Below are 56836 nucleotides of genomic sequence, written 5' to 3' on the forward strand. Positions count from 1 at the left end.
ACGTGATGACCCGGCTCGCGGGGCACACCTTCTGGGACATCGTCGACACGCTCGTGACCGGCGTGGCCTTCGGGCTCATCGGACTCGAACTGCACAACGCGATCCGGACCGCGTCCGGACGCTGGGGCGAGATGCTCGGCTGGGCCGCCGCGATCGTGGCCGTGGTCGTGCTCGTACGGCTGCTGTGGCTGTTGCCGGCGACCTGGCTCACCAAACGCCTGCACGCCAAGCGGGACATAGACGAGGAGATCCCGATGGGGTGGCGGGAGACCGTCATCATGTGGTGGTCCGGGATGCGGGGCGTGGCGTCCGTGGCGCTGGCGCTGGCCATCCCGCTGGAGACCGACTCGGGAGCGGGCTTCCCCGACCGGGACGAGATCGTGTTCATCGCGTTCGGGGTGATCATGGCGACGCTCGTGCTGCAGGGGCTGACCCTGCCGTGGCTGGTGAAGCGGCTGGGGGTGCGGGCGGACAGCGAGCGGGAGATGGAGTTCGAGAAGACCCTCGCGGTCCGGGCGGCGAAGGCGGCCAAGAAGCGGCTGCGGGAGATCGAGAGCGTGGAGGAACTGCCCGAGGAGCTGTCGGAGCAGATGCTGCGGCGGGCGTTCGAGATCGGTGTGCGGATCTCTCCCGAGATGGGGGACGAGGAGCGGCGCGAGGCCCGGCGGCGGCTCAAGCGGGTGCGGCGCATCCACGGCGAGATGCTGAGCGCGGCACGGCACGAGGTGCTGGCGGCGCGGAGCGAGCCGGGGGCCGATCCCGAGATCGTGGACCGGGTGTTGCGGCATCTGGACGTCCGCAGTCTGCGGTGAAGATGCGGAAACCGGGATGAGCTCACCGCCCGGGCGTTTGTAGGCTGCGGTTATGACTCGCAACGTGATCATCAGCGGTGGCGGTACAGGAATCGGACTCGCGGCGGCACAGGTGTTCGCCGCGCAAGGGGACCGGGTGCTGCTGCTCGGCCGGCGCGTCGAGGTGCTCGAGAAGGCCGGGGTACCCGGCGCGCTGACGTACGCCGCCGATCTCGCCGACGTCGACGAGGTGCGCGGGGTCGTCGGGTTCGTGGAGCGTGAACTCGGGACCGTGGACGTGCTGATCCACAGCGCCGGGGGCACCGGGCAGCTCGAGCCGCCCGTCGACAGCTCCGATCCGCTCGACGCCGTCGCGCACAACTGGACCGTGAACTTCCGGCTCAATCTGCTGACCGCGGCGCTGCTCACCGAGGGGGTGAAGGAGCGGCTCGCCTCGCCGGGCGGGCGGGTGCTGTTCGTGAGTTCCATCGCCGCGTACCGGGGGTCCGGGAGCGGGGCGTACGGGGCGGCGAAGGCCGGGCTGCATCCGTACGCCCATGATCTCGCGCGGGAGTTGGGGCCGCGGGGGATCACCGCCAATGTGGTCGCGCCGGGGTACATCGAGGACACGGAGTTCTTCGGCGGGGCCATCGATCCCGCTCGGCGGGAACGGCTCGTCAACGACACGTTGACCGGGCGGGCCGGGATGCCGGGGGACGTCGCCGCGACGCTTCACTGGCTGGCGTCCCCGGCGGCGGGGCATGTGACGTCGCAGGTCGTGCAGGTCAACGGTGGGGCCGAGCGAGGGCAATGACGGTGGACGGGTGCGGGTCCGTCGTGGGTCGGTGCAGCACCGGCGCCACGACGGACCGTCAGCCCCGCCCCGTCCGTGGGGTCTCGTGGGCTCGGCGGGGGGCCGCGCCGTTGCCGTTTCCGTTGGAGGAGGAGCCGCTGCGTGGCAGTACGACCGCGTCCGCCGTGTTGACCCGGGGCAGGGCGTACGGATGGTGTTCGGTCAGCCAGCGGATCATCTGCTCGCGGACCGTGACCCGTACCGTCCAGATGTCGTCGGCGTCCTTGGCGGTCACCAGGGCCCGTACCTGCATGGTGTTCGGGGTGGTGTCGGTGACGGCGAGGCCGTAGTCGCGGCCGTCCCACGCCGGGCACTCGCGCAGGATGTCCCGCAGCCGCTCACGCATCAGCTCCACCGGGGCCGTGTGATCGACGTGCCAGAAGACGATGCCGGTCATCTGCGGGGTGCCGCGGGACCAGTTCTCGAACGGCTTCGAGGTGAAGTACGACACCGGCATGGTGATCCGGCGCTCGTCCCAGGTCCGCACCGTCAGGAAGGTCAGCGTGATCTCCTCGACCGTGCCCCACTCGCCGTCCACCACCACGGTGTCGCCGATGCGCACCATGTCACCGAAGGCGATCTGCAGCCCGGCGAACATGTTGCTGAGCGTCGACTGGGCGGCGACACCGGCGACGATGCCGAGGATTCCGGCCGAGGCCAGCAGCGAGGCACCGGCCGCGCGCATCGCCGGGAACGTCAGCAGCATCGCGGCCACGGCCACCACCCCGACGGTCGCGGCGACCACCCGCATGATCAGCGTGACCTGGGTGCGGACCCGGCGGACCCGGGCGGCGTCGTGGTGGGCGCGCGCGTAACGGGTGTACGTCGTCTCCACTACGGCCGCGGCGATCCGGATCACCAGCCAGGCGGTCGCCCCGATCAGGACCAGCGTCAGTGTCTGCCCGATGCCGGCGCTGTGCCGCTCCAGCACCCTCGCCTCGTCGTACGCCCCTCTCAGCATCGCCGCGCACAGCACCAGCATGTAGGGGATGCGACCACGGCGCAGCAGACCCCACATCGGGGTCTCGCTGTGGCGTGCGTCGGCCTTGCGCAGCAGAAGGTCGGTGGCCCAGCCGATCACCAGTGTGAGCAACAGCGAGCCGCCGACCACGATCAGTGGGCGGAGTACGTTCTCCATGACCCCGAACCTAACCGGCCCGGGCGGGGCATGAACATGTGACTTCGGCCGCGAAGTGGGTACGGCACCATGTCCTCATGAACATCATGCTCTTTCACTCGACCTACGGCCTCAGGCCCGCCGTCCGTCAGGCCGCCGACCGGCTGCGGGAGGCCGGGCACGAGGTGTGGACGCCGGACCTCTTCGAGGGGCGCACGTTCGAGACGGTCGAGGACGGCATGGCCTTCAACGCGGAGATCGGCAAGGACGAACTGCTCAAGCGGGCCGTCCTGGCCACCGCGCCCTACTCCGACCGCGGTCTCGTCTACTCCGGCTTCTCGCTCGGCGCCTCGATCGCGCAGACCCTCGCCCTCGGCGACGAGAAGGCCCGCGGCCTGCTCCTCCTGCACGGCACGTCGGACATCGCGCCGAACGTGACCGCGGACGAGCTGCCGGTCCAGCTGCACGTGGCCGAGCCGGACCCCTTCGAGACCGACGACTGGCTGAGCGCCTGGTATCTCCAGATGGGCCGCACCGGCGCCGATGTCGAGATCTACCGATACGCCGGGGCCGGTCATCTCTACACCGACCCCGGCCTCCCGGACTACGACGAGGAGGCCGCCGAGGCCACCTGGCGGGTGGCCCTCGGCTTCCTGGAGACGCTCTAGACGGGGGTGTACGTCCGCTCGACCTTCTGTGTGCCGGTCCGCGTGCGGTACGAACGCGCCCAGGACGAGGTCGCGTTCGCCCTGGTCTTGTCGGACAGCACGTAGTAGTCCATCTGCGCCCGGTCGGCGGTGATGTCCAGGACGCCGTAACCGTGGCGGTCGGTGTCGACCCAGTGGACGTGCCGGTTGGCGACCTGGATGACCGGCGCGGCGAGCGCGGTCACCGTGCCCTGGGGGACCTTCAGGAGGTCGTCGAGGTTGTCGGAGGTCACCGAGGTGACGACGAACTCCGTGGCGGCGGAGGCCGACAGCGGGTAGGTGCCGGCGTCCACCGGCACGTCGTTGGCCCACGCCATGTGGATGTCGCCGGTCAGGAAGACGGTGTTGCGGATGGCGTTGGCGCGCAGATGGGCCAGCAGCTCGCGGCGGTCGTCCGTGTAGCCGTCCCACTGGTCGGTGTTGAGAGCAAGGCCCTCCTTCGGCAGACCCAGCAGCTCGGCGAGCGGTTTCAACAGGTCGGCGGAGAGCGAGCCGATCGCGAACGGCGAGATCATCACGGAGTTGCCGACCAGCCGCCAGGTCGTGTCGGAGGACTTCAGCCCCGCCTTGAGCCAGTCCAGCTGCGCGCGGCCGGTGAGCGTGCGGTCCGGGTCGTCCACCGAGCCGTTGCCCACGGCGACCTGCTGTGAGCGGAAGGACCGCAGGTCGAGCAGCGAGAGGTCGGCGAGCTTGCCGAACCGCAGCCGCCGGTAGGTGGTGCCCGCGATCGCCGGACGCACCGGCATCCACTCGAAGTAGGCCTGCTTGGCGGCTGCCTGACGGGCCGACCAGGCGCCCTCCGTGCCCTCGGTGTGGTTCTCGGCACCGCCCGACCAGGCGTCGTTGGCGAACTCGTGGTCGTCCCAGATCGCGACCACCGGGGCGACCGCGTGCAGGGCCTGGAGGTCCGGGTCCGTCTTGTACTTGCCGTGCCGGATCCGGTAGTCCGCGAGGGTGAGGATCTCGTGGGCCGGCGCGTGCTGTCGTACGACGGTGTCGCGGGTGCCGTACTCGCCGGTGCCGTACTCGTAGATGTAGTCGCCCAGGTGCAGCCAGGCGTCCAGGTCGCCGCGGGCCGCGAGGTGGCGGTACGAGGAGAAGTAGCCCGCCTCCCAGTTGGCGCAGGAGACCACGCCGAAGCGGAGGTTCGCGACGGCCGCGTCCGACGCCGGCGCGGTGCGGGTGCGCGCCGCCGGGGACTCGGTGCCGCCCGCCGAGAAGCGGAACCAGTAGTCGGTCGCGGGCGTGAGGCCGCGGACGTCCGCCTTGACGGTGTGGTCGGAGGCGGCGGTCGCGGTGACGGACCCCTTGGCGACGACGGTCGTGAAGGCCTTGTCCCTGGCGACGACCCAGCCGACCTCGGTGTCCGGGCCGAGCCCGGAACCGGGCACCGCCTCGGCGGTCGGGGTCACCCGGGTCCACAGCAGGATGCCGTCCGGCAGCGGGTCGCCGGAGGCGACGCCGTGCAGGAAGGCGGGTGCCTCGTCGGCGGCTCGGGCCGGCAGGGCGGCGGCGAGCGGGGCGGCGAGGACAGCGGTGGCCGCCGCGGCCTTGACGACCGTACGGCGGCGCGGGGACAGGGAGTTGCTCTCGGCTGATCTCTGTCTACTGGTCACGGCCGATCAGGTTACTGGCCGGTATGAACGAGAGCGGGCGAACTCGTGAAAGTTCGCCCGCTCTTTGCCTGAAGAGTGCGGGGATCAGGCCTTCAGGGCCGCCTCGAGCGCCGTGTTGAAGTCGGCGACCGTCATCGGCGCGCTCTTGCCGTCGGAGCCGGTCAGCGTCTTGCCGTCCATCCTCAGGGTCGGGGTGCCGGTCGCGCCGTCCTTGTTGAACTTCTCGGACATGTCCAGGGCCCACTTGTCGTAGGTGCCGTTCTTGACGGCGTTCTGGAAGGTTTTGTTGTCCTTCAGCTCCGGAACGGTCTGCGCGATCTTGATGAGGTAGGCGTCGTCCTTGAACTTGTCGGGGCCGTCCTCGGCAGGGTGCCACTTCGTGGAGTACATCGCGGTCTTGTACTTCAGGAACGCGTCGGTGCTGACGTTCAGCGCGGCGCCGAGGGCGCTGAGGCCGTTCTTGGAGCCCTCACCGCCGAGGTTGCCGTCGAGGAAGGTGGCGCCGACGTACTGGATCTTGAACTTGCCGTCCTCGACGTCCTTGTCGACGGTCGAACCGACGGTCTGCTCGAACTGGGCGCAGACGGGGCAGCGCGGGTCCTCGTACATGACCAGGGTCTTCTTGGCGGTGCTCTTGCCGATGACGACCGTCGTGCCGTTGCTGCCCGTGCTGTTGGCCGGCTTGACGAGCTTGTCGTTCTTGGCCTCTTCCCAGTAACTGGGCTTGCTGTTCTGGACGACCGCGTAGCCGATGCCGCCGGCTATCGCCAGGACGCCGACGACGGAACAGGCGACGATGACCTGCCGCTTGACCTTGTCGCGCTTGGCCTGGCGCTCGCGCTCCTGCCGCAGCCGCTCACGGGCGGCGGTCTTCGAGGCCTGGCTGTTCCGCTTGCTCATGGTGGTGTTCTCCATCAAGGGGACGCGCACACGTCGTGTGCGGGGGGATACGTGGATCGGGACTGGTGGTGCTCAGCTGCTGTTCCGGTTCAGGCGACAGCGACCGAGCACGGCGGTCCACGCCGTCCCAGGGAGTGCACGAGGATCTCGTCGAGAGCGACGGCAGTACGGCGGCCGGGGCGCACCGGGCAGACCGGTTCCGGCTCCGACCGCACGGTCAGCGCGGCGGCCACGAGGAGGAGCGGCCGGAAGGTCGTGGCGGCCACGGCCCGCAGCAGCTGGGCCAGGGCCCGCTCGCCGCGGCGCAGCCAGGCGGCCGCGAGAAGGCCGACGCAGAGGTGCGCGGCCAGCAGCAGCCAGGCGGTCTGCGGGTCGGCGTGCGCGAGCAGGCCGCCGAGCCGGTGGGGGTCGGTGCCCGTCATCCGGGCCAGTGGCGAGCCCACGCTGGTGCCGTCGCCGCAGAACACGTCCCAGCCGACCGAGCGCAACGGGCCCGCGACCGGGCCGCCCGCGGCGCCGTAGCAGACGTGCTGCCCGGTGGTGAAGACGGTGTCGGCGGCCAGCTCCAACGGGATCAGCACGGCGGCGATCCGCCCGAAGCCGCGCTCCGGGCCGGCCAGCGCGTAGGCGAGCCCGAACACGGCGACGGCGACCGCCGCCACCGTGTTGAGCGGCAGGGGAGCCCGGGACAGCAGCACGTGCGACGCGGTGCTGAGCGTCACGACGAGTGCCGTGAACAGCGCCGCGCGGAGCGCTCGTAGCTGGGTCCCGGATATGTCCATAGCGTGGAGAGTGTGTCACGCGGGCCTGTAAGGGACCCCTAAAGGATTCCTGTGAGCGGCCCTATCGTTATGGGAAGCGCCATGAGCCCTGTCACAGACCCGGAATCCGGCCGTTGCGGAACAGGTCGACGAAGGTCTGGTGGTCGGCACGCGCGCGTGCGCCATAGCTGTGCGCGAAGTCGACCAGGAGGCCCGCGAAGCCGGCGCCGTCGTCGGAGTCTGCCGCGAGCGCCGCGTCGATGGCCCGCTCGGTGGAGAAGGGCACCAGGGACTCCCCTGAGGTGTCGTCCGCCGCCGCGTGCATGGTGGCCGTGGCCCGGCCGAGGTCGGCGACGACCGCCGCGATCTCCTCCGGGTCGTCGATGTCGCCCCAGTCCAGGTCGACGGCGTACGGCGAGATCTCGGCGACCAGCTGGCCCGCACCGCCCAGCTCGGTCCAGCCGAGCCACGGGTCGGCGTGCTGCTGGAGGGCGCGCTGGGAGATCACCGTGCGGTGGCCCTCGTGCTGGAAGTAGTCGCGGATCGCCGGATCGGTGATGTGGCGGGAGACGGCCGGCGTCTGGGCCTGCTTGATATAGATCACGACGTCGTTCTCCAGGGCGTCGGTGTGCCCCTCGAGCAGGATGTTGTACGACGGCAGACCGGCCGATCCGATGCCGATGCCGCGGCGGCCGACGACGTCCTTGACGCGGTAGGAGTCCGGGCGGGACAGGGAAGCCTCCGGGAGGGTCTCCAGATAGCCGTCGAAGGCGGCGAGCACCTTGTAGCGGGTGGCCGCGTCCAGCTCGATGGAGCCGCCGCCCGGCGCGAAGCGGCGCTCGAAGTCGCGGATCTCCGTCATCGACTCCAGGAGGCCGAAGCGGGTCAGCGAGCGGGCGTCGCGCAGCGCGTCCAGGAGGGGGCCCTGGGCGGTGTCCAGGGTGAAGGGCGGCACCTCGTCGCTCTTGGCGCCGGTGGCCAGGGCGTGGATCCGCTCGCGGTACGCGCCCGCGTACACCTCCACCAGCTCGGTGATCTGCTCGTCGCCGAGGGCCTTGGCGTACCCGATCAGCGCGACGGAGGCGGCGAAGCGCTTGAGGTCCCAGGTGAAGGGGCCGACGTACGCCTCGTCGAAGTCGTTGACGTTGAAGATCAGCCGGCCGTTGGCGTCCAGGTAGGTGCCGAAGTTCTCCGCGTGCAGGTCGCCGTGGATCCACACGCGCGAGGTGCGCTCGTCGAGATACGGGCCGCCCCTCTTCTCCGCGTCCAGGTCGTGGTAGAAGAGGCACGCCGTACCCCGGTAGAACGCGAACGCGGAGGCCGCCATCTTCCGGAACTTCACGCGGAACGCTGCCGGGTCGGCGGCCAGGAGCTCGCCGAAGGCGGTGTCGAAGACAGCGAGGATCTCCTCGCCGCGGTGCTCGTCGTTGAGCTGCGGAACCGACATCGCGGGGTGCCTCCTGGTGCATGTGTACGACAGCGTTTCTGTCGTCAGTCCAACGGGCGGGCCCGGCTGAAAGTGCCCGCGACCCTCGTTGTGAAGGTACGCGGGGCGACCCCCGGAGTGTCAGTGCCGAGGCATAGACTTCGACGCTGTCCCCCGAACCGTCCGTCCGCCTGTCGTCGAGTGTTTTCCATGGAGGCCACGCCGTGTCAAAGCCGCCGTTCACGCACCTGCACGTCCACACCCAGTACTCCCTGCTGGACGGTGCCGCGCGGCTCAAGGACATGTTCGACGCGTGCAACGAGATGGGCATGACCCATATCGCCATGTCCGACCACGGCAACCTGCACGGGGCGTACGACTTCTTCCACTCCGCGAAGAAGGCCGGGGTCACCCCGATCATCGGGATCGAGGCATATGTCGCGCCGGAGTCCCGGCGCAACAAGCGGAAGATCCAGTGGGGTCAGCCCCACCAGAAGCGGGACGACGTCTCGGGTTCGGGTGGTTACACCCACAAGACGATCTGGGCGGCGAACAGGACCGGCCTGCACAACCTCTTCAAGCTCTCCTCGGACGCGTACGCCGAGGGCTGGCTGCAGAAGTGGCCCCGCATGGACAAGGAGACCATCTCCCAGTGGTCCGAGGGGCTCATCGCCTCCACCGGCTGCCCCTCCGGCGAGCTCCAGACCCGGCTGCGCCTCGGCCAGTTCGACGAGGCGCTGAAGTCCGCCGCCGAGTACCAGGACATCTTCGGCAAGGACCGCTACTTCCTGGAGCTGATGGACCACGGCATCGAGATCGAGCACCGGGTCCGCGACGGCCTCCTGGAGATCGGCAAGAAGCTCGGCATCCCCCCGCTGGTCACCAACGACTCGCACTACACGTACGCGCACGAGGCGACCGCCCACGACGCGCTGCTGTGCATCCAGACCGGCAAGAACCTCTCCGACCCGGACCGCTTCAAGTTCGACGGCACCGGCTACTACCTGAAGTCCACGGACGAGATGTACGCCGTCGACTCCTCGGACGCCTGGCAGGAAGGCTGCCGCAACACCCTCCTGGTGGCCGAACAGGTCGACACCGAGGGCATGTTCGAGGCCAAGAACCTCATGCCGAAGTTCGACATCCCCGAGGGCTACACCGAGGTCACCTGGTTCAAGGAGGAGGTCCGCCGCGGCATGGAGCGCCGCTTTCCGGGCGGCATCCCCGAGGACCGCCAGCGGCAGGCCGAGTACGAGATGGACGTCATCATCCAGATGGGGTTCCCGGGCTACTTCCTCGTGGTCGCCGACTTCATCATGTGGGCCAAGAACAACGGCATCGCGGTCGGCCCCGGCCGAGGCTCCGCGGCCGGCTCGATCGTCGCCTACGCCATGGGCATCACCGACCTGGACCCGATCCCGCACGGTCTGATCTTCGAGCGGTTCCTCAACCCCGAGCGCGTCTCCATGCCCGACGTCGACATCGACTTCGACGAGCGCAGGCGCGTCGAGGTGATCCGGTACGTGACCGAGAAGTACGGCGCCGACAAGGTCGCCATGATCGGCACGTACGGCAAGATCAAGGCGAAGAACGCCATCAAGGACTCCGCGCGTGTGCTGGGCTACCCGTACGCGATGGGCGACCGGCTCACCAAGGCGATGCCCGCCGACGTCCTCGGCAAGGGCATCGACCTGAACGGCATCACCGACCCCTCCCACCCCCGCTACAGCGAGGCCGGCGAGATCAGGTCGATGTACGAGAACGAACCAGACGTCAAGAAGGTCATCGACACCGCCAAGGGCGTCGAGGGCCTGGTCCGGCAGATGGGTGTGCACGCGGCCGGCGTGATCATGTCCAGCGAGCCCATCGTCGACCACGCCCCGATCTGGGTGCGCCACACCGACGGCGTGACCATCACGCAGTGGGACTACCCGCAGTGCGAGTCGCTCGGCCTGCTGAAGATGGACTTCCTGGGCCTGCGCAACCTCACGATCATGGACGACGCCATCAAGATGGTGAAGGCCAACAAGGGCATCGACCTGGAGATGCTCGCCCTGCCGCTGGACGACCCCAAGACCTTCGAACTGCTCTGCCGCGGTGACACCCTCGGTGTCTTCCAGTTCGACGGCGGCCCGATGCGCTCGCTGCTCCGCCAGATGCAGCCCGACAACTTCGAGGACATCTCCGCCGTCTCGGCCCTCTACCGGCCGGGCCCGATGGGCATGAACTCCCACATCAACTACGCCGAGCGCAAGAACGGCCGCCAGGAGATCACGCCGATCCACAAGGAGCTGGAGGAGCCGCTCCAGGAGGTCCTCGCGGTCACCTACGGCCTGATCGTCTACCAGGAGCAGGTGCAGAAGGCCGCCCAGATCATCGCCGGCTACTCGCTCGGCGAGGCCGACATCCTGCGCCGCGTCATGGGCAAGAAGAAGCCCGACGAACTGGCGAAGAACTTCACCATCTTCCAGGCCGGCGCCAAGAAGAACGGCTACAGCGACGAGGCGATCCAGGCCCTGTGGGACGTCCTGGTCCCCTTCGCCGGCTACGCGTTCAACAAGGCGCACTCCGCCGCGTACGGGCTGGTCTCCTACTGGACCGCGTACCTCAAGGCCAACTACCCGGCCGAGTACATGGCCGCGCTGCTCACCTCGGTGAAGGACGACAAGGACAAGTCGGCGGTCTACCTCAACGAGTGCCGTCGCATGCGCATCAAGGTGCTCCCGCCGAACGTCAACGAGTCGGAGCACAACTTCGCCGCCCAGGGCGACGACGTCATCCTCTTCGGGCTCGAGGCCGTGCGCAACGTCGGTACCAACGTGGTCGAGTCGATCATCCGCAGCCGCAAGGCCAAGGGGAAGTACGCCTCCTTCCCCGACTACCTCGACAAGGTCGAGGCGGTCGCCTGCAACAAGCGCACCACGGAGTCGCTGATCAAGGCGGGCGCGTTCGACACGATGGGGCACACCCGCAAGGGCCTCACCGCGCACTTCGACTCGATGATCGACAATGTGGTCGCGGTCAAGCGCAAGGAGGCGGAGGGCCAGTTCGACCTCTTCGGCGGGATGGGGGAGGAGGACACCAGCGAGCCCGGCTTCGGCTTGGACGTGGAGTTCACCACCGAGGAGTGGGACAAGACCTATCTGCTCGCCCAGGAGCGGGAGATGCTCGGTCTGTACGTCTCCGACCACCCGCTCTTCGGCCTGGAGCACGTGCTGTCCGACAAGGCCGACGCGGGCATCGCCCAGCTCACCGGCGGCGAGCACTCCGACGGCGCGGTGGTGACCATCGGCGGCATCATCTCGGGCCTCCAGCGCAAGATGACCAAGCAGGGCAACGCCTGGGCGATCGCCACCGTCGAGGATCTCGCCGGTTCCATCGAGTGCATGTTCTTCCCGGCGACCTACCAACTGGTGTCGACGCAACTCGTCGAGGACGCCGTGGTGTTCGTCAAGGGCCGCCTCGACAAGCGTGAGGACGTGCCCCGGCTGGTCGCGATGGAGCTCCAGGTCCCCGACCTGTCCAACGCGGGCACCAACGCGCCCGTGATCCTCACCATCCCGGCGCTGAAGGTCACGCCGCCGATGGTCAGCAGGCTTGGCGAGATCCTCAGTCACCACAAGGGGGAGAGTGAGGTCCGCATCCGGCTCCAAGGCCCCAGCAAGACCACGGTCCTGCGGCTGGACCGGCATCGCGTGAAGCCGGACCCGGCGCTCTTCGGGGACCTGAAGGTGCTGCTCGGACCGTCCTGCCTGGCGGGCTGACCCACCGGGGCTCGGACCAGGCAGAGGGGCGCACTCCTGACGGGGTGCGCCCTTCTGTGTACCTGGGTCTCAACAACCCTTTATGCAGATGTCAGTTGTGACCGAAGCTCTTCTGCCGGCCCTTGCGGGCGACATCGCCGGGGGTCACCTGCGTGGCACGCTGCTCGGCCTGTGCCTCCATCGAGGAGTGCTGGGCCTCCTGCTGGCCACGCTCGGACTGCGGCTGCTTTCGGTTCTGCTTCTTGTTCTTGGCCATGGTGATCTGCCTCCTGAGGGGGATCTAGGGGCCAGGGCCGGGACCAGATTCACATAAGCTGGCAAGAGGCGCATTTCGGATAATTACCGTGTGTGACAGGGAATGTCGCCGGGCGATGCCCCGAAACGCCACGCCGAAGATCGAGTTCGGGCCGTTAACCCTCGCGTGGTCGGGCAGACTCGAAGGAAGCCCGAAGCAAACCTCCCGGAAAGAGGGTGGATCGCGTGGACCGCTGCATCGTCCTGGTGGACGCCGGGTATCTGCTGGGGGCCGCCGCCAGTCTCCTTGCCGGGGAGCCCTCCCGTTCCCGTATCACCGTCGACCACGCCGCCCTGGTGCAGGGGCTGCGCGACCGGGCCGAGTCCGACACGGAACGGCCCCTGCTGCGCATCTACTGGTTCGACGGCGCCCCCGACCGCGTCCCGCAGCCCGAGCACCGCAGACTGCGCGTGATGCCCCGGGTCACCGTCCGGCTCGGCGCCCTGACCCGCAGCGACGGACGCTGGGCCCAGAAGGGCGTGGACGCCGCCATGCACGCCGAGCTCACCGAGCTGGCCCGCAACCGCGCCTGCTCCGACGTCGTGCTCGTCACCGGCGACGGGGACCTGCTGCCGGGCATGATGGCCGCCAAGGAGCACGGGGTCGCCGTACACCTGTGGGCCGTGCAGGCCGCCGACGGGGACTACAACCAGTCGGAGGACCTGGTCGCCGAGGCGGACGAGCGGCGGGTGCTGGACCGTGCGTGGATCACCAAGGCCGTACGCGCCAAGGAACTCGGCGGGATCTGCGCGCCGCCCCCCGTGCCGCGGCCCGAGATCGCCGCGATCCTCTCGGCGCCGCTGCCCGAGTCCGCGCCCTCGTCCGCTCCCGAGCGGAGCGCGGAGGAGCGCGAGCACGCCACGGCCGCCGCCTCGGAGAACGGCACGCAGGAGCGGGTGCCGACGCCCAAGGGAGTGCCGACGCCCAAGGATCTCGCCGCGCTGCGGGCGCCCGGTACCCAGGCCGCGCAGCACCCCGCGAGCGCGACCCTGCGGTGGTCCTCCGACAAGGGCTGGATCGACCGGCCCGGTGGTGCCGCCGAGCCGCCCGAAGTCGCCTCCATGCCGACCCTCGCGCAGCTGACCACGGCGGAGCAGCGGTGGGCCGACCGGGAGGAGGACATCACCACGGTCGGCGGGGACCCCTTCGAGGTGGGGCAGGTCTTCGCGCGGCGGTGGATGGAGCGGCTGGGGGACCAGGCGCATCTGCAGCGGCTGTCCGGGATGTATCCGCGGGTGCCGCACCGGATCGACGGGGAGCTGCTCAGGTACGCGGCGCGGTTCGGGCTGCTCGCACACAAGGACGACCAGATCGACGAGCACGACCGTTATGCGATCCGGGCCGGGTTCTGGCGGGAGATCGATGTGCGGACGGCGGCGGAGCACGCGCCCGCGGGGGAGTGAAACGGCACATACGCCGCCCCAAGAGGGAACAGGGCGCCCCGACCCCGTAGTCTCGTCCTTTGTGAGTACGCGCGCGGCACAGGCACTTCGGCACGGTGGTGATGTCGTGTGTGCGGTGCGCGGGCTGACCAAGACCTATCCCGCGGTGCGCGGGCGCCGCGGGGCCCCGGGGACACCCGAGGTGCGGGCCACCGACGACGTGGGGCTGGACATCCGGCGGGGTGAGATCTTCGGACTGCTCGGGCCGAACGGCGCCGGGAAGACCACGCTCGTACGGCAGCTGACCGGGCTGATGCGGCCCGACCGCGGCAGCGTCGAGATCCTCGGGCACGACATCGTGCGCCACCCGGACCGGGCCTCGCGGATCCTCGCCTACCTCGGCCAGGAGTCCACCGCCCTCGACGAACTCACCGTCTCGCTCGCCGCCGAGACCACCGGGCGGCTGCGCGGCCTGGAGGTGCGACGGGCGCGGGCCGAGCGGGACGCCGTACTCGAGGAGCTAGGGCTCACGCCGATCGCCGGGCGGCCGCTGAGGAGGCTGTCCGGCGGGCAGCGGCGGCTCGCGTGCTTCGCGTCGGCGCTCGTGGGAGAGCGGCCGCTGCTCGTGCTCGACGAGCCGACCACCGCGATGGATCCCGTGGCGCGGCGCGCGGTGTGGTCCGCCGTGGACCGGCGGCGGGCCGAGCGGGGCACGACCGTACTGCTCGTCACCCACAACGTCATCGAGGCGGAGACGGTCCTGGACCGGGTCGCCGTCCTCGACCAGGGCCGGGTGATCGCCTGCGACACGCCTACCGGCCTCAAGGAACAGGTCGCGGGCGAGGTCCGCGTGGACCTCGTGTGGCGCGAGGCGGCCCCGCTGCACGTGCCCGAGGTCGCCGCGCTGCAGGACCGTGCGGTGGCCTCCGGGCGCCGCTGGACGCTGCGGCTCGCGCCCGAGGAGGCCCGCGCGGTCGTGGCCACCGTCACCGGCGGGGCCGCGTTCGCCGCGCTGGACGACTTCACGCTCGCCACACCCAGCCTGGAGGACGTGTACCTCGCGCTGGGCGGGGCCGCGCGGCAGGGGCTGGTGAGGGCTTGAGCACTTTGAGTACGCGGACGGCCGTATCCGTACGTCACAGGGCGACCGCCGGAGCGAAGAGGAGCAGAGCCACGTGAGTGTCGTACCCGCCGAGGTTCTGCCGGGCGGCGCGCCGGCCGTCGAGGAGACGGGCCGGGGCGGGGCCGCCGAGCTCGGGCCGCGCGCGCGGCTGTGGCCGTCGCTGGCGGCCGTGTACCGGGCGCAGCTGTCCCGCGCCCGGGTCGCACGCATCCCGCTGCTGTTCGTGGCGACCTTCCAGTCGATCGGCATCATGATCCTGATGCGGGGCGTCGTGGACGGCGGGGGCGAGGCCCGGTCCGTGGTCGCCGGGGCGTCCGTGCTGGTCGTCGCCTTCGTCGCGCTCAATCTGCTCGCCCAGTATTTCGGCCAGCTGAGGGCGAGCGGCGGGCTGGATCACTACGCCACCCTGCCGGTGCCGCCGGCCGCCGTGGTGCTCGGCGCCGCGGGGGCGTACGCCTCCTTCACCGTGCCCGGGACGGTGGTGACCGCTGTGTTCGGGTGCGTGCTGTTCGGGCTTCCGCTGGCCCATCTGTGGGTCCTCGTGGCGGTGATCCCGCTGGCCGGTGCGGCCCTGGCGGGGCTGGGCGCCGCGCTCGGGCTGCTCGCGCCCCGGCCGGAACTGGCCACCCTGCTGGGACAGCTCGGGATGTCCGCCGCGCTGCTGCTCGGGGTGCTGCCCGCCGAGCGGATGCCCGAGGCGGTGCGGTTCACGCGGGACCTGTTGCCCTCGACCTACGGCGTCGAGGCGTTCGCACGTACCTTCGGGCCGCATCCCGACTGGGCCTTCGTGCTCGGTGACCTCGCCGTGTGCGGGTGCGTGGGCGTGGTCTCGCTGGCCGTCGCCACCTGGGCCTATCGCCGGGCGGCCGTCCGGTGACGCGCCGCACAGGCGGGCCTGGCACGATGTCAGGGTGACCGCACCGTTGACTCCTCCTCCGCCGCCCCACGAACCCTCCTCGCACAATCCGTGGCAGGCCCCTGATGCCCGGTACCCGGCTCCCGCCGAAGCCCGGTACGGGCAGGACGGGCCCGGCATGAAGACCGAGCTGCTGGAGGCCGTGGTCGTCACGGTCGCCGTGGCGGTCCTCGGGGCGTTGCTCGGGGTGCTGTGGTGGTGGCTGGCGCCGCATGTGCCGCTGGTCGGGGATGTGGACGAGCAGGGCAGCTGGGCCGTCTATCTCAAGGACACCGAGGGGGAGCAGGCGGTGGGGGTGGACGGGACGTTCACCCTGCTGGCGCTCGCCTTCGGCTTCGTGAGCGCGCTTGTGGTGTTCCTCTGGCGGCGGCGGGGCGGGGTGCCGTTGGTGGTGGGGCTGGCCGTCGGAGGGGTGCTGGGGTCCTTGCTCGCGTGGCGGGTGGGGACGTGGCTCGGTCCGTCGTCGGACGTGCTCGCCCATGCGAAGGCCGTGGGCAAGGGCGTCACGTTCTCCGCGCCCCTGAAGCTCGGGGCGAAGGGGGCGTTGCTGGCCTGGTCGCTGGCCGCGCTGGTCGTGCACCTGGGACTGACCGCGTTGTTCGGGCCCCGGGACCCCGAGCCCATATATGGGGACGCGGTCCCCAAGGACGGGTACGGAGCGCCCGCGCAGTAGGGGGACTTCGAACCCGTCGCGGTCCTACGCAGGCCGCCTGCCGTGGTTCGAGCGGCCCTTCTTGGTGCGCCATTTGCGTTTCCGTGTTTTCTTCGACATGCCCCTTCTGCTTAACCGAGGAAGAGGGGCCCGTCGAGGGGTCACGCGCGGGCGATGGGCGCCAGGACCGCTTTCGTGAGGTCGGCCAGGTCGGTCGGCGCCAGTTCCACCTCGAGGCCCCGGCGGCCGGCCGAGACGCAGATCGTGGCGTGGGTGGCGGCAGAGGCGTCGAGGACCGTGGGGAGCTTCTTGCGCTGGCCCAGGGGAGAGATGCCGCCGCGGACGTAGCCCGTGGTGCGTTCGGCGAGGGCCGGATCCGCCATCGCCGCCCGTTTGCCGCCCGCCGCCGTCGCCAGGGCCTTCAGGTCCAGTGAGCCCGCCACCGGGACCACCGCCACCGTGAGGGCCCCGTCCACGTCCGCCACCAGCGTCTTGAAGACGCGGTCGGGGGAGACGCCCATCGCCTCGGCCGCCTCCTCGCCGTAGGAGGGGTGGGAGGGGTCGTGGTCGTAGGCGTGCACGGTGAAGGGCACGCCTGCCGCGGTCAGTGCCACCGTCGCGGGGGTGCCTCCGGACTGCGGCTTCTTCGACTTCTTCGGCATCTGGCGGTTCCCGGCCTCAGTTCAGACTCGTCGGGCCGAGCGTCAGTTCCGACGCCGGCAACGACGGAAGATTACGGATGATCGCCGTCTCCGCGCGCAGGAGTTTCAGTTCGTCCCGGAGCCGTGACGCGGTGTCGGGGGCCTGGAGCAGTCGCTGCTTCGTGGGGGTGTCCAGCATCATCGCCGCCGCCACCAGGTACGACACCACGGACGGTTCGTCCGGGAGGTCCGTGCCGGACGACAGGGTGCGTTCCCTGGCCCCCGCCAGGCGCTTCTGGTACTGGAGGAAGGCCCGCAGGACTCCTTCCGCCAAGGGACCGGACTCGTCGCCCGCCTCCTCCGGCAACTCCTCCAGTTCAGCCGTCAGATACGGGCCCGACGCGTCGACGGACAGCAGGCGAACCCGGGTCGTGCCCGTCGCCAGCACCTCGAACGTGCCGTCCGCCCGCTCCCGTACCGTCGCCGCGTCCGCCACGCAGCCCACCGCGTGGAACGCCTTGACCGGGTCGTCGCCGAAACCGGCCGCGGGGCCGCGCTCGGGCACGGCCGTCTGGTCCGGCAGGCCGGGTGCGCTGGGCGCCACCTCGTGGCCGTCGCGGATCGTCACGACGGCGAACCGGCGCGGTTCCTCCTCGGGCGTCTTCAGCAGTTCGCGCATCATGGCGCGATAGCGCTCCTCGAAGACGTTGAGAGGAAGCACGAGCCCCGGGAACAGTACCGAGTTCAGGGGGAAGAGCGGGAGCCGCACGGTGGTCACGGCGCCAAAGCCTAATGGCCTGCGGAGCGGACGCGTCCCCGGTGCTCACTCCGTGGATGGATCAGGGCGTGCCGCCGGACCTCCTCGCGGACCTCCAGGAAGCGGCCCAGCGGGTCCTCGGACTCCCGGCCCCAGGGGAACGAGGTCGCGTACGGGCCGATCATGCGCAGCTGCTCCAGCGCGTCGGTCCAGCGGCCCAGGCGCACCAGGACGTACACCAGCTTGTTGCGGACCTCGGCCGGCCAGAGATCGGCTGCCGCGAACGTGGCGGACAGTTCGATCGCCCGGTCCGCCGCCGCGTCCAGCCGCTCGCGCGGCACCGCGGTGCCATCGCCCTCGGTCAGACAGGCGAGGGCCGCCCGTGCGGGCAGCGCCTGGATGAGAGAGCCGGGCGGGGCGTCCTGCGCGGCCCGGTCGGCGAAGTCGAAACACTCGCGGTACGAGCCGCGCCAGGAGGTCGCCAGATAGCGCAGAGCGGCGACATGGCAGCCGTAGTGGAGCGGGGCGCGCCTGAGGGCCGCCTCCCACAACTCCCCGAAGTAGGTGTGCCCCGCCTGCGAGCCGCGCGCGTGGTCCAGCGCGATACGCCACGGCACCGGGTCGCGGTCCTCGGCGCGCGCCGCGGCCGTGATCGGCTGGCTCACCTCGCGCAGCAGCTCCGCCCGGGCCGGCGAGTCCCAGACGCGGTCCACCGCGAGCTGGGCGCCCAGCAGCAGCTGGTCCGGGTCGTGCGGGGCCTCGGCGCGCCAGGCGTCGTACCACTCGGGGCGCGAGCGGGCGAAGGCGGAGAGCCGCCGGACGTACCGGTCGCGCAGCTCCCAGGCGGCGCTCTCGCGGGTCGCGACGAGCAGCTCGGCCGCGCGCCCGTACCCGCCCTGCCCGGCCGCCACCAGCGCCGGCCCGAGCCGGTCGTCGGGCATGTCGAGCAGCACCTCGTCGTCGGCGGGCAGTCCGCCGGTGAGGTGGTATGGGGGGATCCGTGACGCGCGGATGAAGGGGGGCAGCAGAGCCATGGTGCCGACCATTGAAAGTCCGCGGGTCAACCCTGCGCCAGTGCGCACGTGCAACTCGCGGAAAGTTGTACGGCGGACGGTCAAGGCGCGGTAAAGACGTGACCTTCGTTCACCTTCCGCACCACGGATCTCCCTAATTCCGCCGCAACAGCCTCGTGGCCCCGGCCGCCACGGTGGTCGCCAGGATCCAGCCGAGGAGGACCATCGCGGCCGCCAGCCATTGCCAGCCGCCGCGCAACTGCCAGAAACCGACCTGTCCCAGGTCGATCACCGGGAGCAGGAGATCGAGGGCGAAGAGGGCGGGATTCCAGACCGGATGGTCGCCGCCCTTGAGCGGCGGATGGCTCGCGTGTGCGAACGCCACGGAACCCGCCGCCCACAGCACCGCCATCCATACGGCGGCCCGGCCGGGCCGGTACCCGTAGGCGACCGTCCAGTCCTGCACGTACCCCCACAGCTTGGCGGCCAGCGGCAGGCTCTCGCGGCGCCTGCGCTGCTTGGCGAGCAGGACCTCGCGCGCGTCCTCGTCCTCGCCACCGGCCCGCAGCACGGCCGCGAGCCTCTCGTACGGCTCCGGGTTGTACTCGGCGGTCGCGGCCGCCACCCACTCCAGCCGCTCGGCCAGCGGGAAGGGGCCGTGCGGTACGAGGTTCTCGTAGACGAAGCCGCCCATGTGGAGGTTGCCCGGCCCCGGCCAGGCGCTCGCCCGGTCCACGAGGTTGCCGACCCGCGCTCCCGAGAGGACCACCTTGCCGCGCTGGGGTTTCTCGCCCAGGAAGCGCAGCTCCGGGGCCTGGACCCGGCGCAGCGACAGCTCCTGCTCCTCCGTGAAGATGAAGCGGGCCCGCTCCAGGTCGACCGCGTCCCCGAACCGCCCGTCGTCCAGCCGCACCCCGCCCTGGCACTCGAAGCGCTGGATCCGCGTCCCGCGCGCGGGGGTCGCCCCGCTCAGCATGGAGGCGCCGACGCCCGCCGGCGTCAGGTACAGCGTGCGCTCCACGGTCAGCTGCGGGGCGTTCAGCGCGAGCCGGGTGTACGGGTTGGTCAGCCTGGCGCCACGCAGGCTCAGCGAGACGCCGATGGTGGCGCTGCGCAGGCTCAGCTCGCCGTGCGACTCCAGGAGTTCGGCCTGCAGGTCCTGGCCCACGGTCATGCCGTCGGCGGCGATCGAACGGCCGCTGCGGTCGCGGTAGACGATCGCCTGGTTCATCAGCAGATCCGTGCCGATGTGCGCGTCGGTCAGCCGCACGCCGTTGTGGAAACGGCAGCGCGGCAGATGCAGATCGCCCTCCGTGTGCACCCTGGCGGCCTCCAGGCGCGGCACCGAGCAGTCCACGAACCGCGCGGTGGTGAAGCGGGCCTCCGGCAGCAGGATCTCCCGCTCGAAGCGGCAGCCCTTCATCTCCAGGTACGGCTCGACCGTGCCGCCGGCGAGGTCCAGGGTGCCGCTGATCTGCACGCCGGTGAGCTTCAGGGACGGGACCCGGCCGGCGAGCGCGGGCGGACCGTCCAGGAGCAGCCAGCAGACGATACGCGCGCGTACCGTCCGCTCGGGACCCCAGGGGTGCCCGCCGTGCGGGTCGTCGACGACGGTGTCGCCGCTGGTCAGGTCGTACACGGTGCCGTTGCGGAAGGCCTGCCACATACCGGCTTCCGCGGCGGTCAGATCGTCCGGCAGGTCTCCGTCCCGGATCCCGGCCCCCTCGCTCACGCTTCTTCCAGCCCCTCGGTCACTTGTGATTCGTACAACTGTTCATGCCTGCTGAGTAACCCACTGAACGCTAGACGTGAGGGCGATCTTCCGGGTTGCGTATCAGCCATTGGAATGCGCGAACGGGCCCTGAGGAGGGTCTGAGAGAATTGACGACGTGATCTCCCGAATCGATCTGCGCGGCGACGCCCTCCCCGAGGGCCCCGCCCTGCGCGACCTGCTGCCCCGAGCCGACTTCGACGTTCAGGCCGCCCTGGAGAAGGTGCGTCCGATCTGCGAGGCCGTGCATCATCGGGGCGACGCGGCGCTGATCGACTTCGCGGAGAAGTTCGACGGGGTGCGGCTGGAGTCGGTACGGGTGCCGGCGGCCGCTCTGGACAAGGCGCTCGAAGAGCTCGACCCCGCCGTGCGCGCGGCCCTGGAGGAGTCCATCCGCCGCGCCCGTCTCGTCCACCGCGAGCAGCGCCGTACGACCCGCACGACCCAGGTCGTGCCCGGCGGTTCCGTCACCGAGAAATGGGTGCCGGTCGACCGGGTCGGGCTGTACGCGCCCGGTGGCCGGTCGGTCTACCCGTCCTCCGTGATCATGAACGTGGTGCCCGCGCAGGAGGCGGGAGTGGAGTCCATCGCGCTCGCCTCGCCCGCCCAGGCCGAGTTCGGCGGGCTCCCGCACCCGACGATCCTCGCCGCGTGCGCGCTGCTCGGCGTCGACGAGGTCTACGCCGCCGGCGGCGCGACCGCCGTCGCCATGTTCGCGTACGGCACCGAGTCCTGCCCGCCCGCCCCCATGGTCACCGGCCCCGGCAACATCTGGGTCGCCGCGGCCAAGCGCTACTTCACGGGCAAGATCGGCATCGACGCCGAGGCCGGACCGACCGAGATCGCGGTCCTGGCGGACTCCTCGGCCGATCCGGTGCACGTGGCCTCCGACCTGATCAGCCAGGCCGAGCACGACCCGCTGGCCGCCGCCGTCCTGGTCACCGACTCCGTGGAGCTCGCGGACGCGGTCGAGAAGGAGCTGGAGCCGCAGGTCGCGGCCACCAAGCACATCGAGGACCGGATCGTGCCCGCCCTGAAGGGCAGGCAGTCCGCGATCGTCCTCGTCGACGGCATCGACGAGGGTCTCAGGGTCGTCGACGCGTACGGCGCCGAGCACCTGGAGATCCAGACGGCCGACGCCGCCGCGGTCGCCGACCGGGTGCGCAACGCGGGCGCGATTTTCATCGGGCCCTGGGCGCCGGTCTCGCTCGGCGACTACTGCGCCGGGTCCAACCACGTGCTCCCCACCGGTGGCTGTGCCTGCCACTCCTCCGGACTGTCCGTGCAGTCCTTCCTGAGGGGCATCCACATCGTCGACTACACGAAGGACGCGCTCGCGGACGTGGCGCACCACGTGGTGACGCTGGCGGAGGCGGAGGACCTGCCCGCCCACGGGGCGGCGATCAAGGCCCGGTTCGGGTGGAAGGTGCCGACGAGCAAGTGAACTTCGGAATCGACGATCTTCCCGTACGGGACGAGCTGCGCGGCAAGTCCCCCTACGGCGCGCCCCAGTTGGACGTCCCCGTACGGCTGAACACCAACGAGAACCCCTACCCGCTGCCCGAGCCGCTGGTCGAGCGCATCGCCGAGCGCGTCCGCGAGGCCGCCCGCGATCTCAACCGCTACCCGGACCGCAACGCGGTCGAGCTGCGGACCCAGCTTGCCAAGTACCTCACCGACACCTCGGGACACGAGGTCGGCCTCGCCAACGTCTGGGCGGCGAACGGCTCCAACGAGGTCATCCAGCAGCTGCTGCAGACCTTCGGCGGACCGGGCCGTACGGCGATCGGTTTCGAGCCGTCGTACTCGATGCACGCCCTCATCGCGCGCGGCACCGGCACGGGCTGGATCTCCGGTCCCCGGGGCGAGGACTTCACGATCGACCTCGCCGCCGCAGAGAAGGCCGTCGCCGAGAACAAGCCGGACGTCGTGTTCATCACGACCCCCAACAACCCCACGGGAAACGCGGTCCCGCCCGAGACGGTCCTCGCGCTGTACGAGGCCGCGCAGGCGGCGAAGCCCTCGATGGTGGTGGTCGACGAGGCGTACATCGAGTTCAGCCACGGCGACTCGCTGCTGCCGCTGCTCGAAGGACGGCCGAATCTCGTCGTCTCGCGGACCATGTCGAAGGCGTTCGGGGCCGCGGGCCTGCGCCTCGGCTACCTCGCCGCGCACCCGGCGGTCGTGGACGCCGTACAGCTTGTACGGCTGCCCTACCACCTGTCGGCCGTCACACAGGCGACCGCGCTGGCCGCCCTGGAGCACACCGACACCCTCCTGAAGTACGTCGAGCAGCTGAAGGCCGAGCGGGACCGGCTGGTGAGCGAGCTGCGCGCGATCGGCTTCGAGGTGGTGGAGTCGGACGCGAACTTCGTGCAGTTCGGGCGGTTCGACGGGCCAGGGGGCTCGCACGCGGTCTGGCAGAAGATCCTCGACCGGGGTGTCCTGGTCCGGGACAACGGCATCCCGGGGTGGCTGCGGGTCAGCGCCGGAACCCCGGAGGAGAACGACGCGTTCCTCGACGCGGTACGTGAGTTGCAGTGTCTTGTGGGGGACACCCCCACACCCCCGAAGGAGCAGAGCACATGAGCCGCGTAGGACGTGTGGAACGAGTGACCAAGGAGACCTCGGTCCTGGTCGAGATCGATCTCGACGGGTCCGGGAAGGTCGAGGTGTCGACGGGCGTCGGCTTCTACGACCACATGCTCGACCAGCTCGGCCGGCACGGTCTTTTCGACCTCACCGTGAAGACCGAGGGCGACCTGCACATCGACTCCCACCACACCATCGAGGACACCGCCCTCGCGCTCGGCGCCGCCTTCAAGCAGGCGCTCGGCGACAAGGTGGGCATCTACCGCTTCGGCAACTGCACGGTCCCGCTGGACGAGTCCCTCGCCCAGGTCACCGTCGACCTCTCCGGCCGCCCGTACCTCGTGCACACCGAGCCCGAGAACATGGCGCCGATGATCGGCGAGTACGACACCACGATGACCCGGCACATCCTGGAGTCCTTCGTCGCCCAGGCGCAGATCGCCCTGCACGTGCACGTGCCGTACGGGCGCAACGCGCACCACATCGTGGAGTGCCAGTTCAAGGCGCTGGCCCGGGCCCTCAGGTACGCCAGTGAGCGGGACCCGCGCGCGGCCGGCATCCTCCCCTCCACGAAGGGCGCGCTGTGACCGGCCTCTCGACCCTCCTGATCGTCGTCGGCCTCTTCCTGGCCGGCGGCATCTACTCCTTCGTCAAGCAGGACATGCCGAAGAGCCTGATCGTGCTGCTCTCCATCGGCGCCGCGATGTGTCTGGTCGCGGGCGTCGTGAGGCTGGAGGTGTGGAATTGAGCGCAACCAAGCGAGTGGTCGTGTTCGACTACGGCTTCGGCAACGTGAGGTCCGCCGAGCGCGCCCTCGCGCGCGCGGGAGCCGACGTCGAGATAACGCGTGACTACGACAAGGCCATGAACGCCGACGGTCTGCTGGTGCCGGGCGTCGGCGCCTTCGCCGCCTGCATGAAGGGCCTGCACGAGGCCCGCGGCGACTGGATCATCGACCGCCGGCTGTCCGGCGGGCGCCCGGTCATGGGCATCTGCGTCGGCATGCAGATCCTCTTCGCCCGGGGCATCGAGCACGGGGTGCAGACCGAGGGCCTCGACGAATGGCCCGGCTCGGTCGAGCCGCTGAAGGCCGACATCGTGCCCCACATGGGCTGGAACACCGTCGACGCGGCGGCCGGCTCCCAGCTGTTCGCGGGCCTGGACGCCGACGCCCGCTTCTACTTCGTGCACTCCTACGCCGTCCACGACTGGTCGCTGGAGACGCACAACACGGCGATGGCGGCCCCCAAGGTCACCTGGTCGACGCACGGCAAGCCCTTCGTGGCCGCCGTGGAGAACGGCGCGCTGTGGGCCACGCAGTTCCACCCCGAGAAGTCCGGCGACGCCGGTGCCCAGCTCCTCACCAACTGGATCGGAACACTGTGAGCAAGCTCGAACTCCTTCCCGCCGTCGACGTCCGCGACGGCCAGGCCGTCCGGCTCGTCCACGGCGAGTCCGGCACGGAGACCTCGTACGGCTCCCCGCTGGAGGCCGCGCTGTCCTGGCAGCGGTCGGGTGCCGAGTGGCTGCACCTGGTCGACCTGGACGCGGCGTTCGGCACCGGCGACAACCGTGAGCTGGTCCGGCAGGTCACCGAGGCGATGGACATCAAGGTGGAGCTGTCGGGTGGCATCAGGGACGACGCCTCGCTGGCGGCCGCCCTCGCCACCGGCTGCACCCGGGTGAATCTCGGCACCGCCGCCCTGGAGAGCCCGGAGTGGGTCGCCAAGGTCATCGCCGAGCACGGCGACAGGATCGCGGTGGGTCTGGACGTCCGGGGCACGACCCTGAAGGGCCGCGGCTGGACCCGCGACGGCGGCGACCTGTACGAGACGCTGGAGCGGCTCAACTCCGAGGGCTGCGCCCGCTACGTCGTCACCGACATCGCCAAGGACGGCACGCTCCAGGGCCCGAACCTGGAGCTGCTGCGCACGGTGTGCGCGGCGACCGACCGCCCGGTGGTGGCCTCCGGCGGCGTGTCCTCGCTGGACGACCTGCGGGCCATCGCCGAGCTGGTGCCCCTCGGCGTCGAGGGCTCCATCGTCGGGAAGGCCCTGTACGCGAAGGCGTTCACCCTGGAAGAGGCCTTGGAGGCGGTGGCCAAGTGAGCGACGTACGACGTGTCACGACCGGCGGGCCCTGGGAGGAGACCTTCGGGTACTCCCGCGCGGTGGAACTGCCGAACGGCCTCGTGCTGGTCTCCGGCTGCACCTCGGTGGTGGACGGCGAGATCGTCGCGGGCGACCCGTTCGAGCAGACGGTCAACGCCTTCGACGTCGCGTTCGCGGCGCTGGGGCAGTTGGGGCTCGGCCGCGAGGACGTCGTGCGGACGCGCATGTACATCACCCACGCCCGGGACGTGGAGGAGGTCGGACGGGCTCACAAGGAGCTGTTCGACGCCGTCCGGCCCGCCGCGTCCATGATCATCGTCTCCGGCTTCGTGGACCCGAGTCTGGTCGTCGAGGTCGAGGTGGAGGCGTTCCGAGGAGTGTCCGCATGACGCTGGCCGTACGAGTCATCCCCTGCCTGGACGTGGACAACGGCCGGGTCGTCAAGGGCGTCAACTTCCAGAACCTGCGCGACGCGGGCGACCCCGTCGAGATGGCCAAGGTGTACGACGCCGAGGGCGCCGACGAGCTGACGTTCCTGGACATCACCGCCTCGTCGGGCAACCGTGAGACGACGTACGACGTGGTGCGCCGCACCGCCGAGCAGGTGTTCATCCCGCTGACGGTGGGCGGCGGTGTGCGCACGGCCGAGGACGTGGACAAGCTGCTTCGGGCGGGGGCGGACAAGGTCGGGGTGAACACCGCGGCCATCGCGCGCCCCGAGCTGATCAAGGAGATCGCCGAGCGGTTCGGCCGGCAGGTGCTGGTGCTGTCGGTGGACGCGCGACGCACCGCGGACGGGACCTTCGAGGTCACCACCCACGGCGGTCGTCGCGGTACCGGCATCGACGCCGTCGAGTGGGCCCACCGGGCCGCCGAACTGGGCGCCGGCGAGATCCTGCTCAACTCGATGGACGCGGACGGCACCAAGGACGGCTACGACCTGGAGATGATCGAGGCCGTCCGCAAGCACGTGACGGTGCCGCTGATCGCCTCAGGCGGCGCGGGCAAACTGGACCACTTTCCGCCGGCGATCGGGGCGGGCGCGGACGCGGTGCTGGCGGCCTCGGTGTTCCACTTCGGTGATCTGCGGATCGGCGAGGTGAAGGAGACGCTGCGGAGGGCGGGGCATCCGGTGCGGTGACGCCCTTGGCGGACTGAGCCCAGGTCGTGGAGACGGCGCGCACGGAACCTGCGCCGCGCCGAGCTCCCGAAGTGACCTCAGATCCCGAGCTCCTTCGCCTCGTGCAGCTTGGCGATCGCCTCCTTGTCGCCGTCCAGCTCCACCTTGGCCGCGCTCTGCCGGCCGTACAGGAACAGCAGCAGCTCCGACGGCTCACCGGTCACCGTGACGACCGGGGTGCCGCGGTGGGCGACCGCCGTCTGGCCGTCCGGGCGGCGCAGTACCAGGCCGGTGGGGACGCTGCGGCCCATCAGCCGGGCGGTGCGCTCCAGACGGGTCCACAGGGCGTCCTGGAAGACGGAGTCCAGCTCGCGCGGCGCCCAGTCGGGGCGGGCCCGGCGGACGTCCTCGGTGTGGACGTAGAACTCGACCGTGTTCGACAGCTCCTCGACCTGCTTGAGCTGGAACGGCGAGAAGCGCGGCGGGCCGGTACGGATGAGCTGGATCAGCTCTTCGTAGGGCTTCTCGGAGAACTCGGTCATCACCCGGTCCAGGCGGGACGCGAGCTGCTTGATCAGCAGGCCGCCGGCGGCGTCCGGACGGCGCTCGCGCACCACCACGTGCGCCGCGAGATCACGGGTGAGCCAGCCCTCGCAGAGAGTGGGGGCGTCCGGACCCTCGGCCTCCAACAGGTCGGCGAGGAGAAGTCGTTCACGCTTGGCGAAAGTCGACATGCAGTCAGCCTACGGCCGCCCGACGGGTCCGCCCAGTGGACACGGCGCCGGACTTGTCGGTGGCGCGCGGCACAATGGCAACCATGACCAGCACGCCCCCACCCAGCAGCCTCGACCCGGAGATCGCCGCGCGTCTCAAGCGCAGCGCCGACGGGCTCGTCCCCGCCATTGCCCAGCAGTACGACACCGGTGAGGTGCTCATGCTCGGCTGGATGGACGACGAGGCGCTGCACCGCACGCTGACCACCGGCCGCTGCACCTACTGGTCGCGCAGCCGCGGGGAGTACTGGGTCAAGGGCGACACCTCCGGCCACTTCCAGTGGGTCAAGTCCGTCGCCCTGGACTGCGACGCCGACACCGTGCTGGTCAAGGTCGACCAGGTCGGTGCCGCCTGCCACACCGGCGCGCGCACCTGCTTCGACGCGGACGTGCTCCTCAAGGACGGCGTCGATTCCGGTGCCGCCGCCTCGGATCAGTAAGGTCAGCCGCCATGGACCTCGAGACCTTCCGCAAGCTGGCCACCGACCGCCGTGTCATCCCCGTCACGCGCAAGCTCCTGGCCGACGGCGACACCCCGGTCGCCCTCTACCGCAAGCTCGCCGCCGAGCGCCCCGGCACCTTCCTGCTGGAGTCCGCGGAGAACGGCCGCTCGTGGTCCCGCTACTCCTTCGTGGGCGTGCGCTCGGCCGCGACCCTGACGGCACGTGACGGCCAGGCCCACTGGCTCGGCACCCCGCCGGTCGGCGTCCCCGTCGACGGCGACCCGCTCGCCGCCCTGCGCGCCACCATCGAGGCCCTGCACACCCCGCACCAGGAGGGCCTGCCGCCCTTCACCGGCGGCATGGTCGGCTACCTCGGCTACGACATCGTCCGCCGCCTGGAGAAGATCGGCCCCGGCGAGCGCGACGACCTGCAGCTCCCTGAACTGACCATGCTCCTGACCAGCGATCTCGCCGTCATGGACCACTGGGAGGGCTCGGTCCTGCTGATCGCCAACGCGATCAACCACAACGACCTCGACACCGGCGTGGACGAGGCCTACACGGACGCGGTGGCCCGCCTGGACGCCATGGAGGCGGACCTGTCCCGCGCGGTGGCCCAGCCCCCGGCGGTCCTGCCGCCCTCCGAACTGCCGGAGTACACCGCGCTCTGGGGCGGCCCCGACTTCCAGGAGGCCGTCGAGGACATCAAGGAGCGCATCCGGGCCGGGGAGGCCTTCCAGGTCGTCCCCTCCCAGCGCTTCGAGACGCCGTGCACGGCAAGCGCGTTGGACGTCTACCGCGTCCTGAGGGCCACGAACCCGTCGCCGTACATGTACCTGTTCCGCTTCGACGGTTTCGACGTCGTGGGCTCGTCCCCCGAGGCGCTGGTCAAGGTCGAGGACGGGCACGCCATGGTCCACCCCATCGCCGGCACCCGGTGGCGCGGGGCGACCCCCCAGGAGGACCAGGCCCTCGCCGACGAGCTCCTCGCCGACCCGAAGGAGCGCGCCGAGCACCTGATGCTGGTGGACCTCGGCCGCAACGACCTGGGGCGCGTCTGCGAGCCGGGCTCCGTGGAGGTCGTCGACTTCATGTCCGTCGAGCGGTACTCCCATGTGATGCACATCGTCTCGACGGTCACCGGCAAGGTCGCGCAGGGCCGCACCGCCTTCGACGTCCTGACCGCCTGCTTCCCCGCGGGCACCCTCTCCGGCGCCCCCAAGCCCCGCGCGATGCAGATCATCGACGAACTCGAGCCGTCCCGGCGCGGGTTGTACGGCGGCTGCGTCGGCTACCTCGACTTCGCGGGCGACTCCGACACCGCGATCGCCATCCGTACTGCCCTCCTCCGCGGCGGCACGGCCTACGTCCAGGCCGGCGCCGGCATCGTCGCCGACTCCGACCCGGTCGCCGAGGACACGGAGTGCCGCAACAAGGCGGCGGCGGTGCTGCGGGCGGTCCACACGGCGAACCGGCTCGGCAAGTAGGGGTCTTCACCGAGGAATGGGGCGCTTCTCACGGAACCCCGGGTGCCCGTTCGCCCGGGGTTCGGGTGATAGTGGGGTACGTGACTGCTGTACCTCACCCCCGTTCCGAAGCCGCCGGACCCGCCAGGGCCGGACGTCTGAGTCTCGCCGTCGCGCTGCTGTGCGGCGCGCTCGGCGCCGCCGTGGCGCTGCTGGCCACCCGACAGCAGTGGTCGGAGGGCACCGCGACCGTGGCAGGCGGCGCCTTTCCCCTGACCGCCAAGGGCAGTGACGTCACGGGCGTCCCCGCCGCCCTGGCCATAGTGGGCCTTGCCGCGCTCGTCGCCGTCTTCGCCGTCCGCAAGGCCGGGCGCTTCCTGGTCGCCGCGCTGCTCGCGCTCTCCGGCGCGGGGATCGTCGCCGCGGCGCTGTTCGGGGCGAGTGACGCGTCCGCGCTGGACGAGCAGGCGGCCCAGGCCTCCGGCGACACCTCGGCGACGGTCGCCGCTCTCTCCCACACCGCCTGGCCGTACGTCGCGGCAGTGGGGGGTGTGCTGATCCTGCTCGCCGGGTTGCTCGCGCTGCGCTACGGGCGGTCGTGGCCCGCCATGTCCGGACGGTACGAGAGGGACGGGGCGCCTCGGGTGCGGCGCAAGGCGCCCGTTGTGGATCCCGACCGGCCCGAGGACATCTGGAAGGCCCTCGACCGGGGAGAGGACCCGACGGGGGCGTAGCGGTCGCCCGCAAAGCGCGACCCCGGATCACCTTGTGCCCTCGCGTGCGGGACAATGACTTCGAGCGTCCGGCTCAGTCACGTACTTCAGCACCTAGGAGCAAGCAATGGCGGGCAGCAGCCACGGTCACACCCCGGCCGCCTGGACCGGTGTCACTATCGTCTTCATCGGTTTCTGCGTCGCGGGCGCCTTCATGGTGATGGCCCAGCCGGCGGGCTTCTGGGCCGGAATGGCGATCGTGGTCATCGGTGGTGTCGTCGGCTGGATCATGAGCGCGATGGGGATGGGCATGCCCAAGGACGCCCACAAGCCGCTCGCCACCTCGCAGCAGCGTGAGACGGCCGAGGCCAAGAGCTGACACGCGGAGAACCTCGTGGAGGGGCAGCCCGGCGGGAGCGCCGGGGCCGCCCCTCACGCGTGCCGGGGCCCTACAGGGCACAATGCAAGGCGTGAACGCCGACACCCAGCGCGCACCCCGACTCAGCGGGCTCGCCGTCCCGGGCGGAATCCTGGCGGCCGTCGCTGGGGCCTTCGCGTACGTGGGGACCGTGGACCCCAACCAGCCCGGCCACTACCCCGTCTGCCCGCTCTACCAGATCACCGGCCTCTACTGCCCCGGCTGCGGCGGTCTGCGCAGCGCGCACGCGTTCATCCACGGTGACTTCCTGGCCGCCCTCCAGGACAACGCGATGGCCGTTGTGGGCTATCTGGGCTTCGCCGTGCTGTGGACCGTCTGGGTGGTCCGCGCGGCGCGCGGCCGACCGCTGCGGCTCGGTCTCGGGCCGGTGCACCTGTGGACACTGGGGGCATTGCTGCTGGTCTTCACGGTTGTCCGGAACCTGCCGTTCGGTGGCTGGCTTCATCCTTGATCAACTGATGAACGGCCAGTATGGGGCGCCTCCCGCCCGAGCATGCGAAGCTTGTTCGAGGGCGGGGGAGGGACCGGCGTCAACCGGATGCGAGGCCTACGCCCTCCTGCGGATACCATCGCAGTGACCACTTGTTTTCATCAGTCGCCGGAACTGCCGACCGTCTGGAAGGGGGCCGCTCGCGTGAGTGTGCTCGACGAGATCATCGACGGAGTCCGTGCCGACCTCGCGGAACGGCAGGCGCGCGTCAGCCTCGACGAGCTCAAGGAGCGCGCGGCGAAGGCTCCCGCGGCCAAGGACGGCGTGGCCGCCCTGCGCGGTGACGGCGTCAAGGTCATCTGCGAGGTCAAGCGCTCCAGCCCCTCCAAGGGCGCGCTGGCCGCGATCGCCGACCCGGCGGGCCTGGCCGCGGACTACGAGGCGGGCGGCGCCGCCGTCATCTCCGTCCTCACCGAACAGCGCCGCTTCGGCGGCTCGCTGGCCGACCTGGAGGCCGTCCGCGCGCGCGTGGACATCCCGGTCCTGCGCAAGGACTTCATCGTCACGTCGTACCAGCTCTGGGAGGCCCGGGCCTACGGCGCCGACCTCGTGCTGCTCATCGTCGCGGCCCTGGAGCAGCCCGCCCTGGAGTCCCTCATCGAGCGCGCCGAGTCCATCGGGCTCACCCCGCTCGTGGAGGTCCACGACGAGGACGAGGTCGAGCGCGCGGTGGACGCCGGCGCGAAGATCATCGGCGTCAACGCGCGTAACCTCAAAACCCTCGAGGTCGACCGCGGCACCTTCGAGCGCGTCGCCCCCGAGATCCCGGCCCACCTCGTCAAGATCGCCGAGTCCGGCGTCCGCGGCCCGCACGACCTGATCGCGTACGCCAACGCCGGCGCCGACGCGGTCCTGGTCGGCGAGTCCCTGGTCACCGGCAAGGACCCGAAGACGGCGGTCTCCGACCTGGTGGCGGCGGGCGAGCATCCGGCCCTGCGGCACGGGCGCGGCTGATCTTTCGCTAGGCTTGCCCCGATGACTCTCGCGACGACAACCACGGACAGGTACGCCCGCCTCGCGCGCGGCTGCCGCCCCCGTGGTTGCCGCGCGCCCGCACGCCGGGTGCATGGCCGCCGGGTGCGGTACGTGATCGGTGATGAGCCGGGGCAGGTAAACGGCATGCGATGGCAGCGCCCCGTCAGGGGCGCGGGGAACTGCGCGACCAGCCACAAAGGTCCCGCAGCCAACTGATAATCCCTGCCCCCACGGCGATGAGTGCCCAACACAAACTCACCGTGAGGTTTCCGCATGCCCAGCGAGTTCTTCATCCCCGACCCCGAGGGTCAGATCCCCAGCGCCGAAGGCTACTTCGGCGCGTTCGGCGGCAAGTTCATCCCGGAGGCCCTCGTCGCCGCCGTGGACGAGGTGGCCGTCGAGTACGACAAGGCCAAGCACGACCCCGAGTTCGCCCGTGAGCTCGACGACCTGCTGGTCCACTACACCGGCCGCCCGAGTTCGCTCACCGAGGTCCCCCGTTTCGCCGCGGAGGCGGGCGGCGCCCGGATCTTCCTGAAGCGGGAAGACCTCAACCACACCGGCTCCCACAAGATCAACAACGTCCTCGGACAGGCCCTGCTCACCAGGCGCATGGGCAAGACCCGAGTGATCGCGGAGACGGGCGCCGGTCAGCACGGCGTCGCCACGGCCACCGCCTGCGCGCTGTTCGGTCTCGAATGCACCATCTACATGGGCGAGATCGACACCCAGCGCCAGGCCCTCAACGTGGCCCGGATGCGCATGCTCGGCGCCGAGGTCATCGCCGTGAAGTCCGGCAGCCGCACGCTCAAGGACGCGATCAACGAGGCCTTCCGCGACTGGGTCGCCAACGTCGACCACACGCACTACCTGTTCGGCACGGTCGCCGGACCGCACCCGTTCCCGGCCATGGTCCGCGACTTCCACCGCGTGATCGGCGTCGAGGCCCGCCGCCAGCTCCTGGAGCGCGCCGGCCGTCTCCCCGACGCGGCCATCGCCTGCGTCGGCGGCGGTTCGAACGCCATCGGTCTGTTCCACGCCTTCATCCCGGACACCGCCGTACGCCTCATCGGGTGCGAGCCCGCCGGGCACGGCGTGGAGACCGGCGAACACGCGGCGACCCTCACCGCGGGCGAGCCCGGCATCCTGCACGGCTCCCGCTCCTACGTCCTCCAGGACGAGGAGGGCCAGATCACCGAGCCGTACTCCATCTCGGCCGGTCTGGACTACCCGGGCATCGGCCCCGAGCACTCCTACCTCAAGGACAGCGGCCGCGGCGAGTACCGCGCGGTCACCGACGACGCGGCGATGCAGGCCCTGCGCCTGCTCTCGCGCACCGAGGGCATCATCCCGGCCATCGAGAGCGCCCACGCGCTGGCCGGTGCTCTGGAGGTCGGCAGGGAGCTCGGCAAGGACGGACTGATCGTCGTCAACCTGTCCGGCCGCGGCGACAAGGACATGGACACCGCCGCCCGGTACTTCGACCTGTACGACACCGACGCCCAGGTCGCCGCCGACCAGGACGCCGACACCGCCGAGATCGAGGGGGACGCCAAGTGAGCGGGAACATTCAGCTGCTGTCCGACACCCTCGCCGGTGCCAGGGCCGAGGGCCGCGCCGCGCTCATCGCCTACCTCCCGGCCGGGTTCCCGACCGTGGACGGCGGGATCGAGGCGATCAAGGCCGCGTTCGACGGCGGTGCCGATGTCGTCGAGGTGGGTCTGCCGCACAGCGACCCCGTCCTCGACGGCCCCGTCATCCAGACCGCCGACGACATCGCCCTGCGCGGCGGCGTCAAGATCGCGGACGTCATGCGGACGGTCAAGGAGACCTACGAGGCCACCGGGAAGCCGGTGCTCGTGATGACGTACTGGAACCCCATCGACCGCTACGGCGTGGAGCGCTTCACGGCCGAGCTCGCCGAGGCGGGCGGCGCGGGCTGCATCCTGCCCGACCTGCCGGTGCAGGAGTCGGCGCTGTGGAGGGAGCACGCCGAGAAGCACGCGCTCGCGACGGTCTTCGTGGTCGCGCCCAGCAGCAAGGACGCGCGGCTCGGCGAGATCACCGCGGCCGGCAGCGGATTCGTCTACGCCGCCTCCCTGATGGGCGTCACGGGTACCCGTGAGTCGGTCGGGGCGCAGGCCCAGGACCTGGTCGAACGGACCCGGGCCGCCGGTGCCGGTACCGACCTGCCGGTCTGCGTCGGGCTCGGCGTCTCCAACGCCGCGCAGGCCGCCGAGGTGGCCGGCTTCGCCGACGGCGTGATCGTCGGCTCGGCCTTCGTGAAGCGGATGCTCGACGCGCCGGACGACAAGGCCGGAGTGGAGGGCGTCCGCGCACTCGCGGGCGAACTGGCGAAGGGCGTGCGCCGCCAGGCGTGACCCAGCCGCGGTCCGTCATGGCGTAATGAGATATTCGGTCACTCGAAGGGGTGGTCCTGGGGCCGGGGAGGCGCGGTGCGCCTCCCCGGTTCGTTCTGCGGGTGTGAGCGAGAAGAACCGTGAGGGAAAGCGCACCGCCCGGGAGCGGCTGGCGGAGGAGCGCGCGAAGCAGAAGACCGCGGACAAGCGGCGACGGGTGCTGATCGTGGGCGCGAGCGTGGTGTGCGTCCTGGGTCTCGCGGCGGTGATCGGCGTCATCGCGGCGAACTCCGGCAAGGACAAGGCCTCGGGCCCGGTCGTGGCGCCCTCGGGGGCCAACGGCCAGGACAGCCTCGCCGTCCCGGTCGGCCAGGAGGGCGCCAAGTCGACGCTCGTCGTCTGGGAGGACTTCCGCTGCCCGGCCTGCAAGGCCTTCGAGGCGGCGTACCGCCCGACGATCCACGAGCTCACCGGGTCCGGCAAGCTCAAGGTCGAGTACCACCTGGCGACGATCATCGACGGCAACATGGGCGGCACCGGCTCCCGCAACGCGGCCAATGCCGCGGCCTGCGCCCAGGACGCCGGGAAGTTCCCGGCGTACCACGACGTGCTCTACGAGAACCAGCCCGAGGAGACCAGCGACGACTACGCCGAGAACGGGAAACTCCTCGAACTGGCGAAGAAGGTCGACGGGCTCGACACCCCCGCGTTCCGCACCTGTGTCGAGAAGGGCACCCACAACACCTGGGTGGACAAGTCCGCGGCCGCCTTCCGCAACGGCGGGTTCTCCGGCACCCCGACGGTGCTGCTCGACGGCAAGAACATCTACCAGGACCGGACGATGACGCCGGCGAAGCTGAAGCAGCAGGTGGAGGCGGCTGCCAAGGGGTGACGGAGAGGCCCCCAGAGAGTAAGCCGGAGGGCGGGTTCTCTCACCCGCCTGTTATGGACCCGTTGCCGGGCCGCCCGCCGTGGGCCCGGCCCGGCAGGGTAGCGTCGACCCTGCCATGGAACTTGCCTACATTCCCAGCCCGTCGCGCGGGGTGATTCACCTCGGTCCCATCCCGCTGCGTGGCTATGCGTTCTGCATCATCATCGGCGTCTTCGTTGCCGTCTGGCTCGGCAACAAGCGCTGGATCGCCCGCGGCGGACGGGTCGGCACGGTGGCCGACATCGCGGTCTGGGCCGTGCCGTTCGGACTGCTCGGCGGCCGCCTCTACCACGTGATCACGGACTACGAGCTGTACTTCAGCGAGGGCCGTGACTGGGTGGACGCCTTCAAGATCTGGGAGGGCGGCCTCGGCATCTGGGGTGCGATCGCGCTCGGCGCGGTGGGCGCGTGGATCGGCTGCCGTCGCCGGGGCATCCCGCTGCCCGCCTGGGCCGACGCCCTCGCCCCCGGTATCGCCCTCGCGCAGGCGATCGGCCGCTGGGGCAACTGGTTCAACCAGGAGCTGTACGGCAAGCCGACCGACCTGCCGTGGGCCCTGCACATCACGTCCTCCACGGACGGCCGGGTGCCGGGCTACTACCACCCGACGTTCCTGTACGAGTCGCTGTGGTGCGTCGGCGTCGCGCTCCTCGTCATCTGGGCCGACCGCCGCTTCAAGCTGGGACACGGACGGGCCTTCGCGCTGTACGTCGCCGCTTACTGCACGGGGCGCGGCTGGATCGAGTACATGCGCATCGACGACGCCCACCACATCCTCGGGGTCCGGCTCAACGTCTGGACCGCGATCGTCGTGTTCGTGCTCGCGGTGACGTACTTCGTGCTGTCGGCGAAGAAGCGTCCCGGCCGCGAGGAAGTCGTCGAGCCGGGTGCCGACGCCGCCGACGGTGAGACCGAAGACCCTGAGAAGGCCGACGGTGTCGAGAAGGCCGAGACCGACTCCGGCGAGGCCGAGGCCGAGGCCGAGTCCCGTGAGGTGACCGACGAGGCCGAGTCGGCGAAGAAGACCTGACCGTTGGTTGTACGTCGACGAGGGCGCCCCGACTACTCGGGGCGCCCTCGTCGTATGTCAGCGGCGGTGGGCGAGGGAGAGCGTGCGGTGGGCCTGGGTCACCACCGCCGCGTCGATGAAAGTGCCGTTCGGGAGGGCCTGGGCCCCCCGGTGGGCTTCCGCTGCCTTGAGAACCGTCTCCGCCTGCTCGATCTCCTCCGCCGTGGGGAGAAAGACGCGCTCGATCACCGGGAGCTGACGGGGGTGGACAGCTGCTCGGCCCAGGAAGCCCAGGGCGCGGCCGTGGGCGCAGGACGTTTCGAGGCCCTCCAGGTCCCGGGTGTCGGGGTGGACCGACTGGGGTGGGGGAGGGAGGGACGCCGCTCTTGCCGCCACGATCACTCGGGAGCGGGACCAGTCCAGGCCCCTGTCGTGCCGTACGCCCAGGTCGGCTCGCAGGTCTGCCTCACCGAGGGCGATGCCGCGCAGACCCGGGTGGGCGGTGGCGATGGCGTAGGCACGCTCGATGCCCAGCGCCGACTCCAGGAGGGCGTACAGGGGTGGGGCGCCTCCTTCGGCCCAGGCTGTCGTCTGTGCGACGTGGGTGATCTGGTCGGGAGCGGTGACCTTGGGCAGGCGCAGGCCGGAGATGCCCGGGAGGGCGGCGATCGCTGCCAGGTCCGCTGCCGCCAGGGGGCTGTCCAGGGCGTTCACCCGGACATGCACCGGGAGGGGCTGCGGGTCGGTGAGACGTTCGGCCGTCGCCTCGCGGGCGTACCGCTTGCGGTCGGGGGCCACCGCGTCCTCCAGGTCGACGACCACGACGTCGGCGCCGGAGGCGAGGGCCTTGGTGACGGTCTCCGGTCGGTCGCCGGGGACGTAGAGCCAGGTGAGCGGGTACGGTCTCACAGCGCGCCCTCCGTGCGCAGGGCCGTCAACTCGGCCTCGGTCAGGCCCAGTTCCGTCAGGACCTCGTCCGTGTCCGCGCCGTGGGGGCGGCCCGCCCAGCGGATCGTGCCCGGAGTCGAGGAGAGCCGGAAGAGGACGTTCTGCATGCGCAGGGGGCCGAGCTCGGGGTCGTCGACCGTGGTGACGGTGTCCAGGGCCTGGTACTGCGGGTCGGCCATCACGTCCCGGATGTCCTGGATCGGGGCGACCGCGGCCTCGGCCTTGTCGAAGGCGGCGAGGACCTCCGTGCGGGTGCGTTCGGCGATCCAGGAGCCGACCGCCCGGTCGAGGACGTCGGCGTGGGCGGCGCGCTGGGCGCCGGTCGCGAACCATGGCTCGTCGATCAGCTCCGGGCGGCCCACCAGGTGCATCACGCGCTCCGCGATCGACTGGGCCGAGGTGGAGACGGCGACCCAGGTGCCGTCCGCCGTGCGGTAGGTGTTGCGCGGGGCGTTGTTGGCGGAGCGGTTGCCGGTGCGTTCCTGGACGAGGCCGAGCTGGTCGTACCAGGTCGGCTGTGGTCCGAGGACCGTCAGGATCGGTTCGATGATCGCCATGTCGACGACCTGGCCCTCGCCGGTGCGGTCGCGGGCCGCGAGCGCCGTCATCACCGCGTACGCCGTGGCCAGGCCCGCGATGGAGTCGGCCAGGCCGAAGGGCGGCAGGACCGGGGGCGCGTCCGGTTCGCCGGTGATCGCCGCGAAGCCGCTCATCGCCTCGGCGAGGGTGCCGAAGCCGGGGCGGTGGGCGTAGGGGCCGAACTGGCCGAAGCCGGTGACCCGGGTGAGGACCAGGCGGGGGTTGACGGCGGAGAGCTCCGGCCAGCCGAGGTCCCATTTCTCCAGGGTGCCGGGGCGGAAGTTCTCGATGACCACGTCCGCCGTTTCGGCCAGGCGGAGGAAGGTGGCGCGGCCGCCCCGCTTCGAGAGGTCGATCGTGATCGTGCGCTTGTTGCGGCCCAGGACTTTCCACCACAGGCCGATGCCGTCCTTCGAGGGGCCGTGGCCACGGGAGGGGTCCGGCTTCGTGGGGTGCTCGATCTTGACGACCTCCGCGCCGAAGTCGCCGAGCATGGTGGCCGCGATCGGGCCCGCGAACAGGGTGGCCAGGTCGAGAACGCGGAGGCCGGTGAGAGGTGCGTGCGTCATGACGTGTACCGGGCCTCGATCTCGGATCGGTAGGGCATCGACGCCGAGGCGCCTTCCCGCTGGACGGAGAGCGCGGCCGCCGTGGCCGCCCAGGTCATCGCCTCCCGGATCGGCCGTTCCTCGCCGAGGGCGACGGCGAGGGCGCCCACGTAGGTGTCGCCGGCCCCCGTGGAGTCCACCGCGGTGACGTGCGGGGCGGGGACGGCGAGGGGTTCGGCGTCCCGGGTCAGATACACGCTGCCCGCCGCGCCCAGGGTGATCACCACGCGCGGGATCCGGTCGAGGAGGGCGGCGCCCGCGGCGAACGGGTCGCTGCGGCCGGTGAGGGTGGCCGCCTCGTGCTCGTTGGGGACCAACAGGTCGGTGGCGTCGAGGAGTTCGGGTGGGATGGGCCGGGCCGGGGCGGGTGTGAGGATGGTGCGGACGCCGTGGGCCCGGGCCGTCTGAGCGCCCGCGAGGACAGCTGCCAGGGGGATCTCCAACTGGAGGAGCAGGGCGTCGGCGGAGGCGATCAGGCCCTCGTCGCCGGGGACGAGGTGGTCGACGGTGCCGTTCGCGCCGGGGATGACGACGATCGCGTTGCCGCCCTCGTCGTCCACGACGATGTGCGCGGTGCCGGAGGGGCCCTCGATGGTGCGCAGGTGGTCGGTGGTCACGCCGGAGTGTTCGAGGGTGGAGCGCAGCCGGGTGCCGAAGCCGTCGTTGCCGACCGCGCCGATCATCGAGACGGTGGCGCCGGCGCGGGCCGCGGCGATCGCCTGGTTGGCGCCCTTGCCGCCGGGGATCGTACGGAACTCTCTGCCGGTGACGGTCTCTCCTCGGTCGGGTGCCTTTTCGACGTAGGTGACCAGGTCCATGTTCGTGCTGCCGAGCACGGCGATGTGGGTCATGGGCGAGCAGCCTCCCGGTGGGTGAGATGGGCCAGGGTGTCGAAGCCGGTGCCGTTGAAGTCCGCTACGGAGGTGGCCAGACGGTTCTTGAGGGGGGTGGTCCAGCGGTCGGGGAGGTTCTCGGGGGCACCGGCCAGGAGAGCGGCGATGCTGCCCGCGGTGGCGCCGTTGGAGTCGGTGTCCCAGCCGCCGCCGACCGCTCTGCAGACGGAGCCGGTGAAATCGCCGTTCGCGTGGGTGAGGGCGGCGGCGATCAGCGCGGTGTTGGGGATCGAGTGGACCCAGTGGTGGGTGGCGGCGTGGGTGGCGTGGAGTTCGTCCACGACCTTGTCGAAGTCGTCGTGCCGTTCGGCCAGTTGGACGGCGTGGGTGATGGCCCTCGCCAGCCGGGAGTGCGGGGGGATCACGGTGAGGCCGGTGCGGAGGCAGGTGTGGATGTCGGGAGTCGTCGTCGCCCGGGCGATCACCGCTGCCGTGAACATCGCCGCGTAGACGCCGTTCGCCGTGTGGGTGAGGGTGGCGTCCCGATGGGCCTGTTCGGCCGCGGCGGCCGGGTCGCCGGGGTTGGTCCAGCCGTGGACGTCCGCGCGGATGAGGGCGCCGATCCATTCGCGGAAGGGGTTGCGGTGGCGGGCCGTTCTCGGGGGTTCCAGGCCCTGGAGGAGGTTGCGGTAGGCGAGGCGTTCGGCGGTGAAGGTGCGGCCGGCGGGGAGCTCGGCCAGCCAGAGTTCGGCCACGTCCGTGGTGGTGAAGCGTTTGCCGTGGCGTTGCAGCAACAGGAGGTTCAGAAGGGGGTAGTTGAGGTCGTCGTCCTCGGGCATGCCGTCGATGTTCTCGGCGAGGGAGGTGGTGGCCGAGCGGCGGTTCCAGGGATGGGCGGCGAGGAGGTCCGCCGGGACGCCCTTGGCCGTGAAGTAGGTGGTGAGGGGCCAGTTGCCGGTTGAGCCGGCGAGTTGGCGGATGGCTTCCAGGGGGAGCTTCTCCACCGGTTTGCCCAGGAGGCAGCCCACGGCTCGGCCCAGCCAGGCGGCTTCCAGACCGGCCTGCGTGGGGGGTGCCGCGGGGGTGGGCGACGGCCACGCCCGGCAGCGGGCCTTGATCGTCGCGAGGTCGGTGGGCTCGTGGTCCGCCAACGCGCTGGGGAGGTCCGCCAGTTCGTCCAGCAGGTCTTCCGCCAGTTGCCGCAGGTACCTGGACGCGGGCTCCGCGGAGGCGCCCGCCCGTGCCGGCGCCGCCTTGCCTCCCGCCGCTCTCCATCTCGCCGCGATCGCCGACGGCTCCCTGCCGTCCTGGGCCGCCTGGCGGAGTTCGTGGCCGATGAGGTCCTCCGGCTGGACCCAGGTCAGGCGGAGCATCTCGGGCCTCCGAGTGCCGCGAAGGCCGCCTCGTGGGTCCTGCGGTGGGTCACGTCCCTCTCGAAGATCTCCCGGGTCACGGCCGTCAGCGTCGCTGCCGGTTCCCACAGGTCCAGGCGGCTTGCCTCCGAGACCGTTTTGGACCAGTCGTCCGGAACCGGGGAGCCCAGGGCCCCGGACAGAGCGCCGGCCATCGTGGCGATCGAGTCGCAGTCCCTGCCGTAGTTCACCGCGCCGAGGACCGCTCGGCGGTAGTCGCCCGCGGCCACGAGCACCATGGCCAGGGCGATGGGGAGTTCCTCGATCGTGTGGAGGCGGGAGGGGCGGCGGGCGCCGAGGGAGGGGGTGCGGTAGTCGGGGCCGACCGTGTCGTAGGGCGCGATCGCCTTCCGCAGCGGGAGCAGGGCCGACTCGAAGTCCGTGTGGTGGGTGGCCACTTCGCAGACCTGCTCGATCGCGGTACGGGTGCCGTCCTTCGCCAGGGAGAGGCAGGTCGTCACCACGGAGTCCGGTGTCGCGCCCGGTGCCGCCGCCGCCGCGACCGCCGCCGCGAAGACTCCCGCCGCCTCTCGGCCGTACGACGACTGGTGGGCGCCGGCGATGTCCAGGGCCTCGGCGTAGGCGGCGCGCGGGTTGGCCGCGTTGACCAGGCCGACGGGTGCCATGTACATCGCAGCGCCGCAGTTGACGATGTTGCCGACGCCTGCCTCGCGGGGGTCGACATGGCCGTAGTGGAGGCGGGTGACCAGCCACTTCTCGGCGAGGAAGATGCGTTGGAGGGGGAGGGCCGTTGCCTCCAGTTCCGGGATCCAGCGCGGGTTCGTCATCAGGTCGGGGACCAGGTGGTCGGCGATCGCGTAGGCGTCGAGGTGGTCGCGGACCCGGTCGTAGACCCTGATCAGGGCGTGGGTCATCAAGGTGTCGTCGGTGATGTGGCCGTCGCCCTTGTGGTACGGGGCGATGGGGCGGGCGGTGCGCCAGGCGTCGCCGTTCCAGGGGCCGACGACGCCGTGGACGCGGCCGGCGTGACGTTCGAGGATCTGCTCGGGGGAGTAGCCCTCGACGGGACCGCCGAGGGCGTCGCCCACCGCCGCGCCCACGAGGGCTCCGGTGATCCGGTCCTCAAGGCTGATTTCTGAGTTTTTGGGCGTCATGCCCGGAATCATCCTCCTGGGAGGGGTGGTTGTGCGGCTACCAGGAGTTCGGCGAGTTCCACGAGGTCCGTGCCGGTGAGGCGGGGGAGGGCGCAGCCGGAGAGTGTCCGGCAGGTGTTCCGCCAGGTGGCGGGAATCGCGCCGGCGCCGCCCAGCGCCCCGGTCAGCGCGCCCACCAGAGCGGGGGCCGAGTCGGCGACCCGGGAGAGGCAGGCCGCGGCGGGGATCGCCTCGGCGATACGGCCCTGTGCGGCGCCGGCCAGAGCCAGGGCCACGGGGACGGTTTCGGCGGCCGCGATGCCGTAGCTGTAGACGTGGTCGACGATCTCGTGTTCCAGGGCGGGGATCAGGGCGAAGGCGCTGTCGGCGGACCGGGCGAGGTGGAGGGCGTGGCGGGCGTTGCGGCCGATCTCCGTCTCCTCGGGGAGTTCGGTGAGGGCGGCTGCCACGCAGGCCTCGACGGGGGTGCCGATCAGGGCCAGGGAGACGGCCGCGGCCATCGCCCGTGCTCCGTGGACGCCGTCTCCGTCCTGGGTGTAGCGGGCGTCGAACTCGGCGAGGTCCGCGGCGAGTCGGGGGGCGCCGGGGTGGGCGACGGCGAGTACACAGGCTCTGACGCAGGCCGCGTCGTCGAAGTAGTGCGGGTTGTCGTGGCCGGTGGCGGGTGGCCGCAGTCCGGTGGCGAGGTTGCCGAGCCCCGCTCTTACGGAGATACGGGCGCGGAGGGGGATGACGGCGGACTCGATCTCGGGGGCCCGATGCGCCGCGGCGGCCACTTCGGCGGCGAGGGCGTTCCAGGTGAGGTCGATGGCGGCTCTCGTACGGCGTTCTCTGGTCAGGTCGCCGTGGGCGGTGCCGTCGCCTGCCTTGAGGAGGGCTTCCGCGGTGAAGGCCGCCCATTCGGCGTCGTCGGAGGGGCCGAGGCGGAGGGGTTCGGGGGGTTGGTTGAGGGCGATGGGGACGGGGAGGGTGGTGGTGGCGTTCTGTTCGGCGAAGGTGTCGAGCTCGCGGGTGAGGCGGCGGGTCCAGTCGGGCATGCGGGCGGCTCTGTGGCGGGCGGCGGGCCAGCCGGCGGCGTCGCCTGCGGCCAGGCCGAGGAGGAGGCCCTGGACTCTCTGTCCGGCCTCGGCTTCGCCTTCGGCCTCTGTGTTCCCACCCGCACCACCGGTGCGGCTTTCGTGGTCGGGTGCGGGTGGCCCCTGTGGGGCGAACTCGCCGTCGGCGGCCGCGGGTTGGAGCGGCTTCGCCGTGAGAGGGGGTTCGGCGTAGCCGTTCCGTGTGGACGCGGGCCCCGGGGCCTCCCCCCAAGGGCCCGGCGGCCTCATTGGTCCGCTCCCGCGTCGCCGTCCGCCGCCAGGGTGAAGGCGTCCGGGGCCGGAGGTGGCCATGGTCGGCGGGTGAGGCCGGTCGTGGCCCACTTCTTGTCCTCGCCCGGCACCAACAACTCCGCCACGTCCAGTACGTGATGGCCCGCCATGGAGGGGAGGCAGCTGCCGCTCGCCGGGCCGATCGCCGAGGCCCAGTCGGCCGGGATCGCCGACGCTCCCCTCGTCGCTCCCGCGAGGGCCCCCGCCACCGCCGCCGTCGTGTCCGCGTCTCTCCCCATGTTCACCGCCGTCAGGACCGCCTCGCGGAAGTCGCCGTCGGCCGCCGCGTACGCGCCGAAGGCCAGGGCCACCGCCTCCGGGGCCAGGTCGGTCCACGGGTAGCCGCCGATCACCACCGCGGAGCGGACCGCTCTTTCGCCCCGGTGCGCCACGGCCACGGCCCGGCGCAGGGACCGGGCCGTCCAGCTGTCGTCCGGGATCACCGCCAGCGCGGAGGCGACGACAGCCACGGTGGGGGCGCCCGCCATCGCCGCCGCCACTCCCGCCGCCACCGCCTGGCCGCCGTAGATGCCCTCGCCGTCGTGGCTCACCGAGCCGTCGATCGCCACCAGACGGGCCGCCTCCGCGGGGCGGCCCGCCGCGAAGACGCCGAAAGGGGCCGCCCGCATGGCCAGGCCGTCGCTCCAGGCGTGCCGGTGCTGGGCCGAGATGGGGGCCGCCAGGCCGCGGCGCAGGTTCTCCAGCGTGCCGCGCTCGCTGAAGCCCGCGCCCCGGAACGGGCCCTCGTCGCGGTCCGCGATCCACTCGTGCCAGGCCGCCTCCACGTGGGACGGCGTGAGGGCCGAGCCGTGCCGGGCGAGGAGCAGGCCGGAGAAGATCGTGTACTCGGTGTCGTCCGTGCCGGCCGGCTCGTCCAGCACATAGCCCTCGATACGGCCCCAGCGGGCGCGGATCTCCGACGGCTTCAGGTTCTCGGCGGGGGCTCCCAGGGCGTCCCCGACCGCCAGGCCCAGCAGGGCGCCGCGGGCCCGCTCGCGGAGTTCTGCGGCGTCCTCGGGCGCCGGGACCGGGGGAATGCAGGCGATCGATGCCATACGCGGCCTCTCCCAGAGGGGGTTCCGCATGGGGTGCGGAACCCTTTGCGCATGTGTCCCACCATCGGCGGTTGACCTGAGCCTCCGAAGCCCCAGCATCACCCGGTCGACATCTGAGCGGTGATCCGATCGTCTGCGCATTCGAAGGCAAAGCCGCAGGTTAGCCGAGCCTTTCCTTGCTGGCGGGCGGGAATGCACCGTCGTACTGTGTGCGTTGTTGAGAATTAGAATGTGTCCAAAGTTAGCTTTGGCTTAGCTTCCCTGGGGGACCGGAATGGCCATCATCGACATCGAGGCGCCACTGCACGAGGCGCACCGGGACAACCACACGCACCGGGACGTGAACGGCGGATGGCTCAGGCCCGCCGTCTTCGGTGCCATGGACGGACTGGTCTCCAACCTCGCGCTGATGACCGGAGTCGCCGGTGGGGCCGTCGGCCAGAACACCATCGTGCTGACCGGACTCGCGGGGCTCGCAGCCGGTGCCTTCTCCATGGCCGCCGGCGAGTACACCTCCGTCGCCTCCCAGCGCGAGCTGGTCGAGGCCGAGCTGGATGTGGAGCGCCGGGAGCTGCGGAGGCATCCCCAGGACGAGGAGGCCGAACTCGCGGCCCTCTACGAGGGGCGGGGTGTCGAGCCCGAACTGGCCCGCGAGGTCGCGCGGCAGTTGTCGAAGGATCCCGAGCAGGCCCTGGAGATCCACGCCCGTGAGGAGTTGGGGATCGACCCGAGCGACCTGCCCTCGCCGCTCGTCGCCGCCGTGTCCAGCTTCGGGTCCTTCGCCCTGGGTGCCCTGCTGCCCGTACTGCCGTATCTTCTCGGGGCGACCGCCCTGTGGCCCGCCCTGCTGCTCGCCCTCGTCGGGCTCTTCGCATGCGGTGCCGTCGTGGCCAGGGTGACCGCGCGGACCTGGTGGTACAGCGGACTCCGGCAGCTCGCTCTGGGAGGTGCGGCGGCCGGTGTGACGTACGCCCTGGGCAGTTTGTTCGGAACGGCCGTAGGATAGATCGGTTGCTACTTATGCGAGGGACCGCATAAGTAGCCGTTACTCGCTGGTTTCGAATGCTTAACCACTGGGCATGAGCCGTAAGCGCTGCGGGCAATGACGCTTGCGGCGCACCCGCGGGGTCGGCGACGACGCCTTCACCGCCCCTGGGCCGACGGACGACGATCTGACCGATCGGTCCGGCTCGGTCCCCACATACTTCAAGCCACGTGTGCGACACCCCCCTCGCACCGCGTGGCGTCCGCATGCTGGAACGGAGTATCCGGTTCCCGAGATCCGCTCCATCATGTAACCTGCACGAAATTTTGCACTTACGCAGAGGGCCAACGTCGTCCCTCGGCAAGCTGAATATGCCAATTGACGACGACGGGAGAGCCGATGCGTACGCCGCGCCAGCCGTCCCAGCACTCCACGAATGGCCAGAAGTGGTCCTTCATGGATGCTCGCCCTGCTGCGCAGGGTATGTACGACCCCCGCAACGAGCGCGACGCCTGTGGCGTCGGCTTCGTGGCCACCCTCACCGGCGAGGCGAGCCATGCGCTGGTCGAGCAGGCGCTCACGGTTCTGCGCAACCTGGAGCACCGCGGTGCCACCGGCGCCGAGCCCGACTCGGGTGACGGCGCGGGCATCCTGTCCCAGGTTCCGGACGCCTTCTTCCGTGAGGTGGCCGGCTTCGAGCTGCCCGCGGCCGGTGCGTACGCCGTCGGTACCGCCTTCCTGCCGGAGGACGGCGTCGAGGACGCCGTCTCGCGCATCGAGACGATCGCCGCCGAGGAGGGCCTCACCGTCCTCGGCTGGCGCGAGGTCCCGGTCGCCCCGGAGCTGCTCGGCGCCACCGCCCGCTCGACGATGCCGGCGTTCCGTCAGGTCTTCGTCGGCGACGGCTCGTCGGAGGGCATCGACCTCGACCGCAAGGCCTTCGTGCTGCGCAAGCGCGCCGAGCGCGAGGTCGACGTCTACTTCCCCTCGCTGTCCGCACGCACGATCGTCTACAAGGGCATGCTGACCACCGGCCAGCTGGAGCCCTTCTTCCCGGACCTGTCCGACCGCCGCTTCGCCTCCGCGATCGCGCTCGTGCACTCCCGGTTCTCCACGAACACCTTCCCGTCGTGGCCGCTCGCGCACCCGTACCGCTTCGTCGCGCACAACGGTGAGATCAACACCGTCAAGGGCAACCGCAACTGGATGGCGGCCCGCGAGTCCCAGCTGGTCTCGGACCTCTTCGGCAACGACGAGAAGGCCCTCGAGCGCGTCTTCCCGATCTGTACGCCGGACGCCTCCGACTCGGCGTCCTTCGACGAGGTGCTCGAACTCCTGCACCTGGGCGGCCGTTCGCTGCCGCACTCCGTGCTGATGATGATCCCGGAGGCGTGGGAGAACCACGACTCCATGGAGTCGGCCCGCCGCGCCTTCTACCAGTTCCACTCCAACCTGATGGAGCCGTGGGACGGTCCGGCCTGTGTCACCTTCACCGACGGCAAGCAGGTCGGCGCGGTCCTCGACCGCAACGGCCTTCGCCCCGGCCGCTACTGGGTCACCGACGACGGCCTCGTCGTCCTCGGCTCCGAGGTCGGCGTCCTCGACATCGACCCCGCCAAGGTCGTCCGCAAGGGCCGTCTCCAGCCCGGCAGGATGTTCCTCGTCGACACCGTCGAGCACCGCATCATCGAGGACGACGAGATCAAGGCCGGCCTCGCCGCCGAGCAGCCGTACGCGGAGTGGCTGGAGGCCGGCGAGATCGAGCTCGGCGACCTGCCCGAGCGCGAGCACATCGTGCACACCCACGCCTCGGTCACCCGCCGCCAGCAGACCTTCGGCTACACCGAGGAAGAGCTGCGCGTCCTCCTCGCGCCGATGGCCAAGGCCGCTGCCGAGCCGATCGGTTCGATGGGCACCGACTCGCCGATCGCCGCGCTGAGCGAGCGACCGCGCCTGCTCTTCGACTACTTCACCCAGCTGTTCGCGCAGGTCACCAACCCGCCGCTGGACGCGATCCGCGAGGAGCTCGTCACCTCGCTGCGCTCCTCGCTGGGCCCGCAGGGCAACCTGCTCGACCCGAGCGCCGCCTCCTGCCGCTCCGTCGTGCTGCCCTTCCCGGTGATCGACAACGACGAGCTGGCCAAGCTCATCCACATCAACGCCGACGGCGACATGCCCGGCTTCAAGGCCGCGACCCTCTCCGGCCTGTACCGGGTCTCCGGCGGCGGTGCCTCCCTCGCCGCCCGCATCGAGGAGATCTGCGCCGAGGCCGACGCCGCCATCGACAACGGCGCCCGGCTGATCGTCCTCTCCGACCGCCACTCGGACGCCGAGCACGCGCCGATCCCCTCGCTGCTGCTCACCGCGGCCGTCCACCACCACCTCATCCGCACCAAGCAGCGCACCCAGGTGGGCCTGCTGGTCGAGGCCGGTGACGTCCGCGAGGTCCACCACGTCGCCCTGCTGATCGGCTTCGGCGCCGCGGCCGTGAACCCGTACCTCGCCATGGAGTCCGTCGAGGACCTCCTGCGCGCGGGCACCTTCCTGAACGGTCTGGAGCCCGAGCAGGCCATCCGCAACCTGATCTACGCCCTGGGCAAGGGTGTACTGAAGGTCATGTCGAAGATGGGCATCTCGACCGTCGCCTCCTACCGCGGCGCCCAGGTCTTCGAGGCCGTCGGTCTCGAAGAGGGCTTCGTCCAGAAGTACTTCAGCGGTACGGCCTCCAAGATCGGCGGCGTCGGCATCGACGTCATCGCCAAGGAGGTCGCCGCCCGGCACGCCAAGGCGTACCCCGCCTCCGGCATCGCGCCCGCGCACCGCGCCCTCGAGATAGGCGGCGAGTACCAGTGGCGCCGTGAGGGTGAGCCGCACCTGTTCGACCCGGAGACGGTCTTCCGCCTCCAGCACTCGACGCGCGCCAACCGCTACGACATCTTCAAGAAGTACACGGACCGCGTGAACGAGCAGTCCGAGCGCCTGATGACGCTCCGCGGCCTGTTCGGCTTCAAGTCGGACCGTCAGCCGATCTCCGTCGACGAGGTCGAGCCGGTCTCCGAGATCGTCAAGCGCTTCTCCACCGGCGCCATGTCGTACGGCTCCATCTCCAAGGAGGCGCACGAGACCCTCGCCATCGCGATGAACCAGCTGGGCGGCAAGTCCAACACCGGTGAGGGCGGCGAGGACGCGGACCGGCTGTACGACCCGGCGCGGCGTTCGTCGATCAAGCAGGTCGCCTCCGGCCGCTTCGGTGTGACCTCGGAGTACCTGGTCAACGCGGACGACATCCAGATCAAGATGGCCCAGGGCGCCAAGCCCGGCGAGGGCGGCCAGCTGCCCGGCCACAAGGTGTACCCCTGGGTCGCCAAGACCCGGCACAGCACCCCGGGCGTGGGCCTGATCTCCCCGCCGCCGCACCACGACATCTACTCCATCGAGGACCTGGCCCAGCTGATCCACGACCTGAAGAACGCGAACCCGCAGGCGCGGATTCACGTGAAGCTGGTCTCCGAGGTCGGCGTCGGCACGGTCGCGGCGGGTGTGTCCAAGGCGCACGCGGACGTCGTCCTGATCTCCGGTCACGACGGAGGCACCGGTGCCTCCCCGCTGACCTCCCTGAAGCACGCGGGCGGCCCCTGGGAGCTCGGTCTCGCCGAGACCCAGCAGACCCTGCTGCTCAACGGCCTGCGGGACCGGATCGTCGTCCAGACCGACGGTCAGCTCAAGACCGGCCGTGACGTCGTCATCGCCGCGCTGCTCGGCGCCGAGGAGTTCGGTTTCGCGACCGCGCCGCTCGTCGTCTCCGGCTGCGTCATGATGCGCGTCTGCCACCTGGACACCTGCCCGGTCGGCATCGCCACCCAGAACCCGGTGCTCCGCGACCGGTTCACCGGCAAGGCCGAGTACGTCGTGAACTTCTTCAAGTTCATCGCCGAAGAGGTCCGCGAGATCCTCGCCGAGCTGGGCTTCCGCTCCATCGAGGAGGCCGTCGGTCACGCCGAGAGCCTCGACGTCGAGCGGGCCGTCAACCACTGGAAGGCGCAGGGCCTGGACCTGTCCCCGCTCTTCTACGTGCCCGAGCTGCCCGAAGGCACCCCGCTGCACCAGGTCATCGAGCAGGACCACGGTCTGGAGAAGGCGCTCGACAACGAGCTCATCAAGCTCGCCGCCGACGCCCTGGCCGCCGACTCGGCGACCGACGCCCAGCCGGTGCGCGCCCAGGTCTCGATCCGCAACATCAACCGCACGGTCGGCACCATGCTCGGCCACGAGGTGACGAAGAAGTTCGGTGGCGCGGGCCTGCCCGACGACACCATCGACATCACCTTCACGGGCTCCGCCGGCCAGTCCTTCGGCGCCTTCCTGCCGCGCGGTGTCACGCTGCGCCTGGAGGGCGACGCCAACGACTACGTCGGCAAGGGCCTCTCCGGTGGCCGGGTGATCGTGCGCCCGGACCGGGGCGCCGACCACCTCGCCGAGTTCTCGACGATCGCGGGCAACACCATCGCCTACGGCGCGACCGGTGGCGAGCTGTTCCTGCGCGGTCGTTCCGGCGAGCGGTTCTGCGTCCGCAACTCCGGTGCGCTGGTCGTCTCGGAGGGCGTGGGCGACCACGGCTGCGAGTACATGACCGGCGGTCACGCGGTGGTCCTCGGCGAGACGGGCCGCAACTTCGCGGCCGGCATGTCCGGCGGTATCGCCTACGTGATCGACCTCGACCCCGACAACGTCAACGTCGGCAACGCGGGCGCCGTCGAAGCGCTCGACGACGCCGACAAGCAGTGGCTGCACGACGTGGTGCGCCGCCACCAGGAGGAGACCGCGTCCACGGTCGCCGAGAAGCTCCTGGCCGAATGGGACACCGCGGTCGAGCGCTTCAGCAAGATCATCCCCAGCACGTACAAGGCAGTGCTCGCCGCCAAGGACGCCGCCGAGCAGGCGGGACTCTCCGAGTCCGAGATCACCGAGAAGATGATGGAGGCGGCGATCAATGGCTGACCCGAAGGGCTTCCTGAACCACGGCCGTGAGGTCGCCAAGTCCCGCCCGGTCGACGTACGCCTGAAGGACTGGAACGAGGTCTACGTCCCCGGCTCCCTGCTGCCGATCATCAGCAAGCAGGCCAGCCGCTGCATGGACTGCGGCATCCCGTTCTGTCACAACGGCTGTCCGCTCGGGAACCTCATCCCCGAGTGGAACGACTTCGCCTACCGCGAGGACTGGTCCGCCGCCTCCGAGCGTCTGCACGCGACCAACAACTTCCCGGAGTTCACCGGTCGCCTGTGCCCCGCGCCCTGTGAGTCGGCGTGTGTGCTCGGCATCAACCAGCCGGCCGTGACCATCAAGAACGTCGAGGTCTCGATCATCGACAAGGCGTGGGACAGCGGTGACGTCGAGCCGCAGGCCCCGGAGCGCCTGTCCGGCAAGACCGTCGCGGTCATCGGGTCGGGCCCTGCCGGTCTCGCCGCCGCCCAGCAGCTCACCCGGGCCGGTCACACCGTCGCCGTCTACGAGCGCGCGGACCGCGTCGGAGGCCTTCTCCGGTACGGCATCCCCGAGTTCAAGATGGAGAAGCGGCACATCAACCGCCGTATCGAGCAGATGCGCGCGGAGGGCACCCGCTTCCGTACCGGCATCGAGATCGGCCGCGACCTCAGGGCGACCGACCTGAAGAAGCGCTATGACGCGATCGTCATCGCCGCCGGTGCCACGACCGCCCGTGACCTGCCGGTTCCCGGCCGCGAGCTCAAGGGCATCCACCAGGCCATGGAGTACCTGCCGCTGGCCAACAAGGTGCAGGAGGGCGACTACGTGGCGCCCCCCATCACGGCCGAGGGCAAGCACGTCATCGTCATCGGCGGCGGCGACACCGGCGCCGACTGCGTGGGCACCGCCCACCGCCAGGGCGCGGCCTCGGTCACCCAGCTGGAGATCATGCCGCAGCCGGGCGAGGACCGTGCCCCGCACCAGCCGTGGCCGACCTTCCCGATGCTCTACAAGGTCACGTCCGCGCACGAGGAGGGCGGCGAGCGGGTCTACTCCGTCTCGACGACCCACTTCGAGGGCGACGAGGACGGCAACGTCCAGTGGCTGCACCTCACCGAGGTCGAGTTCATCGAGGGCAAGCTGACCCCGAAGCCGGGCACGGAGCGCAAGATCCCCGCCCAGCTGGTCACCCTCGCGATGGGCTTCACCGGCACCGACCGGGAGAACGGCCTGGTCGAGCAGTTCGGTCTGGACCTCGACGAGCGCGGCAACATCGCCCGCGACGCCGACTTCCAGACCAACGTGCCGGGAGTCTTCGTCGCCGGTGACGCGGGCCGCGGCCAGTCGCTCATCGTCTGGGCGATCGCGGAGGGCCGCTCGGCCGCCCGCGGCTGCGACCGCTTCCTGACCGGTGCGAGCGAACTGCCCGCGCCGATCCGGCCGACGGACCGCTCGCTGATGGTGTGATCACACCCGAATAGACGTCCCGTACAAAGGCGTACGGAACACTGACGGCGCCTGCCCTCCACGTCCCCGACCGGACCACAGGGCAGGCGCCGTCGCATGCTCTCCTACGGCACCCGGAACGTCTCCCCGTACACCTGCCACTCCAGCGGTGTCCTCAGGTCCAGGTTCCCCTCGTTCAGGAAGCGTCGTTGCGCGGTGTCCACGCGGGTGGTGTCGATATCCGCGTCGCGGGTGCGCATGGCGTCCTCGCGGAGGTCGAGGAAGGTGTCCAGGTAGGCCTTCTCCGAGCCGCCCTCGGTCGGGCTGTCGGACTTCTGGAGGGCGCGTTCGCGCAGTCCGTAGAAGCTGGTGGGGTCGGTGCCGGGGCCGTGGAAGACCATGGCGTCGTAGTAGACGAACTGGCCGAGGGCGCCGAGGCCGTCGAGTTCGGCGAGGCGCACCGCGGGGTCGAAGTAGACGCGGTCACGTGCCGAGTCCTGGGCCTTCTGGAAGGCCGGGACCCGGGCCTCCGCCTTCCAGGCGGCCGTGAAGGCCGGGTCGAGGCCCTCGTGGGAGTCCGTGCCGTCGACCGCGCGCAGCGCGGGGAGGTACTTCGCGAGACCGTTGCCGGGGTGGGCCTTCGTGTAGCCCTCGACGAGGGTGAGCAGGTCGTGGGTGCCGGTGCAGAAGCCGATGATGCCGGCCGTGTAGCCCTGGCCGTCGCCGATGTCCTCGATGTAGGCGTAGGCGCTGCGCCAGTCGAGGGTGGAGTTCTCGGCGCTGGCCACGAGCTGCTGGGCGAGCTCCTTCTTGGCGGGGGCGGCCAGGCCCGGCGGCGGGTCGGCGACGACCGCTTCGTCCGCCGTGCTCCTTGCCCTCCCGGGCCGCTCGGCCCAGGCTTTGGCACCCTGGGCGCCCTCGGCGTCCTGGGCCGCCTGGGAGCGGTAGGCCGAGGAGAGGTCGGGGCCCGCCCCTGCCGCGCCGGAGTCCTCGGGCGCGAAGAGGTAGACCGACGCCGTGGCGACCACGGGGACGGCCGCGAGGAGCAGCAGGCGGGCGCCTTTCACTGCGCTCCCGTCAGTTCGGCGACCTTGGCCCAGGCAGCGACCACGAGCACCACCAGCAGTACGGCACACGCTCCAGCCTGCACCAGGGCACGACGGCTGTCCCGGGGAGCGTAGGCGTAGGCGAGCGTGACGACGGCTCCGGCGAGCAGGCCGCCGAGGTGGCCCTGCCAGGACGTCAGCCCCGCGGAGATCAGCAGCCACAGCAGCAGGCCGGCCATGAAACGGTTGACGACGGCCATGTCGGCGCCGAGGCGGCGGGCCATCACGTAGTACGCGGCGCCGAGCCCGAAGATCGCGCCGGAGGCACCGAGCGTGGGGTCGCCGGGCGCGACCAGCAGGACGAGGACCGAGCCGCCGAGCGCGGACAGCAGATAGAGGACGACGTACCGCAGACGGCCGAGCTGGGCCTCCACCACCCGGCCGATGTTCCACAGCGACACCATGTTCATCACGATGTGCAGGATCCCGAACGTGCCCTCGGTGGGCGGCAGATGGAGGAACGCACCGGTCAGCAGGCGGTACCACTCGCCGTCGACGACACCCTCGGCGTGGAAGTCGGAGGGGTAGGTGTCCTGCCACACGTAGTGGCCGCCTTCCGGGCCCACGAGCCCGGCGCCCAGCATCTCGAAGCGGTCCACGATCGCCGGGCGGACGAGCTCGCCGACGTAGGCGAGCACGTTGAGGCCGATGAGGACGTACGTCACCAGGGGGACGGCGGTGATCCGCCCGCCGAACGCGGTCCGGGCCTGCCGTACCGACCGTGCCCCCTCCCGCACGCACTCCGGGCACTGGTGGCCCACGGCCGCCTCCCGCATGCAGTCCGGGCAGATGTACCGCTCGCAGCGGGTGCAGCGGACATGGGACTCCACCGCCGGATGGCGATAGCAGGTGGTGACGGCGGATTCGGGGTCCACGGCCGGCTCCTCGGAGTGACAGGGGTGATGATCGAGCCGGTGGGGGCGGCGGCGAACAAAATAGCGAACACAGGTGCGGGAGAAGAGCGGCGGGGCCGGATTCAGGAGGCTGCCCGCCCCGTTGGCATCACCCACGCGTCGTGCCACCCTGAAGTTGATCCGACGGGGAGGCGACGACTCATGGACGGCGCACGTTCGGTCAACCAAGGCCCTCGTGGCGGAGAGGCCGGAAAGGGCGAGAAGCTCGCCGACTGGGCCGACGGACGGCTCGGCCTGTACGCGCTGGCCAAGGCCAACATGCGCAAGGTCTTTCCGGACCACTGGTCGTTCATGCTGGGCGAGATCTGTCTCTACAGCTTCCTCATCCTGATCCTCACGGGCGTCTATCTCACGCTGTTCTTCGAGCCCAGCGGGGTCGAGGTCGTCTACCACGGCTCCTATGAGCCCCTCAACGGCGTGGTGATGACCAGGGCCTACGAGTCCACGCTCGACATCAGCTTCGACGTGCGCGGCGGACTGCTGATCCGGCAGATCCACCACTGGGCGGCGCTGGTCTTCGTCACCGGCATGCTCGTGCACATGATGCGGGTGTTCTTCACCGGCGCCTTCCGCAAGCCGCGCGAGCTCAACTGGGTGTTCGGCTGGACCCTGCTGTTCCTCGGCATCATCACCGGCCTGACCGGCTACTCCCTCCCCGACGACCTGCTCTCCGGCACCGGCATCCGGTTCGCCGACGGGGCGATCCTGTCCATCCCGATCGTCGGGACGTATCTGTCGTTCTTCCTGTTCGGCGGGGAGTTCCCGGGGCACGACATCATCCCCAGGCTCTTCCCGATCCATGTGCTCGTGCTGCCCGGGATCATGCTCGGCCTGGTGGTCGCCCATCTGATCCTGGTCTTCTACCACAAGCACACCCAGTACCCGGGGCCCGGCCGCGACAACAAGTCCGTGGTCGGCATGCCCTTCCTGCCGGTCTACATGGCCAAGGCGGGCGGCTTCTTCTTCCTGACCTTCGGCGTGCTGGCGCTCATGGGCGGCCTCGCCCAGATCAACCCCGTGTGGGCGTTCGGACCGTACAGCCCGCAGCTGGTGACCACCGGCGCCCAGCCCGACTGGTACCTGGGCTTCTCCGAGGGGCTGATCCGGGTGATGCCGGGATGGGAGATCAACTTCTGGGGCCACACCCTGGAGCCCGGTGTCTTCATCCCCTTCTCCCTCTTCCCGCTGATCCTGCTGGCGCTCGGGATCTATCCCTTCGTCGAGGCGTGGATCACCGGCGACAAACGCGAGCACCACATCCTGGACCGGCCGCGCAACGTGCCCGTCCGCACAGGGCTCGGTGTCGCCTGGCTGAGCCTGTACGTCGTCCTGCTGATCGGCGGCGGCAACGACATCGTGGCCACGCATCTGCATCTGTCGATCAACGCGATCACCTGGTTCGTGCGGGTGTCCGTGTTCGTGGTGCCGGTGCTCGCCTTCGTCGTCACCAAGCGGATCTGTCTCGGGCTGCAGCGCCGGGACCGGGACAAGGTGCTGCACGGCCGCGAGACCGGCACCATCAGGCGGCTTCCGCACGGGGAGTACGTCGAGGTCCACGACCCCCTCCCGCAGGAGCAGCTGCACACCCTCACGCAGCACGAGCAGGAGCCGCCGTACGAGATCGGGCCGCTGGTCGACGCCAACGGGGTGCGGCGGCCGGTCAGGCGTTCCCAGCGGGTGCGGGCCGGGCTCGCGCGGGCGATGTTCGGGCCCGACACGCGGATCGAGAAGCCGACGGTGGAGGAGTACCGCGAGGTCACCAGCGGCGAACACCACTGAGGACGGTGTCCCGGCACTCGTCGGGGCTGCCCCAGGCGGTGCGCAGGGCCCGGGCCTTGGTGAGCCACAGGGACAGGTCGTACTCCGCCGTGTACCCGATCGCGCCGTGGAGCTGGAGCGCGGTGCGGGCGGTGGCGTACGCGGCCTCGCACGCGGTGACCTTGGCGGCGGCGACGTCTTCCTCGGTCATCGTCAGGGCGGCGCCCAGGACGAGGGGGCGGGCGAACTCCAACGCGATCCTCGCGTCGGCCAGTTGGTGCCCGACAGCCTGGAACGAGCCGATGGGGACGCCGAACTGGGTGCGCCGCTTGACGTGGGTGACGGTCCTGTCGAGCAGCGCGAGACCGACGCCGAGGGCCTGTGCGGCGGTGGTGAGGCGGGCCAGGAGGAGGGCGGGGGCCAGGGGAGGGTCGGTGGCGAGGAGTTCGCCGCCGGGGTCCAATGGGGAGAGGCGACGGGCGGGGTCGAGCGAGGGGCGCTCAGTGCCGTGGCCGGGCGCCAGGCGCAGTCCCTCGGCCGTCAGGGAGAGACGGATACCGGCTGCTTCACCGTCCAGGGCGTACCCGTGATCGCGGGCGACCGTGGCCATCGTCTCGCCCGCGGCCAGCGCCGGGAGCAGCCGCTTCGCCGGGCCCGTGTCGTCCAGCGAGGCGAGCAGTGTCGCCGCCGCGACCGTCTCCACCAACGGGCCCGGTACCGCATGCCGCCCCAACTCCATGAAGGCCAGAGCGAGTTCCACGGGACGCGGGCCCAGTCCCTCGTAGGCCTCCGGTACCGCCAGGGCGAACACCCCCGCCTCGGCGATACGGCGCCACAGCGCTTGCCCGCTCGCGTGGTCCCCGCAGCTCCAGTCCCGTACGACGGAGGGTGTGTCCGCGGCCGTCAGCATCGCGTCCAGGGAGGCCGCGAACTCCCGTTGCTCGGCGTCGAGAAGGAAACGCATCAGCGGCGTCCCTTCGGCAGACCCAGCAGTCGCTCGGCGATGATGTCGCGCTGGATCTCGTTCGTGCCCGCGTAGATGGGGCCGGCGAGGGAGAAGACGTACCGCTCGGACCAGTCCGTGTCGGCCAACTCGCCCTCCTCACCCAGGAGATCGAGGGCCGTCTCGGTGAGGGCGATGTCGTACTCGGACCAGAAGACCTTGTTCAGGCTGGACTCCGGGCCGAGCGTCTCGCCCTCCAGGAAGCGCGAGGCGGCCGCATAGGTGAAGAGCTGATAGGCGCGGGCGCCGATCAGCGCGTCCGCGACCCGGGTCCGGGCGCCGCGGGGGCTGCCCTGGGACTGCCAGAGGGCGTGCAGGCGGTCGGCGGCGGCCAGGAAGCGGCCCGGTGAGCGCAGCATCAGGCCCCGTTCGTTGCCCGCCGTCGACATCGCGATCCGCCAGCCCCGGCCGGGCTCGCCGATGACGTCCTCGTCCGGCACGAACACCTCGTCCAGGAAGAGCTCGGCGAAGGCCGGTTTCCCGTCGAGGCGGCGGATCGGGTGGACGGTGACACCGGGGGCGCGCAGGTCGAACATCAGGTAGGTCAGGCCCTGGTGGGGTTTCGGGGTGTCGGGGTCGGTGCGGAAGAGACCGAACGCGCGGTCCGCGAAGGCGGCCCGGGAGGACCAGGTCTTCTGGCCGCTGAGCAGCCAACCGCCCTCCGTGCGCACCCCCTTCGCCCTCAGGGAGGCCAGGTCCGAACCCGCCTCCGGCTCCGACCAGGCCTGCGCCCACACCGTCCGCCCGGTGGCCATGGACGGCAGGACACGGTCCCGCTGCTCCTGTGTGCCGTGGTCGAAGAGGGTCGGGGCGAGG

Annotated in this window: 53 protein-coding genes (2 of these 53 only partly in view); 31 read left to right on the forward strand and 22 right to left on the reverse strand. The window is 70.8% G+C overall.

Features of this window, described 5'->3' with window-relative positions; all coding sequences use genetic code 11:
- On the forward strand, positions 1 to 812 hold the 3' portion of the coding sequence (locus tag AQJ46_RS14925; RefSeq protein WP_057618497.1) for a Na+/H+ antiporter. The gene continues 763 nt to the left of window position 1, outside the view; only the last 812 of its 1575 coding nucleotides appear in the window; its start codon lies beyond the left edge, outside the window; its stop codon occupies positions 810 to 812.
- 52 nt (positions 813 to 864) lie between these two features.
- Complete coding sequence (locus tag AQJ46_RS14930) at positions 865 to 1605, forward strand: SDR family NAD(P)-dependent oxidoreductase (RefSeq protein ID WP_059206044.1); 741 nt, start codon at positions 865 to 867, stop codon at positions 1603 to 1605.
- Positions 1606 to 1663: 58 nt separating this feature from the next.
- Here the strand turns inward: AQJ46_RS14930 and AQJ46_RS14935 are convergent, their stop codons facing one another.
- On the reverse strand, positions 1664 to 2782 hold the full coding sequence (locus AQJ46_RS14935) for a mechanosensitive ion channel family protein (protein ID WP_059206045.1): 1119 nt from the start codon (positions 2780 to 2782) through the stop codon (positions 1664 to 1666).
- A 77-nt stretch (positions 2783 to 2859) separates the two neighbouring features.
- On the opposite strand from AQJ46_RS14935, the gene AQJ46_RS14940 reads away from it, so the two are divergent.
- On the forward strand, positions 2860 to 3429 hold the full coding sequence (locus AQJ46_RS14940) for a dienelactone hydrolase family protein (protein WP_059206348.1): 570 nt from the start codon (positions 2860 to 2862) through the stop codon (positions 3427 to 3429).
- Here the strand turns inward: AQJ46_RS14940 and AQJ46_RS14945 are convergent.
- The 4 genes from AQJ46_RS14945 to AQJ46_RS14960 form a co-directional block, all read right to left on the reverse strand.
- Complete coding sequence (locus AQJ46_RS14945) at positions 3426 to 5084, reverse strand: alkaline phosphatase D family protein (RefSeq protein WP_059206046.1); 1659 nt, start codon at positions 5082 to 5084, stop codon at positions 3426 to 3428. The two genes, AQJ46_RS14940 and AQJ46_RS14945, sit on opposite strands and share 4 nt — an antisense overlap.
- Before the next feature lie 84 nt (positions 5085 to 5168).
- The gene (locus AQJ46_RS14950) at positions 5169 to 5984 is read right to left on the reverse strand and encodes a thioredoxin domain-containing protein (RefSeq protein ID WP_057618615.1); all 816 of its coding nucleotides are present in this window, start codon (positions 5982 to 5984) and stop codon (positions 5169 to 5171) included.
- Positions 5985 to 6073: 89 nt separating this feature from the next.
- Positions 6074 to 6766, reverse strand: a complete 693-nt coding sequence (locus tag AQJ46_RS14955) for a hypothetical protein (protein ID WP_059206047.1) — start codon at positions 6764 to 6766, stop codon at positions 6074 to 6076.
- A gap of 91 nt (positions 6767 to 6857) precedes the next feature.
- Positions 6858 to 8192: a DUF2252 domain-containing protein gene (locus AQJ46_RS14960; protein WP_059206048.1), complete on the reverse strand. Its 1335-nt coding sequence runs from the start codon at positions 8190 to 8192 to the stop codon at positions 6858 to 6860.
- Positions 8193 to 8395: 203 nt separating this feature from the next.
- Between AQJ46_RS14960 and dnaE the strand changes: the two genes are divergently transcribed.
- The gene (dnaE, locus tag AQJ46_RS14965; protein ID WP_057618491.1) at positions 8396 to 11935 is read left to right on the forward strand and encodes a DNA polymerase III subunit alpha; all 3540 of its coding nucleotides are present in this window, start codon (positions 8396 to 8398) and stop codon (positions 11933 to 11935) included.
- Positions 11936 to 12026: 91 nt separating this feature from the next.
- On the opposite strand, the gene AQJ46_RS56205 is transcribed toward dnaE, so the two are convergent.
- Positions 12027 to 12191, reverse strand: a complete 165-nt coding sequence (locus AQJ46_RS56205; protein WP_167368214.1) for a hypothetical protein — start codon at positions 12189 to 12191, stop codon at positions 12027 to 12029.
- 224 nt (positions 12192 to 12415) lie between these two features.
- Between AQJ46_RS56205 and AQJ46_RS14970 the strand changes: the two genes are divergently transcribed.
- From AQJ46_RS14970 to AQJ46_RS14985, 4 genes are all read left to right on the forward strand, one after another.
- Positions 12416 to 13633: an NYN domain-containing protein gene (locus AQJ46_RS14970; RefSeq protein WP_059206349.1), complete on the forward strand. Its 1218-nt coding sequence runs from the start codon at positions 12416 to 12418 to the stop codon at positions 13631 to 13633.
- Positions 13634 to 13739: 106 nt separating this feature from the next.
- On the forward strand, positions 13740 to 14714 hold the full coding sequence (locus AQJ46_RS14975; protein WP_057618490.1) for an ABC transporter ATP-binding protein: 975 nt from the start codon (positions 13740 to 13742) through the stop codon (positions 14712 to 14714).
- A 73-nt stretch (positions 14715 to 14787) separates the two neighbouring features.
- On the forward strand, positions 14788 to 15612 hold the full coding sequence (locus AQJ46_RS14980; RefSeq protein WP_059206049.1) for an ABC transporter permease: 825 nt from the start codon (positions 14788 to 14790) through the stop codon (positions 15610 to 15612).
- Between the two features lie 34 nt (positions 15613 to 15646).
- A complete protein-coding gene (locus AQJ46_RS14985) occupies positions 15647 to 16324 on the forward strand; it encodes a DUF2567 domain-containing protein (RefSeq protein WP_079072277.1) in 678 nt (225 codons plus the stop codon).
- Between the two features lie 140 nt (positions 16325 to 16464).
- On the opposite strand, the gene ybaK is transcribed toward AQJ46_RS14985, so the two are convergent.
- From ybaK to AQJ46_RS15005, 4 genes are all read right to left on the reverse strand, one after another.
- On the reverse strand, positions 16465 to 16965 hold the full coding sequence (gene ybaK, locus AQJ46_RS14990; protein WP_059206051.1) for a Cys-tRNA(Pro) deacylase: 501 nt from the start codon (positions 16963 to 16965) through the stop codon (positions 16465 to 16467).
- A gap of 16 nt (positions 16966 to 16981) precedes the next feature.
- On the reverse strand, positions 16982 to 17722 hold the full coding sequence (locus AQJ46_RS14995; protein ID WP_059206052.1) for an LON peptidase substrate-binding domain-containing protein: 741 nt from the start codon (positions 17720 to 17722) through the stop codon (positions 16982 to 16984).
- 11 nt (positions 17723 to 17733) lie between these two features.
- Positions 17734 to 18747 (reverse strand): hypothetical protein, encoded by a 1014-nt coding sequence (locus AQJ46_RS15000; protein WP_059206053.1) that lies wholly within the window; start codon positions 18745 to 18747, stop codon positions 17734 to 17736.
- Between the two features lie 121 nt (positions 18748 to 18868).
- A complete protein-coding gene (locus AQJ46_RS15005) occupies positions 18869 to 20446 on the reverse strand; it encodes a hypothetical protein (protein ID WP_059206054.1) in 1578 nt (525 codons plus the stop codon).
- 157 nt (positions 20447 to 20603) lie between these two features.
- Here AQJ46_RS15005 and hisD point away from each other — a divergent pair, with 157 nt between their 5' ends.
- The 8 genes from hisD to hisF are packed head-to-tail and all read left to right on the forward strand — an operon-like array spanning position 20604 to position 26329.
- Positions 20604 to 21929, forward strand: coding sequence for a histidinol dehydrogenase (gene hisD / locus AQJ46_RS15010; RefSeq protein WP_059206055.1), 1326 nt, complete (start codon positions 20604 to 20606; stop codon positions 21927 to 21929).
- Positions 21926 to 23074 (forward strand): histidinol-phosphate transaminase, encoded by a 1149-nt coding sequence (locus AQJ46_RS15015; protein ID WP_059206056.1) that lies wholly within the window; start codon positions 21926 to 21928, stop codon positions 23072 to 23074. The genes hisD and AQJ46_RS15015 overlap by 4 nt, the downstream gene beginning before the upstream one ends.
- Positions 23071 to 23664 (forward strand): imidazoleglycerol-phosphate dehydratase HisB, encoded by a 594-nt coding sequence (gene hisB, locus AQJ46_RS15020; RefSeq protein WP_007381383.1) that lies wholly within the window; start codon positions 23071 to 23073, stop codon positions 23662 to 23664. The genes AQJ46_RS15015 and hisB overlap by 4 nt, the downstream gene beginning before the upstream one ends.
- Positions 23661 to 23825 (forward strand): hypothetical protein, encoded by a 165-nt coding sequence (locus AQJ46_RS56210; protein WP_057618481.1) that lies wholly within the window; start codon positions 23661 to 23663, stop codon positions 23823 to 23825. The genes hisB and AQJ46_RS56210 overlap by 4 nt, the downstream gene beginning before the upstream one ends.
- Positions 23822 to 24463, forward strand: a complete 642-nt coding sequence (gene hisH, locus AQJ46_RS15030; RefSeq protein ID WP_059206057.1) for an imidazole glycerol phosphate synthase subunit HisH — start codon at positions 23822 to 23824, stop codon at positions 24461 to 24463. Before AQJ46_RS56210 ends, hisH begins: the two co-directional genes overlap by 4 nt.
- Positions 24460 to 25185, forward strand: coding sequence for a bifunctional 1-(5-phosphoribosyl)-5-((5-phosphoribosylamino)methylideneamino)imidazole-4-carboxamide isomerase/phosphoribosylanthranilate isomerase PriA (gene priA, locus AQJ46_RS15035; RefSeq protein WP_057618479.1), 726 nt, complete (start codon positions 24460 to 24462; stop codon positions 25183 to 25185). Before hisH ends, priA begins: the two co-directional genes overlap by 4 nt.
- Positions 25182 to 25577: a RidA family protein gene (locus AQJ46_RS15040; protein WP_059206058.1), complete on the forward strand. Its 396-nt coding sequence runs from the start codon at positions 25182 to 25184 to the stop codon at positions 25575 to 25577. Before priA ends, AQJ46_RS15040 begins: the two co-directional genes overlap by 4 nt.
- Complete coding sequence (gene hisF, locus AQJ46_RS15045) at positions 25574 to 26329, forward strand: imidazole glycerol phosphate synthase subunit HisF (RefSeq protein ID WP_059206059.1); 756 nt, start codon at positions 25574 to 25576, stop codon at positions 26327 to 26329. The genes AQJ46_RS15040 and hisF overlap by 4 nt, the downstream gene beginning before the upstream one ends.
- Positions 26330 to 26406: 77 nt before the next feature.
- Here hisF and AQJ46_RS15050 read toward each other — a convergent pair whose 3' ends face one another.
- On the reverse strand, positions 26407 to 27042 hold the full coding sequence (locus AQJ46_RS15050) for a TIGR03085 family metal-binding protein (protein ID WP_057618474.1): 636 nt from the start codon (positions 27040 to 27042) through the stop codon (positions 26407 to 26409).
- An 83-nt stretch (positions 27043 to 27125) separates the two neighbouring features.
- Between AQJ46_RS15050 and hisI the strand changes: the two genes are divergently transcribed.
- The 11 genes from hisI to lgt all read left to right on the forward strand — a co-directional run bounded on the left by hisI (position 27126) and on the right by lgt (position 35928).
- The gene (gene hisI / locus AQJ46_RS15055; RefSeq protein ID WP_059206060.1) at positions 27126 to 27521 is read left to right on the forward strand and encodes a phosphoribosyl-AMP cyclohydrolase; all 396 of its coding nucleotides are present in this window, start codon (positions 27126 to 27128) and stop codon (positions 27519 to 27521) included.
- 11 nt (positions 27522 to 27532) lie between these two features.
- On the forward strand, positions 27533 to 29011 hold the full coding sequence (locus AQJ46_RS15060; protein ID WP_059206061.1) for an anthranilate synthase component I: 1479 nt from the start codon (positions 27533 to 27535) through the stop codon (positions 29009 to 29011).
- A 71-nt stretch (positions 29012 to 29082) separates the two neighbouring features.
- Entirely contained in the window at positions 29083 to 29724 is a 642-nt protein-coding gene (locus AQJ46_RS15065) for a TIGR02234 family membrane protein (RefSeq protein ID WP_059206350.1), read from the forward strand.
- A 106-nt stretch (positions 29725 to 29830) separates the two neighbouring features.
- Positions 29831 to 30082 carry an HGxxPAAW family protein gene (locus AQJ46_RS15070; RefSeq protein ID WP_059206062.1) on the forward strand — a complete coding sequence of 84 codons (252 nt, stop codon included), beginning with the start codon at positions 29831 to 29833 and terminating at the stop codon, positions 30080 to 30082.
- An 82-nt stretch (positions 30083 to 30164) separates the two neighbouring features.
- Entirely contained in the window at positions 30165 to 30593 is a 429-nt protein-coding gene (locus tag AQJ46_RS15075; protein WP_059206063.1) for a DUF2752 domain-containing protein, read from the forward strand.
- A gap of 183 nt (positions 30594 to 30776) precedes the next feature.
- Positions 30777 to 31586, forward strand: coding sequence for an indole-3-glycerol phosphate synthase TrpC (trpC, locus tag AQJ46_RS15080; RefSeq protein WP_057618470.1), 810 nt, complete (start codon positions 30777 to 30779; stop codon positions 31584 to 31586).
- 21 nt (positions 31587 to 31607) lie between these two features.
- Positions 31608 to 31823, forward strand: coding sequence for a tryptophan biosynthesis modulator TrpM (trpM, locus tag AQJ46_RS59030; RefSeq protein ID WP_079072279.1), 216 nt, complete (start codon positions 31608 to 31610; stop codon positions 31821 to 31823).
- Between the two features lie 57 nt (positions 31824 to 31880).
- Positions 31881 to 33167, forward strand: coding sequence for a tryptophan synthase subunit beta (gene trpB, locus AQJ46_RS15085; RefSeq protein WP_059206064.1), 1287 nt, complete (start codon positions 31881 to 31883; stop codon positions 33165 to 33167).
- On the forward strand, positions 33164 to 33988 hold the full coding sequence (trpA, locus tag AQJ46_RS15090; RefSeq protein ID WP_059206065.1) for a tryptophan synthase subunit alpha: 825 nt from the start codon (positions 33164 to 33166) through the stop codon (positions 33986 to 33988). Before trpB ends, trpA begins: the two co-directional genes overlap by 4 nt.
- Positions 33989 to 34091: 103 nt before the next feature.
- Positions 34092 to 34859 carry a DsbA family protein gene (locus AQJ46_RS15095; RefSeq protein ID WP_059206066.1) on the forward strand — a complete coding sequence of 256 codons (768 nt, stop codon included), beginning with the start codon at positions 34092 to 34094 and terminating at the stop codon, positions 34857 to 34859.
- Between the two features lie 115 nt (positions 34860 to 34974).
- Positions 34975 to 35928 (forward strand): prolipoprotein diacylglyceryl transferase, encoded by a 954-nt coding sequence (gene lgt / locus AQJ46_RS15100; RefSeq protein ID WP_059206067.1) that lies wholly within the window; start codon positions 34975 to 34977, stop codon positions 35926 to 35928.
- A 57-nt stretch (positions 35929 to 35985) separates the two neighbouring features.
- Here the strand turns inward: lgt and AQJ46_RS15105 are convergent, their stop codons facing one another.
- From AQJ46_RS15105 to AQJ46_RS15135, 7 genes are read right to left on the reverse strand one after another with little or no spacing between them, the layout of a single operon-like run.
- Entirely contained in the window at positions 35986 to 36816 is an 831-nt protein-coding gene (locus AQJ46_RS15105) for an HpcH/HpaI aldolase/citrate lyase family protein (protein ID WP_059206068.1), read from the reverse strand.
- Positions 36813 to 38003: a CaiB/BaiF CoA transferase family protein gene (locus tag AQJ46_RS15110; RefSeq protein WP_059206069.1), complete on the reverse strand. Its 1191-nt coding sequence runs from the start codon at positions 38001 to 38003 to the stop codon at positions 36813 to 36815. The genes AQJ46_RS15105 and AQJ46_RS15110 overlap by 4 nt, the downstream gene beginning before the upstream one ends.
- A complete protein-coding gene (gene rbsK / locus AQJ46_RS15115) occupies positions 38000 to 38893 on the reverse strand; it encodes a ribokinase (protein WP_059206070.1) in 894 nt (297 codons plus the stop codon). Before rbsK ends, AQJ46_RS15110 begins: the two co-directional genes overlap by 4 nt.
- Entirely contained in the window at positions 38890 to 40248 is a 1359-nt protein-coding gene (locus AQJ46_RS15120) for an ADP-ribosylglycohydrolase family protein (RefSeq protein ID WP_059206071.1), read from the reverse strand. The genes rbsK and AQJ46_RS15120 overlap by 4 nt, the downstream gene beginning before the upstream one ends.
- A complete protein-coding gene (locus tag AQJ46_RS15125) occupies positions 40236 to 41402 on the reverse strand; it encodes an ADP-ribosylglycohydrolase family protein (RefSeq protein ID WP_059206072.1) in 1167 nt (388 codons plus the stop codon). Before AQJ46_RS15125 ends, AQJ46_RS15120 begins: the two co-directional genes overlap by 13 nt.
- Positions 41403 to 41410: 8 nt before the next feature.
- Positions 41411 to 42790, reverse strand: coding sequence for an ADP-ribosylglycohydrolase family protein (locus tag AQJ46_RS15130; protein WP_079072302.1), 1380 nt, complete (start codon positions 42788 to 42790; stop codon positions 41411 to 41413).
- Positions 42724 to 43824, reverse strand: coding sequence for an ADP-ribosylglycohydrolase family protein (locus AQJ46_RS15135; protein WP_079072281.1), 1101 nt, complete (start codon positions 43822 to 43824; stop codon positions 42724 to 42726). The genes AQJ46_RS15130 and AQJ46_RS15135 overlap by 67 nt, the downstream gene beginning before the upstream one ends.
- Before the next feature lie 274 nt (positions 43825 to 44098).
- Between AQJ46_RS15135 and AQJ46_RS15140 the strand changes: the two genes are divergently transcribed.
- From AQJ46_RS15140 to AQJ46_RS15150, 3 genes are all read left to right on the forward strand, one after another.
- Entirely contained in the window at positions 44099 to 44830 is a 732-nt protein-coding gene (locus AQJ46_RS15140; protein ID WP_059206073.1) for a VIT1/CCC1 transporter family protein, read from the forward strand.
- A gap of 378 nt (positions 44831 to 45208) precedes the next feature.
- Positions 45209 to 49807: a glutamate synthase large subunit gene (gene gltB, locus AQJ46_RS15145; RefSeq protein ID WP_079072282.1), complete on the forward strand. Its 4599-nt coding sequence runs from the start codon at positions 45209 to 45211 to the stop codon at positions 49805 to 49807.
- Positions 49800 to 51260, forward strand: a complete 1461-nt coding sequence (locus AQJ46_RS15150) for a glutamate synthase subunit beta (RefSeq protein ID WP_059206075.1) — start codon at positions 49800 to 49802, stop codon at positions 51258 to 51260. Before gltB ends, AQJ46_RS15150 begins: the two co-directional genes overlap by 8 nt.
- Positions 51261 to 51364: 104 nt before the next feature.
- Here the strand turns inward: AQJ46_RS15150 and AQJ46_RS15155 are convergent, their stop codons facing one another.
- Positions 51365 to 52306, reverse strand: a complete 942-nt coding sequence (locus AQJ46_RS15155; RefSeq protein ID WP_059206076.1) for a chitosanase — start codon at positions 52304 to 52306, stop codon at positions 51365 to 51367.
- A complete protein-coding gene (locus AQJ46_RS15160) occupies positions 52303 to 53220 on the reverse strand; it encodes a rhomboid family intramembrane serine protease (RefSeq protein ID WP_059206077.1) in 918 nt (305 codons plus the stop codon). Before AQJ46_RS15160 ends, AQJ46_RS15155 begins: the two co-directional genes overlap by 4 nt.
- A gap of 180 nt (positions 53221 to 53400) precedes the next feature.
- Between AQJ46_RS15160 and qcrB the strand changes: the two genes are divergently transcribed.
- Positions 53401 to 55038 (forward strand): cytochrome bc1 complex cytochrome b subunit, encoded by a 1638-nt coding sequence (gene qcrB / locus AQJ46_RS15165; protein WP_059206078.1) that lies wholly within the window; start codon positions 53401 to 53403, stop codon positions 55036 to 55038.
- On the opposite strand, the gene AQJ46_RS15170 is transcribed toward qcrB, so the two are convergent.
- Entirely contained in the window at positions 55016 to 55981 is a 966-nt protein-coding gene (locus AQJ46_RS15170; protein WP_059206079.1) for an acyl-CoA dehydrogenase family protein, read from the reverse strand. The genes qcrB and AQJ46_RS15170 overlap by 23 nt on opposite strands.
- Positions 55981 to 56836, reverse strand: partial view of an acyl-CoA dehydrogenase family protein gene (locus AQJ46_RS15175; RefSeq protein WP_059206080.1) — the 3' portion only. 284 nt of this gene lie beyond the right edge of the window; the window shows 856 of its 1140 coding nt (coding positions 285–1140); the start codon falls outside the window, past its right edge; its stop codon occupies positions 55981 to 55983. The genes AQJ46_RS15170 and AQJ46_RS15175 overlap by 1 nt, the downstream gene beginning before the upstream one ends.

The organism is Streptomyces canus (assembly GCF_001514145.1).
Lineage (GTDB): Bacteria > Actinomycetota > Actinomycetes > Streptomycetales > Streptomycetaceae > Streptomyces > Streptomyces canus.

What these genes read in the sequence shown, in the direction of transcription:
- AQJ46_RS15130 (WP_079072302.1), bottom strand. Translation starts at nt 42,790, where the DNA reads ATGGCCACCTCCGGCCCCGGACGCCTTCACCCTGGCGGCGGACGGCGA.
- hisF (WP_059206059.1), top strand. Translation starts at nt 25,574, where the DNA reads ATGACGCTGGCCGTACGAGTCATCCCCTGCCTGGACGTGGACAACGGC.
- AQJ46_RS14935 (WP_059206045.1), bottom strand. Translation starts at nt 2,782, where the DNA reads ATGGAGAACGTACTCCGCCCACTGATCGTGGTCGGCGGCTCGCTGTTG.
- trpB (WP_059206064.1), top strand. Translation starts at nt 31,881, where the DNA reads ATGCCCAGCGAGTTCTTCATCCCCGACCCCGAGGGTCAGATCCCCAGC.
- AQJ46_RS15000 (WP_059206053.1), bottom strand. Translation starts at nt 18,747, where the DNA reads ATGGTCGGCACCATGGCTCTGCTGCCCCCCTTCATCCGCGCGTCACGG.
- lgt (WP_059206067.1), top strand. Translation starts at nt 34,975, where the DNA reads ATGGAACTTGCCTACATTCCCAGCCCGTCGCGCGGGGTGATTCACCTC.
- AQJ46_RS14950 (WP_057618615.1), bottom strand. Translation starts at nt 5,984, where the DNA reads ATGAGCAAGCGGAACAGCCAGGCCTCGAAGACCGCCGCCCGTGAGCGG.
- AQJ46_RS15140 (WP_059206073.1), top strand. Translation starts at nt 44,099, where the DNA reads ATGGCCATCATCGACATCGAGGCGCCACTGCACGAGGCGCACCGGGAC.
- AQJ46_RS15060 (WP_059206061.1), top strand. Translation starts at nt 27,533, where the DNA reads ATGGACCTCGAGACCTTCCGCAAGCTGGCCACCGACCGCCGTGTCATC.
- hisI (WP_059206060.1), top strand. Translation starts at nt 27,126, where the DNA reads ATGACCAGCACGCCCCCACCCAGCAGCCTCGACCCGGAGATCGCCGCG.
- AQJ46_RS15135 (WP_079072281.1), bottom strand. Translation starts at nt 43,824, where the DNA reads ATGGCATCGATCGCCTGCATTCCCCCGGTCCCGGCGCCCGAGGACGCC.
- AQJ46_RS15075 (WP_059206063.1), top strand. Translation starts at nt 30,165, where the DNA reads ATGCAAGGCGTGAACGCCGACACCCAGCGCGCACCCCGACTCAGCGGG.
- AQJ46_RS14940 (WP_059206348.1), top strand. Translation starts at nt 2,860, where the DNA reads ATGAACATCATGCTCTTTCACTCGACCTACGGCCTCAGGCCCGCCGTC.
- gltB (WP_079072282.1), top strand. Translation starts at nt 45,209, where the DNA reads ATGCGTACGCCGCGCCAGCCGTCCCAGCACTCCACGAATGGCCAGAAG.
- hisB (WP_007381383.1), top strand. Translation starts at nt 23,071, where the DNA reads ATGAGCCGCGTAGGACGTGTGGAACGAGTGACCAAGGAGACCTCGGTC.
- trpM (WP_079072279.1), top strand. Translation starts at nt 31,608, where the DNA reads ATGACTCTCGCGACGACAACCACGGACAGGTACGCCCGCCTCGCGCGC.
- AQJ46_RS15170 (WP_059206079.1), bottom strand. Translation starts at nt 55,981, where the DNA reads ATGCGTTTCCTTCTCGACGCCGAGCAACGGGAGTTCGCGGCCTCCCTG.
- AQJ46_RS15150 (WP_059206075.1), top strand. Translation starts at nt 49,800, where the DNA reads ATGGCTGACCCGAAGGGCTTCCTGAACCACGGCCGTGAGGTCGCCAAG.
- AQJ46_RS15070 (WP_059206062.1), top strand. Translation starts at nt 29,831, where the DNA reads ATGGCGGGCAGCAGCCACGGTCACACCCCGGCCGCCTGGACCGGTGTC.
- rbsK (WP_059206070.1), bottom strand. Translation starts at nt 38,893, where the DNA reads ATGACCCACATCGCCGTGCTCGGCAGCACGAACATGGACCTGGTCACC.
- ybaK (WP_059206051.1), bottom strand. Translation starts at nt 16,965, where the DNA reads ATGCCGAAGAAGTCGAAGAAGCCGCAGTCCGGAGGCACCCCCGCGACG.
- AQJ46_RS14960 (WP_059206048.1), bottom strand. Translation starts at nt 8,192, where the DNA reads ATGTCGGTTCCGCAGCTCAACGACGAGCACCGCGGCGAGGAGATCCTC.
- qcrB (WP_059206078.1), top strand. Translation starts at nt 53,401, where the DNA reads ATGGACGGCGCACGTTCGGTCAACCAAGGCCCTCGTGGCGGAGAGGCC.
- AQJ46_RS15125 (WP_059206072.1), bottom strand. Translation starts at nt 41,402, where the DNA reads ATGACGCCCAAAAACTCAGAAATCAGCCTTGAGGACCGGATCACCGGA.
- AQJ46_RS15110 (WP_059206069.1), bottom strand. Translation starts at nt 38,003, where the DNA reads ATGACGCACGCACCTCTCACCGGCCTCCGCGTTCTCGACCTGGCCACC.
- AQJ46_RS15120 (WP_059206071.1), bottom strand. Translation starts at nt 40,248, where the DNA reads ATGCTCCGCCTGACCTGGGTCCAGCCGGAGGACCTCATCGGCCACGAA.
- AQJ46_RS14930 (WP_059206044.1), top strand. Translation starts at nt 865, where the DNA reads ATGACTCGCAACGTGATCATCAGCGGTGGCGGTACAGGAATCGGACTC.
- AQJ46_RS56205 (WP_167368214.1), bottom strand. Translation starts at nt 12,191, where the DNA reads ATGGCCAAGAACAAGAAGCAGAACCGAAAGCAGCCGCAGTCCGAGCGT.
- AQJ46_RS14955 (WP_059206047.1), bottom strand. Translation starts at nt 6,766, where the DNA reads ATGGACATATCCGGGACCCAGCTACGAGCGCTCCGCGCGGCGCTGTTC.
- AQJ46_RS15050 (WP_057618474.1), bottom strand. Translation starts at nt 27,042, where the DNA reads ATGTCGACTTTCGCCAAGCGTGAACGACTTCTCCTCGCCGACCTGTTG.